Origin of the sequence: Paenibacillus sp. Soil522 (genome assembly GCF_001428245.1) — a bacterium.
Lineage (GTDB): Bacteria > Bacillota > Bacilli > Paenibacillales > Paenibacillaceae > Pristimantibacillus.
This window is the reverse complement of record NZ_LMRV01000110.1, coordinates 173015-214912: the sequence shown is the minus strand read 5'-3', so window position 1 is coordinate 214912 and position 41898 is coordinate 173015. Positions and strand designations below refer to the sequence as shown.

General features: G+C 48.5%; 37 protein-coding genes and 1 pseudogene (1 of these 38 running past the window's edge). 6 read left to right on the top strand and 32 right to left on the bottom strand.

All coding sequences use genetic code 11. The features are described from left to right. From ASG81_RS29230 to ASG81_RS29205, 6 genes are all read right to left on the bottom strand, one after another. On the bottom strand, nucleotides 1-551 hold a 551-nt coding region (locus ASG81_RS29230), incomplete at its 3' end, for an IS256 family transposase (RefSeq protein ID WP_200961645.1). A gap of 387 nt (nucleotides 552-938) precedes the next feature. Continuing rightward, nucleotides 939-1448 carry a M48 family metallopeptidase gene (locus ASG81_RS29225; protein ID WP_056643261.1) on the bottom strand — a complete coding sequence of 170 codons (510 nt, stop codon included), beginning with the start codon at nucleotides 1446-1448 and terminating at the stop codon, nucleotides 939-941. A gap of 290 nt (nucleotides 1449-1738) precedes the next feature. Next, nucleotides 1739-2125 (bottom strand): hypothetical protein, encoded by a 387-nt coding sequence (locus ASG81_RS29220; protein WP_162255085.1) that lies wholly within the window; start codon nucleotides 2123-2125, stop codon nucleotides 1739-1741. An 11-nt stretch (nucleotides 2126-2136) separates the two neighbouring features. Further along, the gene (locus ASG81_RS29215; protein WP_056643254.1) at nucleotides 2137-3546 is read right to left on the bottom strand and encodes a hypothetical protein; all 1410 of its coding nucleotides are present in this window, start codon (nucleotides 3544-3546) and stop codon (nucleotides 2137-2139) included. A gap of 2 nt (nucleotides 3547-3548) precedes the next feature. Beyond that, nucleotides 3549-3935 carry a hypothetical protein gene (locus tag ASG81_RS29210; RefSeq protein WP_235549079.1) on the bottom strand — a complete coding sequence of 129 codons (387 nt, stop codon included), beginning with the start codon at nucleotides 3933-3935 and terminating at the stop codon, nucleotides 3549-3551. A gap of 31 nt (nucleotides 3936-3966) precedes the next feature. Next, nucleotides 3967-4530 carry a hypothetical protein gene (locus ASG81_RS29205; protein WP_056643247.1) on the bottom strand — a complete coding sequence of 188 codons (564 nt, stop codon included), beginning with the start codon at nucleotides 4528-4530 and terminating at the stop codon, nucleotides 3967-3969. A 781-nt stretch (nucleotides 4531-5311) separates the two neighbouring features. On the opposite strand from ASG81_RS29205, the gene ASG81_RS29200 reads away from it, so the two are divergent. The 5 genes from ASG81_RS29200 (at nucleotide 5312) to ASG81_RS29185 (ending at nucleotide 11069) form a co-directional block, all read left to right on the top strand. Continuing rightward, nucleotides 5312-7270 carry a PKD domain-containing protein gene (locus tag ASG81_RS29200; RefSeq protein WP_056643244.1) on the top strand — a complete coding sequence of 653 codons (1959 nt, stop codon included), beginning with the start codon at nucleotides 5312-5314 and terminating at the stop codon, nucleotides 7268-7270. A gap of 91 nt (nucleotides 7271-7361) precedes the next feature. Further along, nucleotides 7362-8516 carry a HupE/UreJ family protein gene (locus ASG81_RS29195; RefSeq protein ID WP_081417655.1) on the top strand — a complete coding sequence of 385 codons (1155 nt, stop codon included), beginning with the start codon at nucleotides 7362-7364 and terminating at the stop codon, nucleotides 8514-8516. A gap of 43 nt (nucleotides 8517-8559) precedes the next feature. Further along, nucleotides 8560-9699, top strand: a complete 1140-nt coding sequence (locus ASG81_RS29190; protein WP_056643235.1) for a tetratricopeptide repeat protein — start codon at nucleotides 8560-8562, stop codon at nucleotides 9697-9699. Between the two features lie 44 nt (nucleotides 9700-9743). After that, nucleotides 9744-9902 carry a hypothetical protein gene (locus tag ASG81_RS31540; RefSeq protein ID WP_155972044.1) on the top strand — a complete coding sequence of 53 codons (159 nt, stop codon included), beginning with the start codon at nucleotides 9744-9746 and terminating at the stop codon, nucleotides 9900-9902. A 480-nt stretch (nucleotides 9903-10382) separates the two neighbouring features. Next, nucleotides 10383-11069: a hypothetical protein gene (locus tag ASG81_RS29185; RefSeq protein ID WP_056643232.1), complete on the top strand. Its 687-nt coding sequence runs from the start codon at nucleotides 10383-10385 to the stop codon at nucleotides 11067-11069. Nucleotides 11070-11228: 159 nt separating this feature from the next. Here ASG81_RS29185 and rlmD read toward each other — a convergent pair whose 3' ends face one another. From rlmD to ASG81_RS29165, 4 genes are all read right to left on the bottom strand, one after another. Next, complete coding sequence (gene rlmD, locus ASG81_RS29180) at nucleotides 11229-12731, bottom strand: 23S rRNA (uracil(1939)-C(5))-methyltransferase RlmD (protein ID WP_081417654.1); 1503 nt, start codon at nucleotides 12729-12731, stop codon at nucleotides 11229-11231. Between the two features lie 80 nt (nucleotides 12732-12811). Beyond that, entirely contained in the window at nucleotides 12812-13729 is a 918-nt protein-coding gene (locus tag ASG81_RS29175; protein ID WP_268795840.1) for a diacylglycerol kinase, read from the bottom strand. A 58-nt stretch (nucleotides 13730-13787) separates the two neighbouring features. After that, nucleotides 13788-14570, bottom strand: coding sequence for a sirohydrochlorin chelatase (locus tag ASG81_RS29170; RefSeq protein WP_056643229.1), 783 nt, complete (start codon nucleotides 14568-14570; stop codon nucleotides 13788-13790). Between the two features lie 10 nt (nucleotides 14571-14580). Further along, complete coding sequence (locus ASG81_RS29165; RefSeq protein WP_054026535.1) at nucleotides 14581-14871, bottom strand: YerC/YecD family TrpR-related protein; 291 nt, start codon at nucleotides 14869-14871, stop codon at nucleotides 14581-14583. A 236-nt stretch (nucleotides 14872-15107) separates the two neighbouring features. On the opposite strand from ASG81_RS29165, the gene ASG81_RS29160 reads away from it, so the two are divergent. Then, nucleotides 15108-15635 carry a hypothetical protein gene (locus ASG81_RS29160; protein WP_056643227.1) on the top strand — a complete coding sequence of 176 codons (528 nt, stop codon included), beginning with the start codon at nucleotides 15108-15110 and terminating at the stop codon, nucleotides 15633-15635. Nucleotides 15636-16296: 661 nt separating this feature from the next. Here ASG81_RS29160 and ASG81_RS29155 read toward each other — a convergent pair. From ASG81_RS29155 to purN, 22 genes and pseudogenes are all read right to left on the bottom strand, one after another. Next, nucleotides 16297-17292 (bottom strand): inorganic phosphate transporter, encoded by a 996-nt coding sequence (locus ASG81_RS29155; RefSeq protein WP_056643224.1) that lies wholly within the window; start codon nucleotides 17290-17292, stop codon nucleotides 16297-16299. 23 nt (nucleotides 17293-17315) lie between these two features. Beyond that, nucleotides 17316-17927 (bottom strand): DUF47 domain-containing protein, encoded by a 612-nt coding sequence (locus tag ASG81_RS29150; RefSeq protein WP_056643221.1) that lies wholly within the window; start codon nucleotides 17925-17927, stop codon nucleotides 17316-17318. 226 nt (nucleotides 17928-18153) lie between these two features. Next, entirely contained in the window at nucleotides 18154-19236 is a 1083-nt protein-coding gene (locus ASG81_RS29145) for a DUF3048 domain-containing protein (RefSeq protein ID WP_056643297.1), read from the bottom strand. A 595-nt stretch (nucleotides 19237-19831) separates the two neighbouring features. Then, complete coding sequence (locus ASG81_RS29140) at nucleotides 19832-20308, bottom strand: YqeG family HAD IIIA-type phosphatase (RefSeq protein WP_056643218.1); 477 nt, start codon at nucleotides 20306-20308, stop codon at nucleotides 19832-19834. 67 nt (nucleotides 20309-20375) lie between these two features. After that, the gene (locus ASG81_RS29135) at nucleotides 20376-21197 is read right to left on the bottom strand and encodes an alpha/beta hydrolase (protein WP_056643215.1); all 822 of its coding nucleotides are present in this window, start codon (nucleotides 21195-21197) and stop codon (nucleotides 20376-20378) included. 94 nt (nucleotides 21198-21291) lie between these two features. Next, nucleotides 21292-22335, bottom strand: a complete 1044-nt coding sequence (mnmH, locus tag ASG81_RS29130; RefSeq protein WP_056643213.1) for a tRNA 2-selenouridine(34) synthase MnmH — start codon at nucleotides 22333-22335, stop codon at nucleotides 21292-21294. 27 nt (nucleotides 22336-22362) lie between these two features. Further along, a complete protein-coding gene (gene selD / locus ASG81_RS29125; RefSeq protein WP_056643209.1) occupies nucleotides 22363-23415 on the bottom strand; it encodes a selenide, water dikinase SelD in 1053 nt (350 codons plus the stop codon). 15 nt (nucleotides 23416-23430) lie between these two features. Continuing rightward, entirely contained in the window at nucleotides 23431-24198 is a 768-nt protein-coding gene (gene phnC / locus ASG81_RS29120; protein WP_056643207.1) for a phosphonate ABC transporter ATP-binding protein, read from the bottom strand. 1 nt (nucleotide 24199) lies between these two features. Next, a complete protein-coding gene (gene phnE / locus ASG81_RS29115) occupies nucleotides 24200-24946 on the bottom strand; it encodes a phosphonate ABC transporter, permease protein PhnE (protein WP_056643203.1) in 747 nt (248 codons plus the stop codon). A 2-nt stretch (nucleotides 24947-24948) separates the two neighbouring features. Then, a complete protein-coding gene (phnD, locus tag ASG81_RS29110) occupies nucleotides 24949-25887 on the bottom strand; it encodes a phosphate/phosphite/phosphonate ABC transporter substrate-binding protein (protein WP_056643200.1) in 939 nt (312 codons plus the stop codon). 494 nt (nucleotides 25888-26381) lie between these two features. Beyond that, entirely contained in the window at nucleotides 26382-27602 is a 1221-nt protein-coding gene (locus ASG81_RS29105; protein ID WP_056643197.1) for a multidrug effflux MFS transporter, read from the bottom strand. Between the two features lie 39 nt (nucleotides 27603-27641). Continuing rightward, a complete protein-coding gene (locus tag ASG81_RS29100; protein ID WP_056643194.1) occupies nucleotides 27642-28124 on the bottom strand; it encodes a hypothetical protein in 483 nt (160 codons plus the stop codon). Nucleotides 28125-28127: 3 nt separating this feature from the next. Further along, on the bottom strand, nucleotides 28128-28517 hold the full coding sequence (locus tag ASG81_RS33770) for an alpha-L-rhamnosidase C-terminal domain-containing protein (RefSeq protein ID WP_327205203.1): 390 nt from the start codon (nucleotides 28515-28517) through the stop codon (nucleotides 28128-28130). An 18-nt stretch (nucleotides 28518-28535) separates the two neighbouring features. Next, a pseudogene (locus tag ASG81_RS29095) lies at nucleotides 28536-30863 on the bottom strand (family 78 glycoside hydrolase catalytic domain); the annotation flags it as partial. Between the two features lie 86 nt (nucleotides 30864-30949). Further along, nucleotides 30950-32464 carry an ABC transporter substrate-binding protein gene (locus ASG81_RS29090; protein ID WP_056643191.1) on the bottom strand — a complete coding sequence of 505 codons (1515 nt, stop codon included), beginning with the start codon at nucleotides 32462-32464 and terminating at the stop codon, nucleotides 30950-30952. 64 nt (nucleotides 32465-32528) lie between these two features. Beyond that, nucleotides 32529-33413: a carbohydrate ABC transporter permease gene (locus ASG81_RS29085; RefSeq protein WP_155972042.1), complete on the bottom strand. Its 885-nt coding sequence runs from the start codon at nucleotides 33411-33413 to the stop codon at nucleotides 32529-32531. A gap of 23 nt (nucleotides 33414-33436) precedes the next feature. Next, complete coding sequence (locus tag ASG81_RS29080) at nucleotides 33437-34423, bottom strand: ABC transporter permease (protein ID WP_056643188.1); 987 nt, start codon at nucleotides 34421-34423, stop codon at nucleotides 33437-33439. A 156-nt stretch (nucleotides 34424-34579) separates the two neighbouring features. Next, nucleotides 34580-36190: a response regulator gene (locus tag ASG81_RS29075; protein ID WP_056643185.1), complete on the bottom strand. Its 1611-nt coding sequence runs from the start codon at nucleotides 36188-36190 to the stop codon at nucleotides 34580-34582. Nucleotides 36191-36206: 16 nt separating this feature from the next. Beyond that, nucleotides 36207-37928, bottom strand: coding sequence for a sensor histidine kinase (locus ASG81_RS29070; RefSeq protein WP_056643182.1), 1722 nt, complete (start codon nucleotides 37926-37928; stop codon nucleotides 36207-36209). A gap of 265 nt (nucleotides 37929-38193) precedes the next feature. Beyond that, nucleotides 38194-39459, bottom strand: coding sequence for a phosphoribosylamine--glycine ligase (purD, locus tag ASG81_RS29065; protein WP_056643178.1), 1266 nt, complete (start codon nucleotides 39457-39459; stop codon nucleotides 38194-38196). A gap of 89 nt (nucleotides 39460-39548) precedes the next feature. Then, entirely contained in the window at nucleotides 39549-41096 is a 1548-nt protein-coding gene (gene purH, locus ASG81_RS29060; RefSeq protein WP_056643175.1) for a bifunctional phosphoribosylaminoimidazolecarboxamide formyltransferase/IMP cyclohydrolase, read from the bottom strand. Nucleotides 41097-41659: 563 nt separating this feature from the next. Then, a protein-coding gene (gene purN / locus ASG81_RS29055) for a phosphoribosylglycinamide formyltransferase (RefSeq protein ID WP_056643172.1) crosses the window boundary here: on the bottom strand, nucleotides 41660-41898 show its 3' end. Its footprint extends 373 nt past the window's final position; only the last 239 of its 612 coding nucleotides appear in the window; its start codon lies off the right edge, out of view; the stop codon is at nucleotides 41660-41662.

Genomic DNA, 41898 nt, shown 5'->3' with positions numbered 1-41898 from the left:
TTGTTTACAATGGCGCCGTCTTGCTTTACTTTGAAGTGGATAGCATCGAGAAATACGACCGCGTAGACGCCTTGCAGCGGCCGATTCTGCCACTCCTTGATCATCGGTACGATCTTGTTGGTCACGTTCGAGATCAGCGTAGGAGAGACCTCGATGCCGTACATATTCTGCAAGTGATCCTGGATTTCACGCGTGCTGACGCCTTTCGCATAGAGCGCAATAATTTGCTCTTCAATGCCAGTCACRTTCGACTGATGCTTCTTCACGACAAGCGGCTCAAACTCACCAAGACGGTCGCGAGGTACGGAAATCTCTTGCTCACCATAYTCGCTTACCACGGTTTTCTTACTCTTTCCGTTGCGGCTGTTCGGTGTTGTTTTGGTCTTCACATCATGTTTCTCGTAGCCCAGATGAGTGTCCATCTCAGCCTCCAGCATTTCCTGGATCGTCTCAGCGAAGAGATCCTTAAGCGCATCCTGAGCGTCCTTAGCTGTGACCAAATTATTCTCCTTAATGAAAGCACGTAGCTGCTGTTTCGTCCAAAGTCCCATGTGTTCTCCCAACCTTTCGTCTATTCCTATTTTAATAGGTTTTGGAGTTTACACAAAGAATTTTACAGACTCGTAGCCTGCTCATTTTATTAAACTAACKGGCAGTATAGCGCAACTTTGTATAGATAAATAMGTATTGAATTAATCAATTAAATAAGATTAGGACGTGCTCTAATATGCTCATAATATTTCTAATTGGTTTTATCATGGTCACAATGATGTTCTTTATGATCTTTTATAAATTGATTGAAAAAATAGAACTGAAAAATAGTCTTAAGAAGTTCTATTTCTCAAGCTGTGACCAAATTATTCTCCTTAATGAAAGCACGTAGCTGCTGTTTCGTCCAAAGTCCCATGTGTTCTCCCAACCTTTCGTCTATTCCTATTTTAATAGGTTTTGGAGTTTACACAAAGAATTTTACAGACTCTTATTTTTTTATCCGAGCTGCAGCTTCCCCACTTGGTTCTAGACTCAACTACCTCAATCGTTTTGGGTTTTACTTTCAGCTGAGTTTGATAAATTTTGATTCGTTCCCCTACAATCTTCTTGCAGCTTGAGAAATAGAACTTCTTAAGACTATTTTTCAGTTCTTCTTCATTTAGCTCTTTCGTCTCGATTAACTCATGGAGAAAATAATATTTCCCAAGATGAAGGAACTTTCCTTCATCTTGATACTCCCTTGTCTTAGGAATATTACGAGCTTCCGCAATCGTATGTAATTGTTCCAAGATCCTTTTCCCATGATGTTTCACGGCGTTCATAACCATCTCATTACTTGTACCATTAGGAGCTTTAACGGTTATGAGACCCATAGAATCGATATGAATCGAAATCTTTTTTCTAATGCCATATAGAACATTAACTTCTATCGTCTTATTTTCAAATTCAATTTTCATCATCATCGTTCCTATAAGGTGATTTCTAAATCATAAAAGCTTAACTTCTGATAATTACTTATGAACCTCGAACAATCCATTTCATTTCATTATACACTATCTCATCGACACTAATCCGTCAGCAAGTATATGTTTTCATGAAAAAACCTCCCCGTGAAGGGAGGCATGAGGTTGAATGGACCATTTAAAATAGATATTACTCCATTCTTTATAACAACATATACTACAAGGTTGAACACCTGCCTGCCAATGGGCTGTATTACTATCCCATGTTTTCTCCTTGCCGCGATTTACCAACGATAGTATACTTCGCCGTCCACCGTGTCGGGCATATAGATCGTCACATTACGGATGTTCAACAGCCCGCGTTTATAACGATGGTCCCGATCGTCAACGAATTCATCTAACGGCAGGCTGGATTTGCCGAGGGACAGCACATCCGCTTCATATGTGTACTTGTCGTCAATGGTGATTTGAACATCGTACCTGGCATCTCCGCTGCGGTTATTGACAATCAGATAATTATTCGTAACGGCAATGTCGGCATACGGAATCGAACCGGATGGAGCGGCGATGCATCCGGTCGTGAAGACGGCAAGGCAAACGATTAGCAAGAATGATGATACGTTTCTCCCCGCCGGTTTTCTCATGCAATTCATCAGGTCTGTCCGCATCATCCACGTTCCTTTCAATTTGATTCAATAGACAAGGCAAGGTCAAAGAACAGATTGGGCGAGGCGGGGTGGCTGCGGTGCACTTCAACGGCGATGATATTGGGTCCCTTCACAAGCTTGTTCAAATGGGCTTTTAGATCAATTCTTCGAAAGAAGGAAAATTCATTCGGAAACGCAAGCGACGATTCGGTTAATAGCCCGGTTCGAATGGCATCCCGGGATATTTCCTGACCGTTCAGATAAACGACGTATCCGTCCTCATAGGCGATATGCAAATATAAACCGGACAAATCCCCCGGATCGCTATCCAATTCAAACGACTTGCGAAAATAATAAGTCGGGGACTTCACGGCCTCCAAGCTTGTTTGAACATAACCCTGCCGCTCCCTGTTATTCGTATGTCCCAAAGGAGCCCTGCCGGTCTCCCAGGAGGAATCGTCGTATTCCGGACTGCGCCAATCGTAAGCAGGCAGTTGAACAGTTTCCGTGTGAGAAGTTTCAATGATCGGACCCTCTCCCGTCACATCGATCCCTTCCGGTATGGCGAATTTGATCGCCTCGCTGCCCGGATGGTAGCGCCATAAGGATTGTATGCCTACAAGCGAGATTTCCTGTTTTTTTTCCAACGAAGCCAGGTTCCACGAAGCCAGGTTCTGCGCATCCTGTTCCAGTTGATCCAGCACTTGTCCCTGTTTATTCTCGGCCTTAATGAACAGTGCTTCATCATTCGCTTCAATTACCGTAATGAAGGGCGCTTCCATCAGCTTGGACAAGTCCCATACTCCCCAGCCCTCATATTCGGCGGGCACATAATTGGAAGGCATTTGTTCAACGGCCAATTTAAGGGTATAGACGGAATCGCGGATGAAAACCGCGTTAATTCCGGCGGCTCTGAACGCGTTCCATATCTCGGGAAGCTTCGGATCTTCGCTCAGCCATGCAAAGGTGAACGTTGGCTTAGATTCGTCAACCGTCTGATGGATCCATTCCAACTGGCGGTCTCCCGCATCCGATAAACGATCGGCGTTCAGAAAGAATAATCTGGCGTTTCCGTTACTGACCGTATAGAAAGATTTCCCGTAACCCGGAAGCGTCTCGGCAGGCACATGAGGATAAGCTTCGTTGAAACGGTTTTCCGTCGTAGAACCGTCAAATATGGGATAAAGTTGAAACGTTTGCGCTTCCGGATGACGCTGCAGCAGCTGATGAGGCGCGGCAAAAAACGAAATGTCTCCGAATTGCTTGATCCACTCCCCGACTTCCCCTTCATGTTGGCAGAAATAACCGAATCGAAACGACATGGACGACGGGGCGGATGACTTGACTCCTTCCGTCGGAACGTTTGTCCAATAGAAGGAAAGAAACAGAAGACACAAGGACACATACAGTAACAAAGAAAGTTTATATTTGTATATGATGGACATGATTAGCCTCCCGGCAAAGTGTTCGGCATGTTCGGCCAGCCCAGTATGGCGTGGTAAACCGTCGGCCAGATGACGATCAGATTCGCAAAAAAGGCAACGGCAAATACGATCATCCATGGTTTCAGAGCAACCTCTTTCCGTCCGATCGTCCAGTGGGATATAGCCCATGCGGCCAACCAGACGAGCAGTCCTGCCGTTTCTTTGCCGGCATAGGGACCAATGCTCCACCAACCGGGCATCCAGGAACCCATCTTCAACAAAATCGGATCGGCTCTGACCGGATCGTAAACGCTCCATAAGTGACAGACCGTTGTCGCTGCGATACCGAGCCATACCGAAAGCAGAACGGCAGCGAATTCGCCTGTTTTTCGTTGCTTGTGCGCTTGCACGATTTTCTCCCCCTTTCAACCGTGTTGAAAATCATACCATTCTAAGTCTCGCCAAGCCGATGCCAAACACAAATCCGATCAGCAAACAGATCCAGAATAGCGTGATCAATAAAACGATGATCCTGCTTGCCGCCGAGCCCGGTTCGAGAGCATGGCGAAACCGGCGCAATAAAACGGCCGCCGCAATTCCCAGAGGGAGCGGGTACAGCGAGACGAATTCTTTATATTCCATCACGATCAAATGTGCCGCGGGGCTATGGTACATCAGCCACTCCTGGGGACCGTCCGGCGCCCGGTAAGCGATGTAGAGCCAGTTGCCGAACACGATCGTGAGCAGAACCATAAGATTCGTCAGCCAGAGCGTCCATTCCAGGCTGGCCGCGGCCCCATTCTTGCCCCGCAGCATGGGATAGGTCAGATGAATCGTTTGGCAGCTCATGATGACGGTGACGGTCGCGCCCAATCCGTGCAGGATGGCCATCAGCTTATGGTTGCTGAAACCTATGACATTGAACAAAGGGATTGATAAAAAAAGGAGAGCGGCTACACTCGCTTGCGTAATCGCAAAATCTCTTGCAGTGAACAATGATCTCATCGGCTGTCCATCTCTCTCTTTCGGGCTTTACTTGATTCTTATTCGATTGATATGACTTGTCATATCGATTAAGCATAGAGAAGAATTGTAACAGAAATGTTATGGCGAGTTTAAGTAATTGTAAGTCTGAGAATAAGTGGAAGTCAGAGCAGGCAAAACATGAGTAGCTTACCCCGATCGAGCAGATGAAGGAAACCGAATATGATGTGCTGATCGTCGGCACCGGGGCAGTGCCGTTCTTTGGAGGTTATGCGAGCAGCTGAGGGCCGCGACTCTTGATGATCTCCTGTATTCGGTCGTCTTTGCGAAACTCACCGATCCTGCGGATAAACTCGATCTCCATTCCGTGGTGATATCGCCCTGGTTAGGTATTTACCTTCTTCAATGCATTTTATATATATTGTTTTAAATTTTTAAATAGTGCATTTTCTATATATTATTTTTAATAATGCATTTTATATATATTATTTTAAATAATATTTTACAGGTATTTAATAATTACTTAACTTAAACTTAAAAGATTCTTTTAAGTTTAATTAGTATACTATGCTTGGGCAGTTTGATTACGGGAATATCTGTTAACCGCAAACTCTTTCGTGGTACAAGAGGAAAGAAAGATGGAAGTAAATCAGCCGAGGTGGCAGCGGTGTGCTGCCAGCTGGGATGCTAGTGGTAAAAGGAGGTAAATAAGACTTTTTTTAGTTTCAGCTTTAGACCGCACGGTGCGGTGGTTTTCCGTAATTTCGACTCCTAATAAAAGAGTAGAGAAGGGAAGAAAAAGATGAAAGCTAAGTGGAAAGGTTTATTGGTTCTCTGTGTTATTAGTATTCTTCTCACCGTTGGTATGTACAGCGCGTCAGCTGCCAGCAACATCTTAAAAGGGCCGTATCTGCTGTTCGAAGGTTCCAACACCTCAATGAGCGTCCTTTGGCAGACGAGCGTGAACGAGTCGAACGTCATCAGCTGGGGTACCGACACCACTTATTCGATGGGGCAAGCGACCGTCGGGACGTATAATTCCGCCTACCAGCATAAGTACACCATCACCGGGCTGACGCCTGGCACCAAGTACTACTATAATGTGGACGATCATGCTGGTTCTTTCCGCACCGCACCGGCGAGCACCGCTACATCCGTGAAGTTCCTCTCCTACGGCGACAGCCGCACTTACCCGGCTAACCAAGAGAAGGTAGCTGCCAAGGCACGTGCGGCTTATGCCGCCGACCCGGCCTACCAGACCCTTCTCCTGAACAGCGGGGACTTTGTCGGCGTCGATACCGAGAGCGACTGGACTGCACATCACTTCGTTTCCGGGACCACCTACCCGCAGATTCACGCCCTCCAGGCCGAGGTTCCTATGATTGGGGCAAGGGGCAACCATGAGGGTACAGGCACGGTCTACAACAAGTACTTCCCATATCCGTACGTGGCTAACAACTACTGGTCCTACGATTACGGTCCGGTCCATTTCGTAGTGCTTGACGAGTATGCCACGTTTACCTCCGGCTCGGCCCAGTACAACTGGCTGATCAACGACCTTGCCTCCACAACCAAGCCGTGGAAGGTAGTGATGGGCCATCAGCCGGGGTGGGGTGCCGGCACTCATTCGAACAACAGCTATGTCCAGACCGACATCCATCCCGTCTTGAAGCAATATGGGGTACAATTGTACCTCAATGGACACAACCATAACTATGCCCGTGCGGTCGTCGACAATATCCAGTACGTTACTTCCGGCGGCGGCGGCGCTTCCCTGTATACTCCTAACTCTACCTGGCCGAATATCGTCAAAACGGATATGTCGCACCACTTAACCGAGTTCGACGTTGCAGGAAGCACAATGACCATGACCGCCCGCCGTGCAGACGGCACGGTGATCGAGACCGTATCTGTTGCCCAAGGCGGCGGTTCCGGCGGCAACCAGTCTCCAGTGGCTAATGCCGGCCCTGACCAGACTGTGACCGACAGCGACGGCAACGGCTCCCAAACAGTTACCCTGAACGGGTCCGCAAGCAGCGATCCGGACGGAACGATCTCTTCCTATGTCTGGAAAGAGGGGGCAACCCAGATTGCCACCGGCGCCACTCCGAGCGTCAGCCTGGCTGTTGGTACACATACATTGACTCTTACGGTTACAGATAACGGTGGGGCTTCTGCCTCTGACACAGTGGTCGTCACTGTAAATGCTTCTGGTACTTCCACTACAGTTTCTTCCCAAGTCAGTGCTGGCAGCGATGATGCCGAGCAGCGTCAGACCGGCGGCACCATGTCCCTCACAAGCTCCGACTTGGAGTTGGTGTACGACACCGCGACCACCGGCAACCAGTACGTCGGAATGCGCTTCAACAACGTTAACGTGCCGAAAGGTAAAACCATTACTAACGCCTTCATCCAATTCACCGTGGATGAGGTGAACTCCGGTACTACCAACCTGACCGTCAAGGGGCAGGCAGCTGATAACCCGGGCACCTTCACCACGTCGACTTATAACATCTCCTCCCGTGCCACCACGACCGCTTCCGTTGCTTGGAGCCCTGTCGCTTGGAATACGGTAGGAGCAGCCGGGGCTGACCAACGGACTCCGGATCTGAAGAGCGTTGTCCAGGAAATCGTCAACCGCACTGGCTGGGTACAAAACAATTCCATGGTCTTTGTCGTCACCGGTACCGGTGAGCGGACCGCGGCGGCATACGAAGTCGGAGCTACGAAAGCTCCTAAGTTGGTAGTGACTTACCAGTAAGATCTTTTTTTTCGCAGCATGATTAAACAGGCGGTCGCAGGGTTTTCCCTGCGGCCGCTCATTAACTCAAAGAAGAAACGAGGATATCGTCATGCCAGTACAATGGTTCAGAAGACTAGTGTCATTGATCCTGATCGCTTCATTTCTTTTCATAGCTTCACCCGCCTTCGCCCATGAATTGAATCTGGGAGGATCAAAATGGGTCGTTGGCAAGGATCGCATTCTGGCCGCCATTGAGCTCGGGCCGCCCTTGTTTCAGCAAATAAGAGGGATCAAAGAACTCGGCCCTGACCTTGACAGTCTCACCGATGAGCAGCTCCGGGAAATGGCAACCGGCATTATTCAACCTTACATCAACGAGAAGCTGTCGGTTTCCGTCGATGACCGCTCTTACCCGGTAAAGGTTGACAAAATAGAGCGGGAAGGAACATTGTGGAAAATATGGCTGAGGGTAAGCGATATAAATTTTGACTGGCAAGACAAAAAGGTAAAGATTGATTACCGGCTGTTATTTGAAGAAACCAAAAATGATCATGTGAATATTGGCTTGGTCTATTTTTCCGATGCCGATGACGACTCGGTGCAGAAGCTCTTCGATTATACCCAACCGGATTTGCAGTATACATTAGACTCCAAAAATACCGTATGGGAATTCTCCGTTCAATCTAAAGCCGCCGCTTTTTGGTCGAGCATATATACCTTCTTATCGCTTGGAATCAAACATATCCTAACCGGATATGACCATATATTATTCCTGGTTGCTTTAATTGTGATAGGTTTATCCACTAGGGAAGCCATAAAGATTATCACTTCCTTTACTGTGGCGCACAGTATTACTTTGCTGCTGGCGGCAATGCAGGTTGTCACTCTGAACTCCAAGTTTGTCGAAAGCGTGATCGCCCTCTCCATCTGTTATGTCGCGTTGGAAAACCTTTTCGCAAAACAGGTCAATTATCGATGGCTGGTAACATTTATCTTCGGATTGATTCATGGATTCGGCTTTGCCAGCGTTCTTCAGGAGTTCATCGCAGGAAAATCGAATCTTGTTCTCTCGGTAGTCTCGTTTAACGTCGGCGTGGAAATGGGACAACTGATGATCTTATTAATCATATTGCCTGTTCTGCAGCTGATGAGGAAAAAGTTCGATATTAGAAGAATAACCATTGTAGCGTCCGCAGTCATTTTTATCCTTGGTTTGATCTGGCTTGTCGAGCGGGTATTCAACCTGCAACTGGTACCGTTCTAATCATCTAGATGTTATTCTAAGAAACAATAGGAAGGAGAAGTACATGAAGAAAATTAAATCACCATATATATTTTTTTTTTCAATTATGATTGCTCTAATTATCTTAATTACAAGTCCTAGCACAAGCATGGCTCAAAACACTTCTCACGACCTTGAACAGGAATACAGCAATAAAGCGAACCAATTCTTTGTTGACAAAAATTATGAGCAGGCGGCTTTAGTTTTGGAAGAACTTCTGGCAAAGAATCCGGATTTGAATAATGAAACGGTCTACAGGCAGTTGACCCATATCTATGATAATTATCTTTTTAATTTTGAAAGAGCTTTGTCCTTTTATGAAAAGTATCTTGTCCAATTTCCTGAGGGGAAATTTGCTAGTACCTTTCGGGAAAGAGTTGCTTATCTAAATGAAAGACGTTCTGAATGGCAAGCATTGCGAGATTTTAGAAAAATCCAGTTAGAAGAAGATAATATTCGCATCAAAGAAAGCCTGAAGGAAGTCGAAACAATTCTTTCAAAGAGTGAGAACGCATTAACTGCGCCCGAAATGCATATCTATTTGGCTATCAAATATTTTGAAACTACCCAATATCAAAAGGCGAGAAAGCATGCGGAAAAATACATAAACAGCTTTGACAAGGTCAGCATGTCAAGTACAGACAAAGCCCTGGCCCTGAAGTTGTATTCCGACATACTTATTAAGCAACATAGTTTCGGCAAGGCTATCAGGGCCCTGGATCAGGTAATGGTGCTGGGAAATCCGGGAGAACACTTTAATTATGCAGTGAAAAAAACCAATATTATAAACCTAAGGAACATGTGGTATGGATTCATGCTTTCCCTTTTGTATTTTATATCGGTGGTAATATTGCTAATTCCCATAAAGTTTTGGCAGCATTTCAATTTACAAAATTATTCCAGGCAGCTTGTTGCGCCTTTATTACTTCTTGCCCTAATATCACTAGGTCCTGTCTTGTTCCTAATAATAACTGAAGAGCAGGCAGTCGACCTGAGGTTTTTCTTTGGCCTGTTGGGCTTATCAATCCTCTCGCTTATGATAATAAGGCTTCTTGCCCCGATGTCATTGAAAACAGGCAGATTGGTTTATGTTTTGATAAGTTGTTTGCATATGGCTGCCGCTTCTTTCATGACTTATTACATGATTGTTTACACACCGGTGTAATTGCCGTCATCATGTGAGAAAATCCGCAAAGGAGGAAGATAAAAATGAACACTTTAATAGAGGCTGATATAGATCCTGTGGCTGCCTTAATTATGATGTTATTTTGGAGTTCGGCCGCTGCAGCCATATTGATTAACACCGTTTATGCCTTTATTTTTTCAAAAAAGAAGAATATATTAAATGAAAACTGTAATGAAGACTGATCCAGACAATTTGAATTTAATTCTCCATTATCCATTGCATCAAAATCCCGAACCACACGATTCTCATTGGATGATCTGCTTCTAAAGTGCTAACGACCATATATAATTGTCCACTAGCGTTGCATTAATGTTCTCATAATCTTCACAATATTCTATAATCTTAACGTCCACACAGAAAAAAATCCTTTATAATGATATGGCAGGTAGTTTCCGATCAACGAAGGCCGGGACCTAATGTCATTAAACATGACTTAAAAAATTGATTGTAGAATGAGTTTTTCGGATTTTTAATCATAAATGTTAGATAATATTACATATAACAAGAAATTGAGTTGATTTTGTTTGAATTTCACTTTAAACTTTATAGTACAGCACTCTCCTGGATGACGGAATTTTGACAGGTTGAGTATTCCTATCGTACTGAGGCGCTACTGTTTTTTCAAACCCCAAAATAAACAATCTACAGCAAGGAGGGCTCTTATGTTACCTTCGTTAATGACATGTGTACGTCGAGAAACGCACGGAACAATGAAACTAAATCTGGATAACATGAGCCAACTTGCAGAGTATTACCCGTTTATAATCCAAAACCAAAAAGACCCAAGCTATGTGTTGTTTCATTTCCATCCCGATTCCTATACTGCTCCTATTCTTAAGGAAGGGAATGTTGCGCATATAGATTTTACTCAATTAAGGCCAATCGTGAAGCAAGAGATCGAACAACTGTTCACCATGTACAATAACCGAATCTATACCCTGTATGCTTTCGCTTTTATGTTCACCTATGAAGAAAAAGGGTTGATTTTATTATGGGCACAACAGCTAACCACCCCACCTACGTTTAACCGCAAACAGACGAACGAATTGCTGGAAGAGGCCTTAAGGCTACAAGAAGAAGGCTCATACTTTGCTTTCTCAAGCATTTTCCACCCTTCTCAACTGATAGATTTGGTTTACGATAAGCAAATAATTGCGACCGCGGTAGGTGGTCATTCGATTGTGATGATCATCCCTGTAGAAAAAAAATGGAAAATACAACTTCGTAAAAACAAAAAGGAACCAGAAGACGAATTCGAAATTTTGCGAAGGCTGCTCGCTGTGTATAAAGAAGAGGCGGCTTATCTGGAGAATTACTTCAGTAAAAACGATCTCTGGCTTAAGGGTTGATCGAATTCCGCACGAAAGAATAATTTCAGTGCTGCCGATAAGTTCGAATCTTTGTTTACAAATCAGATTTCAGGACAAATGAAATGACGCTCAGGATCAACTCTTCCTAGCGTCATTTTTACGTTCTTTTATGCCTAAAACCCAATAGATATCAGGTTTTCAACTCTCTGTATTAACCCTCACGAGCAAAGCAACCGATTCCACATGAACCGTCCAAGGGAACATATCCACAGGCACGACCTCAACCGTCTGATACCCGCCATCCTCCAGCACTCTTAAATCCCGGGCCAGTGTGGACGGGTTGCAGCTCACATAAACGACTCGCTCCGGCTGCATAGCCAGAATTGTCTCAAGGAGCGCAGGATCGCAGCCTTTGCGGGGCGGATCGACGACGATAACATCCGCCGTAATCCCTTCCTCGCGCCAGCGCGGGATCACGACCTCCGCAGGTCCCGCCTCGAATGACGCGTTCGTGATGTCATTCAACTCGGCATTGCGGGCCGCATCCTCAATGGCCTCCGGTACAATCTCCACGCCGTAGACGCGGCCGGCTTGTCTTGCGAGGAACAGCGATATCGTCCCGATACCGCAATAAGCGTCAATAACAGTCTCCGATCCCGTCAATCCCGCATACTCTACTGCTTTGCGGTAAAGCTCCACCGTTTGCATCGGGTTCACCTGATAGAACGATCTTGCCGAGATCGCGAAGCGGATGCCGTCGAGCTCGTCATAGATGACCTCACTGCCCCAGAGGACGCGAGTCTCATCACCAAAAATAACGTTTGTATTGCGCTCATTCACGTTCTGCACAATGCTCTTCACGCCAGGCAGCTCCTCACGGATACGCGCAACCCAGCGATCCGCTTCCGGCAGCTTCTTGCCGTTCGTTACGAGCACGACCATGATCTCGCCAGTCACCACGCCAGTCCGCGCCATCACATGGCGCAGCACGCCGCGGCCCGTTTCTTCCTCGTAAGGCGAAGCGCCGAGCTCGCGTCCGATTCGCTTCACGACGCGAATCACTTCGTCATTGTGCTCATGCTCAATTAGACAATCGTCCATATCGATGATCCGATGGCTGCCGCGCGCGTAGAAGCCTGCGATCAATTGTCCGTCACTAGAATCTCTGCCAATCGGTACCGAAGCTTTATTGCGGTAACGCCATGGCTTGTCCATGCCAACCGTCTTGTGGACAACAATCCCTGCAGACGCATTCTCTCCATCTTCACGGCTTCCTTCCCCCGCAACCTGCAGCTTCCCAATCCGCGTCAGATTATCCACAACATGCTGCCGCTTCCACTCCAGCTGCGCGGAGTAATCGAAGTGCTGCAGCTGGCAGCCGCCGCACTCCTTATAAATATCGCAAGGCGGCTCGAGGCGCGACGGGCTCTGAAGCATCAGCTCTTCAAGCCGGGCATACCCATACTGCTTCTTCACCTTTATGACCTTCGCCCGCACGCGTTCACCGGGAAGAGCTCCCTGAATAAAAAGGGTAAAGCCGTCAGCGCGGCCTACCCCTTCTCCGTCATGCGTCAAGCCGATAATATCGACGGTGACTTCTTCATTTTTCTGAAAAGGCGCATCCACTGGAACCGCCGCTGCACTCGTACGAGCTGCGCCACGCGATCTTCCCTTGCCGCCTCTGCTTTTCCCTTTATGCATAAATTCTCTCCGCTCTATCTTCAATGCGATTCCTTATACGCTAATAGCTATTATCCCCATATTCCTGCATTCATCCGCACTTAACGGTAAGTCGATTCGCCCGTTTCATCCGCAAAAATACGCAAATGCGACGGCAGCACTGAAAACGTGCATGGCAGCACGCCGCCATATTCGCCGTCGAGGTTAATTTGCACGTAATCCGGCGTTGTCACCTTTAATTCGTTCGTCCGGAAGTGAATGACATGCGGATCGTTCAAATGCTCGCCGCGCAGTGCGAGCGTCACCAGCTTAATAAACTCCGGCAGGTTGCATTTACGAATCAGCAGGACGTCGAGCAAGCCGTCATCCAGCTTCGAGTCTGGCGCTAAGCGCTCGAAGCCCCCGACCGAGTTGCTGTTACAAATGAGGAACATCATGAACTCGTCATGAAACTCGCCTACGCCGGCCGCTTGAAAGGTCAGCTCGGTCGGGCGAAGACGGGTCATTTTCTCCATGCCCTTCATATAATAAGCGAGCTGCCCGATCATCGTCTTCAGCTTGCTTGGCACATCGTAGGTCAGCTCCGTCAAGGAGCCTCCACCGGCTATGTTAATAAAATAACGATCATTCGCCTTCCCGACGTCAATCGGCCGGCTGTATTGTTGAACGATCAGATCGACCGCATACTCCCAATGCTTCGGAATACCCATCGCCCGTGCAAAATCATTTGTTGTTCCCACCGGCAAAATGCCAAGCGGAGGCCGGTTAGGCTTGCTCGTCAATCCATTAATGACCTCATAAAGCGTCCCGTCGCCGCCCGCCGCAATGATTAAATCATAGTAGCCGCGGTCCGCCGCTTCTGCTGCAGCAAGCGTAGCATCTCCTTCACCAATTGTCGCGTGACAGCTCGTTTCGATACCGCCTTGTTCCAGCCGCTGGAGAATATCAGGCAGACGTTTCTTCATTTCTTCTCTTCCCGATGTCGGGTTATAAATAAGTCTCGCCCGTTTGATTGCCACCCTCGGTTCACCCCTAACAATCCACTAAACCTATCATATAGATTCTAAACGATAACCTCTACTTCTCACTCAAACGCTGCAGGCCATCGTACATCTGACGCTCCAGCCATCGTTCAATCGCCGAATGCGGCAGCATCGCCCTGCCGTTATACCGGTACTCAAGCCCAGTAAGGCGTGCCGGGATAACTTGATTCGTAAAATAACCCTGGCTCAGGAACAGCGGTACGACAATGACCGCTTCCTCCGGATTCGCCGCCTGCATCTCTGCAAGCTTCGATGCTGCTTGATCGGGCAGAAGCATCGCGTACTCTGCGCGCTTAAAGCCGCCAAGCGCGCGAAGCCGCTCACCAAGCTTCAACAGCCCTTCCTGCCAGCGTTCATGGAATACCTTTTCCTGGCTTCCGTGGCCGATCAGCAGCAAGGCTTCCTTGCCTGGCTCCGAGGACAATTCCGCGATGTTCAGAGCGAGCAGCTCCGCGATTTCCGGATCATCGTCGATCGGCTGTCCATAATGAACTTTTGCGGCAACGCGAAACGTACCGAGGTCGCCTTCCAGCTCCGTAACCCATGGAAGACCGAACGCCTGCCCAATCTCGTCCACATGCGTGCTGCCTGAGGATATGAACAGCGGCACCACGTACATGTCCGTTACGCCCTGCCGCTCAAGCTCATCGATTCCATCCTGAATAAGCCGTCCCTCGATAATTTCAAGAAAGGACGACACAATGGGAACGCCAGACAAGCGCGGCGAATCCGCTGCGGCCGATATGGCATCGTCGACTAGCTCTACCCACGCGGTTTCTCTAGAGCCGTGACTGATTACGAGAATGCCTGGCTTCATCGAAGGAGCCCTACCTTCCGAGACGTTCTAAAGCCATTTTATAACCGTCATTGCCGTAATTCAAACAGCGCTTCACCCTGGAAATGGTTGCCGTGCTGGCACCGGTCTCAGCCTCGATGGCATTGTATGTGCTGCCCTTGCCGAGCATACGCGCAACCTCAAGTCTTTGCGATAACGACTGAATTTCATTTACCGTACACAAATCATCAAAGAACACATAACATTCCTCAACCGATTTTAACGTTAGAACCGCTTCGAATAATTGATCTATTGCTTTATCGTTAAGCTTTTTGAGTTGCATACGCATTCACTCCTATTAAAACTAATGTAGCTATTGTATCTTTTTTACCCGTTTTTTTCAAACATTACCGTATTCACGCTTTACAGAACAGAAGAGGCGGGCAGCTGTTTTTTGAAGCAAAGACACATACAAGCACAGGGCATTTATCTAGAAAAAATTCCGCAACCCGAGACATTCGTCCAATCCGTATGTTCGCCTACACCATAAACTATTATAAAAGAAGGGTTGTGATCCGTGTGAATTACCGCAATAACCCCGGTACGGGCAACCAGCAATACGATTGGCACGGCGGCCACCGCCAAGCGCAAGGCCAGCCAAGCAAATCGTTTGGTGTGAAATCAAGCGGCTTCAGCTTTGGCGGAGACCTGCCAACGATGCCGCCTGAAGTATCGACGCCACTAACGCAGGATATCCTGCCCGTCGTCTTACCGGAGTCAACAGCTGAGTTAATTGAAACGACCGCCCCCCCAAAAGCAGGCGGCTTCTCTCTTGCCAACCTAAGTGATATCAAAGGCTTTGTCGACCGTATTGGCGGCATCGACGGCATCCTTACAACGGTTCAGAAGGTGCAGAAGGTGATGTCAAGCGTCTCCCAAATGGCGCCTCTTGTTAAAGTGCTGATGGGCTCTTTCAAAAAGTCATCCTCCGAATCGGATGATGATGACGACGGCGAATGGAAACCAAAGCGCCGCAAGCGCCGCAAGCCCAGCGCCGGCTCTGGCAGCGGCGCAGCCCGCCGCCGCCGGCCAAAACGCCGTAGATAACTTCCTTTTAAGCCATGGGGCTGTCTCAACAGGTTTAAAAACCTGAGAGACAGCCCTATTTTGTATTTTGGGATTTGTGCATGCGGGTGTATGTTGCGGCCGATTCGATGATTTCTGATATCTCTCTGTTTTCGTTTCTGCAGCAACGATCGTTTTGTGCATAAATCGATTTGTTATGATGCTATTTATATTTATGCACATTTTCACACAAGAGATAATCGCTTTATCCTGCTGTGGATAAAGCCATTATCCGATATATCCACAAAACTCTTCTTATCTTGTGCTAGGAAAATCAAATTTTCTGTGCACAAAGGCAACCTTCGACATGCTTCGGCAGCATCTTCATTGCGACCCATGCACAGCTGTTACTCTATTGTGAATATCCCGATCAATTGATAAACAAAAAACGGTTTTGTTTACCTTCAAATTCATACACAGCTGTTACTAATTATGTGTATACGCGCAAATTTCGACGGCATTCGATAATAGTTATCCACAAAACTACTGCTTGAGGAGCGCAGGCAGCTTCGTAAAAAGCACAAAAAATAGTGAGAAAAATCTCATTCCCCATGAACATAGGTTCATGGCGAGTGAGGTTTTCCTCACTATCTCATTAAAAAGAACTTGCACGATCTCACTGGCTTGATTACGTCACTATTCCTTATAGGAAAAAGAAGTGAATAATCCAGTAGAAGAACATAGCCATAAGTATGGTGATCGGAATCGTGATGATCCACGAAATAACGATACGACCTGCGACGCCCCATTTGACGGCGGAGAAGCGCTTCGCGCTGCCGACACCTAGGATCGACGAAGTAATGACATGCGTCGTGCTTACAGGCAAGTGGATCATCGTAGCTGTCAAAATAACGGCAGCGGAACCGATATCCGCCGCGAATCCGTTAATTGGCTCGATTTTGAAAATCTTCGTACCCATTGTCTTAATAATTTTCCAGCCGCCGACTGAAGTACCGAGCGCCATCGCTGTCGCGGCGGAAATCTTAACCCAGAGCGGAACGTCCATCGTATCTTGAAGACCGGCAGCAACGAGCGCAAATACGATGATACCCATCGCCTTCTGCGCATCATTCGTGCCGTGTGAGAACGATTGAAAGGCAGCTGTCAGTATTTGACCGAAACGAAAGCCTTTGTTCACCTGATGCGGACTTGACTTTGCAAAAATCAATTTTAATATCCACATAATAATAAAACCGGCAGAGAAAGCGAGCAGCGGCGATAGGACTAGCGCCTTAACGATTTTAATTAATCCATCGTTGTTAATCGCAGACAGACCTGCTCCGGCGATTACCGCACCGGCCAGCGAGCCGATCAAAGCATGAGATGATGAGGACGGAATACCGAACCACCATGTGATCAAGTTCCAAGCGATAGCCGACAGCAAAGCAGCAATTACGATCGGTACGCCGTGCTCTAATTCAGCCGGATTCGCGACGCCTTTACCGATTGTCGCCGCAACGCCGGTAAACGTAATCGCGCCGATGAAGTTCATTAATGCCGCCAGAACGATAGCAACCCGGGGCTTTAACGCACGCGTTGATACGGCGGTCGCAATCGCATTAGCCGTATCGTGAAATCCATTTATAAAATCAAACGAAAGCGCCAGAAACACAACAATCCACAGAACGATTAATTCCATTAGTAAGGCTCCTACTCTCCAGGTTAGCTGTTACGCATAATGATCGATTCCAGCGTATTGGCAACATCCTCGCAGAAGTCGGTCGTTTGCTCCAGCATCTCATAAATCTCCTTGCGTTTCATCAGCTCAATCGGATCGCTAACGTTAGTGAACAAGCTCTTGATGGATACCCGAAGCAGATCATCCGCTTGGTTCTCTAGTTCGTTAAGCGCAATGTTCGGCTCACGAATCGCAAGCAATTTACGTTCTGTCAATAAGTAGATAGCCTTCTTGATTTGATGCGATGAACGAACAAGAATATCGCCGAACAGCGTTATGTACTCATCCTTTTCACGAATGTTGTACATTTCAAAACGGGACGCGCAAGCTTCAATGCCATCAAGCACGTCATCAAGCGAAGTCGTCAGGGCCATAATATCTTCGCGCTCGATTGGAGTTATGAACGTTTTGTTCAATTGCTTCAAAATCGTATGCACGTTTTTGTCGCATTTGCTTTCGTATTCCTTCATGGTTTTGGCGAAAGCTGATACATCCGACAGATCTGATAAGCCTTTGGCAAAATACTCGACAGCCTCGACAATGGCGTCAGCCATTTCTTCGAACGTCTTAAAGAAAATATCCTTTTTCTTGAACATCGTAATCCCCTTTACCTGACTTGATGTTTAGGCGAACCGCTATAAGCCCACAATATCTTAACACAGTTTACATTTGAATTGTTAAGAAAATGTAAAGGTTTTATGAAAACTTTGAAATTTTCAAAGTAAATATAAAAAAGGGCGCAATCCTGTAACAGGATTGCGCCTTTTTCTATCCTTGGAAGCTCATCCGTTAACGCCTGTTAACAGGGTTTCCAATGTTTTACTATTGTACCCACGTGACATGCTCTTCAAATGTCGGATTGTTCGGCACGATATGAAAGAAGGTTTTGCCTGGCACAAATGGAAGCTCCGCTCCGTTCTTTACGATCCGAATCATACCGTCGGGAGCCCGTACCCATTCCGCTTCAATCGCTATTCCCTTTTGGAACAGGATCGCCGAGCCGCCATCCGTCAAATCAACCGCAAGCCGCCCTTGATTATCGAGCGTCTTATGGTTAGCGCCAAGCACAACCAGGTTAGCGGCCGACAGCTGCTGATCATTATTCATATCGATATGAGGCTTTTCCCCAATCGAACGCTTATACAAACCGCCCGCCGCATCGTAGGCGTATACCACTTTATAATCTTGCATCAAAAACGAAATGGTAATATTCGATGCCGGTACTCCCGATTCCGTTGAACCGGTGTCTGCGAACGTGTAGGCAGGAACGGCATCACCCGAACGGTATTTCTTCTTCTCGGCTCCCTCGCGCAGCTTCTCCAAGCTCGAATACAAATTATGCGGCGCCTTCCGCTCCTTGCTTCTCCAGAAATAGCTGCCCGCATTCGAGATTTCATCCAAATAAGGCTTGCCTTGATGCTGCAAAATATCATAGCCGTCATTGCTCGCGCCCGCATGGGCCATAACAGCCCCGTAGCTATCGCCAATATCAATTAAATAAGGCCTGATGCTGCGTACCGGTCCAATAGAATCGGTTGCTGCATTCGTACTCTGAAATACCGCAATTAATCGTGTAATGCCGCCTTCCGCGAGCACTTCCCATATGACGTCAGCGTTCGTCAGTCCAGATTGCGGACGAGCCGCTGCGAAATTATTAATCATGACGACGATCGGCCTTGCCGTTGCCGCCTTTTCCAGCTTCAAGCCGGTTAGCGGTGCATCATAAGGCAGCGGTGTCGGTTCCACTGTAGGCTCCGCCTGGCTGCTCGGTTCAATCGTTCCAACCGTTTCCTGAGACGCTTCATTGCCTCCTCCGTTCCCCCCGTTCCCTCCGCTGCATGCCGTTACCAAGAGGATGAGTGACAATAGCAGCGCAGCTGCCGAGATTTGCATTCGTTTATTCATGAGCAACCCTGCCTTTCCCCGATATGTATAGCTTGTATTCGTTTTCACTTAACTTCCATTTAAACACAATTCCTAAAGGTTGTCTCGATAAAAAAAGTTGCCATTCCCGGCTGATCGTTGATTTTAGTTGTGAGCTACATGCTTATGTATTTAATCACTACGCAGCATTAAATTTTACATGAGCGGTTTTCATGCAAAAATAGTCTGCTCTATGCCGTTTGAAGGGTACGTTGGCTGATGATTGAAGGGGGATCAGGGGAGTAGAGAAAGAAATTTTCTCTGATTCTGCTTGTTTGGATTAACAAGAGCAAATTGTTAAAAAAATACGCTCTATTTTGTCAGAAGAGACTAGTCAAAGGGATTTTGGCTTGGTTTTGAGCGCTTTAGAGAAATAAATTTTCTCTATTCTTGCTGTATGGGGTAGTTTGGGGGAAATTGAGAAAAAATTTTGCTCTATTTCACTAGAAGAAGTTTTGCTGGCGGTCATTTGGTTAGATTTCAATTTGCGAGTCATTTCGATACAGTTCCTCAGCGTAGAGATCAAAGCGATTCGTAAAATACGAACCGGATTGCAGGTTTAGGCTATGATGTTCATCTATACTCGAAGCACTTTTACCACCAGTCGTTTTACCGCCCCTAGAATCCGAGGTCTAGTCCATGAAGGAGACACGAAAATCGTGTACATCCCCAGCCGGTTTCCTCCCCATAAATCAGTAATTATTCCATTTCCAATAACCGCTGTCTCGTTTTTGCGGGTTCCGAGTATTTTCAAAGCGGCAAAAAATGCTTTTTTCTTCGGTTTACCCGCTTTGAACAAAGCTGGAATCTCATTACCCAATCCGAGACCTTGCGCCGGAGGTTTGCTGTTCGAGACGATAACCAGCTTTATCGCATATCGTGATTTAAAGTCTTTCAGCCATGTTTTCAACGAAGCCGGGACAGATTCGGAATTTTTCTTCATTATGGTATTATTCCAGTCAAGTATTATTCCTTTAATTCCTGCCCGCTGCAGCGCGTCTCCGTCAATGTCATAAATCGAGCGCGCAATTAGCGAAGGTTTGATAATAGGCATAAGCTTCCCTCCTTTGCAGTGATCGTAAAGCTAGACGTATTTAGGTTACCCTTTATTAAAGCATTTATTATATGCTCCAGTGATGCCATTCCTCTTGCTGCTTATCCAGACCATTTAGCCAATCCAAGGTCACGCGAATCGCTTCCTCCTGATGATTGCGGGCCGAGTACGTATGATTAGCTTGAAAAATAATTTCCTTATCGCATAAGCCTTCACTGCGGGTCCAAAACACCTTCTGGTACAGGAAGCTGTAGTCGACGGGAATTAGCTCATCGCTCGTACCGTGAACAAGCAGCACCTCTCCGCCAAACCTCGTTGCCGCTTGAAACGGCTGATGCTGCAGCAGCGATTCGAAGAACACGGGCTGCAGCGTGTAGCCTAGAAAATCAGAGCTTCCCGTCGTAACCGCATCGTCATAGCTGCTGCGTCCCACAATACGTACAATGTCGTTAAAAGGATAGGCAACCGGCGACCAAAGCACGAGCCGCTTTGCCCGCTTGTCCTTAACGGCCGTCATAATCGCGACCGCTCCGCCAAGACTGTGACCGAGCAAAACGATTCGACGGGGATCTACGCATTCCATGCTTGCAATGTAATCGATCGCGCTTCTTGTCTGATCCACCATCGAATCGAAGCCAAGCGCGCCATAGTCGCCGCCGCTCTCGCCGCAGCCGCCATAATCAAAGCGCAGAACGTAAGAGCCTTGCGCTGCGAGCGCGCGTGCTGCTTTCACGAATAATCGGTCAACCCCTATTCGCGAGCCAACGAATCCATGGCATATAATAATCGCTTGTCTTTTCTCTGAATCGGTCTTTTTGCCGTCTGCGGGGTAATGCAGCGTTGCCGCAAGCTCAAGCCCGTCGTGTCGCAGCGTCAAGTGCTTTTCCATCCCGGTAACCTCCTAATTGCTTATATATAATAATTCCTACCTATATACTATGAATTAATTTTAAACCCATAATAGCATCCCTATTCTGTATCTGTCAATCACCTAGAGGCAGCTTAGGCAGCTTCCCGATAATTCCTTCCAAAGCTTGATCCAGATTAGCGGCGGACACCGTCATTCTTTCTTGTTCATACTGCTCCGTCGCAAATTGATAACGAGGGTCATAGTAATGCAGAAGCAACAGCTTAGCAGCCTCACTAAACCTGTCATTCTGCAATGAGCCGCGGATTTCGGCGGCTATTGGCGTATGAATCCGCTTCGCAATTCGTTCGAATGAGCGAATAAACTCTTCTTTGTTTTCCTGAGGCTTGTAGTCGTTTAAAATATTCGCAACTCTTACCTCGTCCGGAATTTCTATGAATATCGCGGTTCCTTTTTGTTTGGCTTCGATCAGAAACTCCGGCAATACCGCTTTCCCCACCCGTTTACTTTCCGCTTCGAGGATCAAATAGGGGGCATTTCTCAATCGGATAAGTTCATGAACTAACCGCGATTCAAACGACTTTTGATTACTGGGCGTTTTTCCGATATGACCAAAAATCGAACCACGGTGCTCTGCCATCCATTCAAGATTAATAACAGGATAACCACGTTCTTGTAAACGGAGTAACAGCTCCGTCTTTCCTGTCCCGGTGTACCCGTTAATAACATAACAGGGCGGCAGCTCCGAATAGCTTTCCAATGTCTCAACAACCCATTTGCGGTAAGCGCGAAAACCTCCGTTCAGGCGGTACATCTTAAAACCCATAAGGGAAGCGAGCGTGGCCGATGTCCGGCTCCTCATTCCCCCACGCCAGCAATACACAATTTTGAGCGGAGGGCCGTTTTCCCCGATTGCCCGGATAAAGCCAGGCAGCTTGCCTGATACGATTTCCAGCCCTCTATTTTTGGCCGCATCCACACTTTCCTGCTTATAGAGCGTACCGACTTCCGCTCTCTCGTCATCATCAAAGAGCGGAATATTTATGCTGCCCGGTATCGTAGATTCCTCAAATTCAGACTGCGAGCGGACGTCAATTAATTGAGCTTCTCCTTTGTGATGAAGCTCAAGGAGTTCCGCTACCGTGAGATCCTGAAACATGTCGTTTACAGCTCCTTTATTATGTCTCTAAGAAGTAACGATGATTTGTCCGGGTTGTTCGGAGGTGACCTCACCAATGAGATGTGCGTCTACACCTGCGGCCCGCAGCTTGTCCAGCAGCGTCTCAGCCTGTACCGGGTTAACCGATATCAATAGCCCCCCCGATGTAACCGCATCGCAAAGAATCCATTGATCAATTTGATCCAGCTCTTCAGAGAATATAACCGAGCCCTCGAGATGCGCATAGTTATTTTTGGTGCCTCCGGGCACGAAGCCCGCTTCCGCCAATTCACGGACACGCGGCAGAACAGGCACCCGGTTTTTGGATATATGAATGCCAACATGGCTGCCCTTTGCCATTTCCGAAGCATGGCCAAGAAGGCCAAAGCCGGTAACATCTGTACATGCATGAACGTCATAAGGCTCCATCGTCTCGGCAGCTGCCTTGTTCAATGTGGCCATAACCTCAATCACCCGGGTAATCTCCGTTTCAGTTAACTGCTCTTTTTTGATTGATGTTGTGAGAATACCTACTCCGATCGGCTTGGTCAGTATCAGCTTGTCGCCGGGTTTCGCTCCTGCGTTTGTCCGCACTTTGCCCGGATGAACAAGACCTGTAACCGCAAGCCCGAATTTGGGCTCTTTGTCATCAATGGAATGTCCGCCGACAAGCGTTGCCCCCGCTTCTTTCACTTTGTCAGCAGCGCCGCGCAGAATATCGGTCAGAACCTGCTTGGGAAGCGTACTAATCGGAAAAGCAACGATATTCAGTACGGTAAGCGGTTTGCCTCCCATTGCGTAAATATCGCTGATTGCGTTGGCTGCCGCAACCTGGCCGAAAGCGTATGGATCATCTACAATCGGAGTGAAAAAATCAAGCGTTTGCACAAGCGCAAGCTCATCGTTTAGCTTGTATACACCGGCATCATCGCTCGTATCCAGCCCGACAAGCAAATTAGGGTTTGGCTCGTTCAACGGAAGGTTCCGAAGCACCTCAGAAAGATCGGCAGGGCCGATTTTACAGCCGCAGCCCCCTTTGCTCGATAGACTTGTTAATTTGATTTTATTGGCCTCAGACATGAATATCATTCCCTTCTAGTTTAAAATGTTAACGCCGTCCTCTTCGTCCGGCGGATAGATCATTTGCAGCTCTTTGCCGCCTAACTGTTCCGGCGTACCGTCAAAAGTTATGCGCCCTGCTGTTATACCGATTATTCTTGTGGCGTATGCACAGGCCATAGATACATCATGCAGATTAAGCACGATTGTCATCCCCCGTTCCCGGTGCAGACCTGCGATAAACGTCATAACCCGCTCCGCAGTAACCGCATCCAGGCTTGAAATGGGTTCGTCGCCCAGCAGAAGCGCAGGCTGCTGCATCAATACGCGCGCGATAGCCACGCGCTGCTTTTGCCCGCCGCTCAAATCCTCCACTCGCCGCTTCGACAAATCTTCGAGTCCAACCTCCCGAAGCGCTGATAGCGCCCGTGCCCGATCTTCCTTTGAAAACGCACCCGTAAGGCTGCGCCAGCGGGGCATGCCCGCAAAACGCCCGGCGATAACGTTTGTCATGACAGACAGTCTCGGCAGCAGATTAAAGTGCTGGAAAACCATTCCGATCTCGCCGCGGATGCTGCGCAATTCCCGCGGGTTCATTCCAGTGATCGACCGATTATCCCATATGACCTCTCCGGCGTCCGGCTCAACAAGCCTATTGATACAGCGGATCAATGTCGATTTGCCTGCCCCGCTGCGGCCAAGCACCGCCACAAACTCCCCAGGCATAATATGTAAGTCGATTTTATCCAGGGCGGATGTCTTTTCTCCCTTATACCATTTACTAATCCCTTTTAGTTCAAGCAAGTTACTTCACCCGCTTTCGGATCAATGCGCCAAGGTAATCCATAGCCGTAACCAGAATCATAATAAGCAGAACCTCAAAAGTCACCTTTTGATACATAAATTGCTTGAAATCGTTATAAAGCATCTGGCCTAGTCCACCGGCACCGACGATGCCCAGGATCAGGGTCGTTCGGATCGCCACCTCTAACCGATAAAAATATTGGGATAAGACAAGTGGAACCATTTGCGGAATAATGCCATAAAGCGCTACAAGAAGCCTTGTGCCGCCGAGTGCTTTTACGGCTTCCTGCGGACCATCGTCCGTCGCTTCGATTGTTTCGGATATTAATTTGCCAAACACGCCGGCATTGTGGATAATCAGTGCCATGACCGCAGGCATCGGGCCGAGTCCGAGCGTTGGAATAAAGACCAGAGCCAGTACAAGTTCCGGAATCGAGCGAAAGAAATTAAACAAGAATCGTGTAGAATCATACAACCATCGATACGGCGCCCAATTCCCGGCCGCTAGAAAACTCAAAGGAAAAGCAATCAGTACAGCAGCAAGCGTGCTGAATACAGCTACTTCCAGCGTGTCCAGCATCGCTTTCATTACGATCCGCCAATCCGTTACATCAATAGGGAACCAATGCTCGGCAATGAAGTGAAACGTATTTCCGAGATCGCCGAACGATCCCGCTGTAAAGCTTACTCCCGCTCCTGACCACAAGAGCAGAGCGACAACCGCCACGACAATAACCGTTTTTTTCACGTTTATTCCCGCGGCTTAATGCGTCCGTCAGCTATGGCGGCTTGCCGGATAGACGCATAGTCCTCATTGCTCGCGTTTGTAAAACCGCTTGCTCCACCGAAAGCATTTAAAATATCAGCATCCGTAATTGCAAGCATCGTTTCCCGTATGATTTCAATATCACTATCGGGTATGCTGTTCACTACAGCCCATGGATATTGGAAAAGCTCTTCCGACTGCCAAATCGTTTTTATTTTGACACCATCGATTTTCCCCTGCTTCACCAAGTTGTTGAAATAGGCGCTGTCGATAGCTCCTACATCCTGCATCTTGTTTTGGATGGCAAGCGCCGTTGCCGTGTGGTCCCCCGTATAGGTAACGCTTTTAAACGCATGCTCCTGCTGGGTTTTAAAGACGCCGGCTTTTTTCAGAGCTATGCCGGGAATAAGGCTTCCCGATGTCGAGCTGATGTCGCCAAATGCAAACCGGATATTTTTCGCGTGTTTCACGACATCATCGAGCGAGTTGTACGCAGAATCCGCGGGCGCAATTAAATAGGAGTAGTAAAAAGGCTTTCCTGCAATAAGCTGTGTTACAATCGCCTTGACGTCATACCGCTCATGGGCTTCCACATACGTAAGCGGCCCCAGATATGACATCTGCACCTTGCCGGCACCCATCGCTTCTACCACACCGTTATAATCCGGATAGACCTCAGCGCGTACGTTATACCCCAGCTTCTCGGTCAATAGGCTGGCGAGCTTGTCAGCACCGAGCTGCATCTGATTGCTGCCTTGAGCGGGAATGACACCGATGAGCATTTCATCGCGCACCTCGCTATTTCCGGTTTGATTGGCCTGTTTGCTCTCATCCCTCTTCTCCGTTTGACTGCAAGCAGCCATAAGCAAACAAGAGATCAGTAGGCATGTTAATACCAAAAAGGATTGTCTTCTCTGGAACATTTTCCAATCTCCTCCTAACTATCATTTGTTATCAATAATTGATCCTAACACAATTTTTGTCGAAAAAGAAGGAACGCTGCAAGCAAGCCGCAGGTCAATTCCGCAATATAGGAGCGCCATCAATATTTTGGAGTCTTCCCGGGACATACTAAGCGTATCAAAATGATTCGAGGAGGTGCTTCCCTTGCCTTTATGGATGAAATGGCTGCAGGAAAATTGGCTATCCTTCCTGATTATAGCCGGTGTCGTTGTTGCGGTTATTTACGTTATAAAAAACCGTAAATTGCTTTTCTACAAAGAATGACGACCGAGCGCCGCAGAGGCTTATTCCTCATGCATAAGCGGAACTCGAATCGTCACGATCGTACCGGCTCCACGCTCACTGTCAATGGTAAGCTGACCGCCGTGGAGCTCTATACAACACCTAAAAAAAAGACCAACCAGATGGTTGACCTAATAATACGAAATAAAGTCCTAGACTGCTGTGGCTGCCACTATTCAACTATAACCTGACAGTCTTTAGATGCTCGTTCATTTGGGCGTTGGCTTATTAAGCCGGCATAACATAACAGTCCTCCGGCTCCGCACCCTGCGATGACGATGCCAAGCGGCACCGCCGATCCTGTGCCTCCTATACCCGCAAGCGGTGAAACGATGGAGCCAAGGAGCATGGATCCAAGTCCAAGCCACGCCGCCGCGCTCCCGGCTGCCTCCGGGTGGCTTTGCAGAGCAAGGGATGAACTGGTTGTCCCGACAAAGCCAATGCTGGCGACGATCAGAAATAGCGGGAGCAGCACCCATCCGAGGGAACCGTTCAGTAAGAGAATGCCAAGCAGGTACATCCCGTTGACCGAGTTAAGAATAAGACCGAAAAATAGTATCTTCTTTGCTCCGAACCGCCTCACAAGACGTGTAGCAATCTGAGTAGAGATCAAAAAGCCCGATCCGTTAAGTGCAAACAGCAGGCTGAACTGCTGAGGCGTCGCTCCGTATATTTCCTGAATTAAAAACGGGGAGCCGGCTATATAAGCGAACAATCCAGCCATTGTGAAGGATTGTGCACCGACGTAGCCAAGGAATAAGCGATCTTTTAAAATATGGAGCATTGCGGAAACGGAGTCTCTTATACCGCCGGTTATCCGTTTATCAGCCTGCAAGCTCTCCGGAATACCGATGTAGATAGCGAAGACCATCACCGTTCCGATGATCGCCAATACGATAAATAAGCCGTGCCAGGACATAATTTGCAGCAAAAAGCCTCCGAGTACCGGCGCAACGATTGGCCCAAAACCTCCGACCATTGTCAACAAGCCAAAAAACGTGGTAAGCTCGACGCCGGAGAAATGATCCCTGGCAATGGCTCTGGAAATAACCATTCCGGAGGCCGCAGCAAACCCCTGCAGTAACCGGCTGGTCAAAAGCAGCCAGACGGAGTCGGATGCCGCTACCAGCAGCGAGGCGGCGACGAATGCCGACATCCCGATCAGCATCGGCAGCCGGCGTCCTTTCGCGTCGCTGATCGGACCCGCGACAAGCTGTCCGAACGCGAGACCTAAAAGGAAAAAAGTCAAACTCAGCTGCGTCATCGAAGCGCTCGTTTGCAGCTCGCCAGCCATTGCAGGAAGGGCCGACAAATACATGTCGATCGCAAAAGGCGCTAATGTGGACAAAGAACCTAAAATTATAATCATGGACAATCGTTGATTACGGCTCAATTTCTACCCCTTCTAAAACTTTATTTTCTATGGATCTTATCACTTGCCGTAAGTCAGCGCAAGCTTCGCGAACATATCTTCAAGCGTAAACCGGGGATCTACGTAATGATAGACGCGGATCATTCTTTCCTTCTGGTCATGCACGTAATACATATCCTCTGTGATGCGCGGAGCAGGCTTGATTTCATAGCCGTATTCATGGTCGTCAAGCAGCAGGCTGATCGCCGGCGAATCGTCAAGCGACCACATTTCTCCTTTTGACCAAGGGGTATTTTGAAAAGCACCGGCGGCCCAATCATTGAAATCAATCAGCTGCTGATACAGATAGCTTCCGATTTCGCCGTACGGCTTCACTTTATATGCCAATTCGGCAATACTCACCCGCATCGTCGTGTACACGGTGTGCGGCACTTGCCAGAGCCCGACATTTGTATCAAATACCACATTAGCGGCATCGATGTCATTAAGCAGGTTATATTCCCAACCGCCTATCGGATAGTGCCCCCCTCCGATCCATATCACGTATTAAATGGCCATTTCATCGATTCGTTCCTCTTTTCTTATTGATCTGGTTTCAGGTATATATTCATACTCAAACCGGTAATCGCCTGATCCCGCCTCGAGCCTTACTCCCTCATCGCATGGCCCGGCGTGCGAAATACCGCCAGCGTATTCCAGAAGCACGCCATTCTCTTTCACCGTTTCGAGCGCTGCTCCCGGCAGAACGATTTCAGCAGTCGTATTGGCCGGAATCGTTACGCGGATAGCCATTCGCCCGTTCTCTGCTTTCTCCCAGCGGGAGCGGACTGTACCGTACATCGTCTCTAAGCTGCCTTCCGCCCAGGAAAGCCCTTCGCCAGGCTGCGGCCGAATGATGATTCGTTTGTAGCCCGCACCCTTTTCGTCCGTGTCGATGCCGGCGACGCTGCGGTAAAGCCAATCACCGATTGCGCCGTACGCATAATGGTTGAAGGAGTTCATATCGTCGCTCCAGAAGGAGCCGTCCTCTTTAATGCCGTCCCAATGCTCCCATATCGTCGTCGCCCCTTTGGATACCTGATACAGCCAGGAAGGGTAATCCTGCTGGAATAACAGCTTGTATGCCACCTCGCTGCTGCCGAAGCCGCTGAGCACATGGTTCAAATACGGCGTGCCGACGAAGCCGGTCGTGAGGTGATACTTGTTTTCCTTCAGCAGATCCAGCAGCTTTTGAACGGCGCGCTCCTTCGCTCTTCCATCAAGAAGTCCGAACATCAGACCTAACAGCTGCCCGGTTTGGGTCGGGACGGTTAATCTGCCGGCTGGCGTAACGAACTCCTCGTTGAACGCTTTGCGAATGCCCGCATACAGCTCCGCATAATGGGCTGCATCCTCGTTTTGCTGAAGGACGGCAGCCGTTTTTTGCATAATGGAAACGGAATACGCATAAAAAGCGGTGGCGACATAATCGGTATCCGTCGCGCCTAAATAACTGTTCTCTTTAGCGTCGAGCGCAAGCCAGTCTCCGAAATGGAAGCCCGTATTCCAAAGGTATTCTTTATCGCCCTGCCTGCGGATATAAGCGACCCACGCCTTCATGCTTTCATACTGCGATTCGAGTATGCATGTATCTCCATAGCATACATATATCGTCCAAGGACAGATGACGGCAGCGTCGCCCCATGCGGCAGATGAGAAAGGAGGCGGGAAATTCGGATCCGGCTTACCTTTACTGAGCATATCGGGAACGACAAACGGAACGCCGCCCTCGGCATTCTGGTCAACCTTCAAATCGCCGAGCTACTTCGTAAAGAATGGCGCCACATTCGCCAAATACGCGGCCGTCCGCACGAAAACCTGCGCGTCCCCCGTCCAGCCCAGCCTCTCGTCACGCTGTGGACAGTCTGTCGGCACATCCAGAAAATTGCCCTTCATCCCCCACAAAATATTGTGCTGCAGCTGGTTGACCATCGGATCGGAGCAGGAAAAACTGCCGGTTATCTCCATGTCGGAATGGAGGACGACGCCTGTGAAATCCTCTAACTTGACCGGTTCCTCAAACCCGGTTAACCGGATATACCGGAAGCCCTGAAACGTGAAATGCGGCCCAAAGGTTTCCGCTTCGCCGCCCTTTAATATGTAACGGATCGTCTGCTTCGCCTTTCGAATATTGCCCGGGTAAAAGTTCCCATCCCGGTCCAAAATCTCGGCGTGATGGATTTCAACCTCCCTACCGGCTTCCCCGCGCACAGTGAAACGAACCCACCCCACCATGTTCTGCCCCATGTCGATTACCGTATCGCCGCTTGGCGTACGAATCAGCTCGGTCGGCTTCAGCTCCTCTATCTTCCGCACGGGCACATTTTCCTGCGCTATAATGATTTCTTTGTTGTGCTTTATCGTCTCGACAGGCTGCCAATCGCGATCGTTATAGCCTGCAAGGCTCCAACCCTTTTGTTCCAAGCAGGCATCGTAGCTCTCGCCATGATAAATCTCGGACATGAGGATCGGGCTGCCTGCCGCTTTCCAGCTGTTATCTGATTTTACGACTACTTCCCGTCCGTCCTCCATCACGATATGAAGCTGCAAGAGCAGCGCTGTGCGGTCGCCATAAAGCGCCTTTTCGCCGGTCCATCCCAAATATCCCTTATACCAGCCGTTTCCGAGCAGCGCTCCAAGCGCATTTTCTCCGTGGCGCAGCATCGCTGTGACATCGTAAGCTTGGTACTGCAGGCGATGATCATAGCTGGTCCAGCCCGGAGCGAAGTAATCACTGCCTATGCGGCTGCCGTTCAATTCCAGCTCGTATACGCCGAGCGCAGTTGCAAAAATACTCGCTGAACGGACAGCGCCGTCAACGCGGAACGGCTTACGCAGCATCGGCACCTGCTCCGAATCCTCTGCGAACAGGGCCGCAGGCGCGCTGATCCAATCGGCCTGCCACTCTGAGGCAGCAAGAAGCCCCATTTCCCAATAAGCCAGAGCAGACCACCCGGAGTCTTCACCATTTATATTCCATGCCCGAACGCGGTAGTAATAGCGCTTTTTCGAAGCCATTTCCAGCCCTGTTGGCACGACATGAGCCGAGCGGTCCGATTCCATACGTCCCGAATCCCATAAGAGCTCGTTAAACCGTTCATCCGCCGCTACCACCAGCCGGTAAGCGGCTTGCAGAGTTCCTCTTGCATCCGATTGAAGCTTCCAGCTTATGCGCGGCTGGCGCGTGTTCAGCCCGATCGGGTTTAGCCTGTATTCGCAGCGCAGATCAGTGATCGCAAACATATTCGTTCCCGCTCCTTTATCAATAATAAAATTGCAAATCCCTCCTCCCATAAATGGAAGGAAGGATTTGTCGAGAACCGGTTTCTTTATTTGCTGTTAGCCGCTTTCCACGCATCCAGCTGTTTTTGCTTCTCGGTGATAATTTTATCCAGCCCAGACGCTTTAAGCTTCTCGTTAAATTCAGCGATCAAAGCAGGATCAAGCGATCCGGACTCAAGACCGACCTTATATTGATTCACCACGTTTGTTGCCGCAGCCACTTCCGTTTTGACCGGAGTGGCGTCAAAGGAGAAGCCGAGTGCCGGAGAAACCTTGGCCGATTCGTTAAAGGCTTTCATTTGCTCCCAAATGCCCGCTTCCGTGCCTTGCCAAACATGCGTCAGGAAATTGTTGCCGACTTCCCACTGATTGTTCACATAGCTTGATTCCGTAACGCCGTCCGGAAGCTTGATCGTGCCGTCGTCATTTTTAACGTAATGCTTTCCTTCAATGCCGTTCGCGTACAAATTCATAACATCCGCATCCGTATAGAGGAGGTTCATAAGCTGCATTGCACGCTCAGGGTTTTGGCTGTTACGTGGAATCGACATCATGAAGCCGTTAGCCCCGTTCGATTGGATAACCGGCTCGGTTAGACGTACGCCGACCATTTCGTATCCTGTGGCTTTGGATTCCTGCTGTTCATAGCTTGGTTTCATATTGTTCATATAGCCCAGCGCTTTGCCAGCCTTCACTAAGCTTGTACCCATCTCTTGGGTCGTCGCGACGTCTTGCATGATATAGCCTGCTTCGTACCATTTTCTTGCCAGCTCTACCGTATTTTTATAAAGCTCGGTTTCATAGACGTTCGTTACTTTCATGTCTTTATCGTCCAGCAGCAATACCCCGAGCGCATCGCCGAGCGGGTCGATCTGCGGCGTATACATCATATATGAAACGGTTCCCGTTTGAGTGCTTTGTACCAAAGGAGAGATGCCCGGCTCTTTGTCTTTGATCGTTTTGAACACCGATTCGAGGTCAGCAAACGTTTTGACAGTGGAAAGATCGATTCCGTGCTTGTCCACTAAATCTTTTCTGAGTACCATGCCGTAGTCAGCTCCGACATCCCGGATGCTCGGTACGCCGTAATTTTTGCCGTCGATCTTTGTGCCGTTATAAATTTCAGTAGCCATCGTATTTTTAATTTCAGGACCGTATTTCTCAAGCAGTTCATCCAGAGGCAATAATTGTCCTTTGGCTACCTGTGAGGTGTAGTTGAAGAAAGTGGACGTTACAAGCAAATCAAGCGGCTCGTTGCCGGCAAGCAGCAAATTCACCTGTTGATTCCATGCTGCGATGTCGATCGGCATCAGCTTCACGGTCGCATTGATTTTGGCCTTCGTAATCTTATTGATTTCTTCCTGCACGGCAGCTACATCCGTCATGTTGCCGATATTGATAAATGCCATCGTTAGCTCTGCCGCTTCGCTGTTTTCATTTGCAGCCTGATTGCCGGACTCATTCTTTGCCTTTTCGGTATTATTCGAGTTGCCGCAAGCTGCAAGCAGCAAAGCTAATACCAGCAAGACAGACAAAGCAAGCGTGGATTTCTTCGTTCTCATAAACCATTTCCCCCTGTATTCTCGAATGTTATATACCAATCAGACCCGCGGAATCCGAGGTTGGTTACCCTTTGACAGCTCCGATTGTGAGCCCTTTGACGAAATACTTCTGGAAGAAAGGATAGACGCAAAGGATCGGCAGTATGCCTACGACCGCCATGGCCATACGTACGGAATTCGTAGGCAGACTAGCCGCCGCTGTGCTGTTGTTGCCGCCAATATTCGTTTGCTGCAGGAACTGGATATTGCTCAGCATGCGGTTCAGCAAATTTTGAATGCTGAATAATTCGGGTTCTGTAACATAAATTAAGCCGTTGAACCAATCGTTCCAGTAGCCTATCGTCAGCATCAAGCCAATTGTTGCTAATATCGGCAAGGAAAGCGGCAGGACGATCCGGTAAAAGATTTTAAACTCCGTCGCGCCGTCCATATAAGCGGATTCAATTATCGGCACCGGAATCGAGGTGCTGAAAAACGAACGGATGAGAAGAATGAAGAAGCCGTTCGTCAGGAGCCCCGGTATAATCAGCGCCATCAGGGTATTCTTCATCTCGAACACTTCCGTAAAGACGAGATACGTAGGCACCAAGCCCCCGTTAAACAGAAGCGTGAAGAATACCAGGAAAGAGAACAGACCACGGTAGGGCATGTCGCCGCGGGAAAGCGGATAAGCGAGCAGGGATGAAATGAGCAAGCCTGCGAAAGTGCCGACAACCGTGATCATCACTGTGATGCCGTAAGCTCTGACCAAGGAAGAGGACTGGTTCCACAAATAGGTATAGGCTTCAAAGCTCCATTCTTTCGGAAACAAGCTGTATCCGTCCCTTACGATCGATTGCTCCTGCGTTAGCGATGAAATAATCAGCAGCAGGAACGGAAACAAGCATGCTGCCGCTAACAGAATTAAGATCAGATGGACGAAAACCTGGTTCATATGATTCGTTTTCATAGTGTTATCAATCTCCTTCCGACCTAAAATAGCGCTTGATCGCGGTTTTTACGACTTACTACGTAGTTTGCCACTAGTACAAGGACAAAACCGACGACGGATTGGTACAAGCCGGCTGCCGATGACATTCCGATATCGCCTAAGGTCATTAGCCCGCGATATACATAAGTGTCGATGACATCCGTCGTCGGCTGCAGCGGTCCGGAATTAAGCGGAACCTGATAAAATAAGCCAAAATCGGAATAGAAGATGCGGCCGATCGCAAGCAGTGTCATAATGACGATAGTCGGCATAATCAGCGGAACGGTAATGCTTCGGATTTGCTGCCATTTGTTCGCGCCGTCGATCGTAGCAGCCTCGTAATATTCATTATCGATGCCAATAATCGATGCCAAATAAATGATACACAGATAACCGACATTTTTCCAAATGTTCACGAGCGTTAAAATGTACGGCCAAAACTTGGATTCCGCATACCAGGATATCGGATCGATGCCGAGGAGCGGCAAAATCTGCTTGTTTATGAATCCGCTCTCAACATTCATCATCGACAGTCCGAGATATCCGACGACGACCATTGAAATTAAGTAGGGAAGCAATATGACGCTTTGATAAAACCGGGACGCCAGTTTCTTCTTTACTTCGTTCAAAAGGATCGCTACTCCGATAGCCATCACGGTGTTAATGATAATAAAGGATCCGTTATACAAAATCGTGTTCCTTGTAATAATCCATGCGTCTGCCGTTTTGAATAAGTATTCAAAGTTTTTAAAGCCAATCCAGTCGCTTCCCAGTATGCCTTTGGCGTAATTAATATCCTTAAACGCTATAATCACGCCGAACATTGGCAAATAGTTATTGATGATCAGATAGATCATGCCCGGAATAATCATCAGGAAAAGCGCCCGGTAACGTTTTAAATTTTTCCATAAGAGACTTTGTTTTTTTACATGATTAGCTTGATTAGCTTGATTAGCTTTTGCAGCCTGTGTTGCCCGCGTAGCTTCCATGGCCTTCCCTCATTTCCTTGTAGTTCACTCTTGTTATTTACATTGTAGAAGATCGGGGGCGTACGGAATAACCTCAAAACGGACTTTACACTTTCGTTTTTTAGACTTTTATAAAAGGAAAACCGGCCCGCCTCTGCGGATCCGGTCAAAGGTTTGCTATTTGGATTGAGCAAGCTTACGATAATCGCCCGGGTTCATCCCCGTCATTTTTTTGAAGAGGGTCGAGAAATAGGATAGATTCGAATAGCCGGATTGCACCGCAATATCGCTGACCGAGTACTCGGAGCGTGTTAATAATTGTTTAGCATATTCAATGCGCTGAAGCTGTACATAGTCGGAGATGGACATCCCTGCTTCTTTCTTAAACACACGGTTTAAGTAATCAGGATTTAAGTAAACAAAGTTAGCCACTTCTTCGCGGGTCAAGCTTTGCTCACCGATATGCTCATTAATGAACCGTTTGACCTTATCGACAAGCGATAAATTTTCCTGAAGGGCGTGAATGCGGTTCATGGCTACCTCAACCAAATAAAGAATCCATTGCTTCATAGACGATAGAGAGCGAAGCACGGCTTCCGGTTTATCCGTTAACAAATTGTTTGCGAATACCTCGTTTGCCTGAAGACCCTTCACTTGAAGGACAAAAAACATCATTTGCAAAAAGTTTTGGTAAAAAAGCTGAAGCGACTGCGCATCGACGCCGTTCTTCGCTTCCTTTAAATCGTCTAAATAACGCGCCACATCGGCGGCAAGCTTCTCCTTGGCGCCTTGCTTCATCCACTCTGCCCATTCGTTCATCGATGGAGGCTTTATCGTCTGCTCTTTCTTCCGGTAATCGCGGAGCAGCAGCGTTTGATTAGCATGGGTCACATTGTCCTGGTCCATCCGCGTCAACTGCTGATACTGATCCACCATTTTATACGCATGGACAGGTTGGCCGATATAGGCACTGAGCTCACAGTTGAAGTATTGGCTGCAGCTGCGCACATAAGCCTCGCAATCGGCAAGTATGGCAATATCCATCGATTCTGACTCAGCGGGAAGCAGCGCGAGCAAGCCGCCGCTCTGAATGGATACGACCGCCGAATCGGAATGATATTTCAGCACCTGCTCCTCCGCGGCATTGCGCAGCGCATACTCCATAATTTGCTCGTCCCGTTGATTAAACGATTTATACCATTTTTGAACGCGGAACAGGATCGGCAGAAATTTAGTGGAACCGAGATAAGGAAGCTTATACTTCGCCGCATGCTCTTCGATCTTCTCCGGAGAGGATGCGATGCATTGCCGGAGGAGCTCCTGCCAGAAGCGTTCTTTCAGCATCGGCTTTTGCGATTCCCATAATTGAACGTAATGCTTATAGTTGGTTTCAAATGCCGACAGCTCCAAATCCTTATTGATTTTGGCCAGCGCTTTAACGATCACCTGCTCCAATTCCTCATAATCAACCGGCTTCAGCAAATACTCAAAGCTGCCCAGCTGGATCGCTTTTTTGGCATATGAAAAGTCGGAATGCGACGTCAAAAAAATCGTTTCCGTCTTCGGATAATGTTCTCGTACCCAGGCTAGTAAATCGAGGCCCGAGCCTTTTGGCATCTCAATATCGCAAAGCATCAGCTGTACCGGCTCCGTTTGAAAAATGTGCTGTGCCTGCTTTAGACCGCGGGCTGTGTGGACGGCATGAATATTCAGTCTGTCCCATCTGACGCCTGCCTCCAGCCCGCGAATCGCATGCACCTCGTCATCTACGATTAGTACGGTATACATCAATGAACGCTCCTTTCTAACGAATCGATAACGGTAGAGTGATCCTCACTACCGCTCCCTTCCCTGCTTCGTTTGCGAAAGTAATTTTCGCTTCCGACTGGTAAAGCAGCCGAAGCCGCCGTTTTATATTCCAAATGCCGACATGCTCCCCTTCCTCGCTGATCCTCTCTTCCCCGGCATGCAGGCTCCTAAGAACCTCTTCCGGAAATCCCGATCCGCTGTCTCTAATCGTAATGCCTATCGCGTGGCCTCCGCTTGTCTCTTCAAGCTCGGCTAAAATGCCAATTTCAATTGCATGATCGACATCGACGGCATGCTTGATCGTATTTTCAACGATCGTCTGGATGACGAGCGGCGGTATTTCAACCTCCTTGACCTCATCCGTCATGTCGATGCGGTAAGTCAATATATCGGGGAAACGAAGCTGCTGAATACGCAAATAATTAGCGGTATGAAGCAGCTCATCCTTTAGCGGCACCAGATAATTATTCGTTCGGAACATATAACGGAAGTAAACAACCAGACATTTGGACATTTCCTGAATTAATTTAAAGTCCTTTACGGTTGCTAAATTATAAATGATGTTAAGCGAATTCAAAAAGAAATGCGGATTGATTTGCAGCTGAAGCAGCTGCAGCTCCGATTTCTGATGATTTAGCTTTTCTTCGTACACATTGATTTTTAAATGATGAATTTCCGATATCATCCGGTTAAACGTCTCATTCACGATCTCAAACTCGGTTGACGTGTTCGTCTGATTAAGTCTGGTATTCCAATTCCCATCCCTTGTTTTCCGCATCGCGATCACCAGCTGCTTCATTGGAAGGAGGATCACTCTTCGCATTAGAAATAAAAACAAAAACAAAAAAACAAGAGCCCCTATCGAAATGAAGGATGACACCCGCTGTAAAAAAGGCAGCTTTTGTTGAATGGCATCATCGGGAATGAGCGCAATCAGCTTGAAATCTCCTTTATCCGACGACTCGCCCATCATGAGGTACGTACGCTTATTGCCAGTTATAATGTAAGGTTCGGAAGAGACCTCCAGCTTAATGCCTTCCCGCTTGATCATCTCGCGCTGGCTTATCGGCTTCAGCTCATCGGTGGTTAGCAGTGCAGCTCCAGACTGTCCGAGATCGATCAAATTCAGAGGAATCATCAGCTTCTCGCTGTTAACCCAGGCCCCTACATAAACCTCGCCGCTTCGAATCAAGCGCAATAAACCATAGTTGTTTTTACCCTGCAGAACATGCCAATCCGGACCGCTGAACGTTTCGGGCTGCCCATGCAGCATGCGCAGCAGTTCCTGCTTTATCGCATCCCGCTCCTGAAAGGAGGAGCCGAACTGCTGGGTCATAATTAACTCATCGTTCGTGATGGAATAGGCGAAAAACAGATCGACCGATCTATACGCGCTAATATCCGCTGATATCGTATTGAACAACCGCAATTTGCTCAGCATATAAGTCGACCCATTGTTTTCGGCCGGCTTCTGGAAGCCGATTAAATCCGTATCTTTTTCTGTAAAGTCGAATAGATGCTTGTCCACATCGTTCAAATTGCGGTCGATTTCGTTCATGTAAAGACTCAATAAGTTTTTGTTGGACTGCGCAACCTGGTTCCTTACTACTTCAACCGAATATATATTATTGACAATTAAGACCGTAACGAGCGGCACAATTATAAAGAGGACGCCGGCAAACATTTTAAACCGCAGGGAGTTGAAATAAGCAAACATGTTTCGCTCGTCTCCTTCATGCAAATTCGCGCATTATCCTTACTATTGCCATTCCCTTCATTATACTTGTAATAAGATTGGGCCGCTTTTGTTCTCACGACCTTCGTTTTCGTTATTTGGACTAATTAAAAGGCTCCAGGAATACGGAATAGCGTTCTGAGGTAAAAAAAAAACCGCCCGCTTCCGCTACCGCAGAGGCGGTAATGGAAGCGGGCAGCTTACGGTTTTCAAGCTGACTGACTAGCGGCTTCTGCTTAAGACGAGCTTATACGAGCGCTTTAGCCGCAATATCCGTACGGTTTTGTTTTCCTTCAAAATCAATGACGCTCACCGCTTCATATGCTCGTGCGCGGGCTTCCGCGATGTCGCGGCCGCGGCCGACGATACCAAGCACGCGTCCGCCATTCGTTACGAATTGCCCGTCCTTCTCGGCTGTGCCTGCATGGAACACAAGCGCGCCTTGCGCTTCTGCTTCAGCCAGCCCGGTAATGACGCGGCCCTTCGGATACGATGCCGGATAGCCTTCCGATGCGACTACGACGCATACCGCCGCTTCGTCGCTCCACTGAATGTCCAGCTGATCCAGGTTGCCGCCGAGCGATGCGAGCACGATGTCGACCAGGTCCGTTTGCAAACGCGGCAATACGACCTGTGTTTCCGGATCTCCCATGCGCGCATTAAACTCAATCGTCTTCGGACCGTCTTTTGTAATCATAAGGCCCGCAAACAGAACGCCGCGGAACGGGCGGCCTTCGCTGACCATTGCTTTTGCGGTAGGAATAATGATGTTCTGGATCGATTCATCAATGATCGCTTGATCGATATGCGGCAGCGGCGTGTATGTGCCCATACCGCCCGTATTCGGGCCCTTGTCGCCGTCGAAGATCGGTTTATGATCCTGTGCGGGAACCATTGCGCGAACGGTCTCCCCGTCAACGAATGCGAGAATCGACATTTCTTGTCCGACTAAGCATTCCTCGATTACGATTTGGCTGCCCGCTTGGCCGAACACTTTATCGACCATCATTTCGCGCAGTGCCTGCTCCGCTTCCTCCAGCGTCGCAGCAACCGTAACTCCTTTGCCTGCCGCCAAGCCGTCAGCCTTAATAACGATAGGCGCGGATTGCTCGCGCAGGTACGCGGAAGCTGCTTCATAATCGGTGAACGTTTCGTATTTCGCGGTCGGAATGTCGTATTTCTTCAGCAAATTTTTCATGAAAATTTTGCTGCCCTCGATTTCCGCCGCATTTTTGCGGGGACCGTACGCCTGGATGCCGGCTGCTTCGAACGCATCTACGATTCCATCCGCAAGCGGATCATCCGGACCTACGAAAACGAGATCGACCGATGCTTCCTTTGCAAAACGGATCAGTTCATCGAACTCACTGACCGCAATCGGCACGCATTCAGCAAGCTGCGCAATTCCGGCATTGCCTGGCGCGCAAAAAATTTCTTTTACCTTTTCGCTCTTCTTAAGCGACCAGACGATTGCATGCTCGCGTCCGCCGCCGCCTACTACCAAAATACGCATATCCTTTAACCCCCTAAATGACTATATGAAACCGGTGCGGCCGCAGTCTCCGCCAGCTCTATGCCCGTTAAATTGCGGCTGCTCATATTCTAGTGCTTAAAGTGACGTACGCTAGTGAACACCATAGCAATGTTGTTCGCGTTCGCAGCAGCGATCGACTCTTCGTCCTTGATCGAGCCGCCTGGTTGGATGATCGCGGTAATGCCTGCTTTAGCCGCAAGCTCTACCGTGTCGCCCATCGGGAAAAACGCATCGGAAGCAAGCGCCGCGCCTTTAGCCGCTTCGCCCGCTTGCTCAATCGCAATGCGAGCCGCGCCTACGCGGTTCATTTGACCGGCGCCAACACCGATCGTCATATCGTCCTTCGCAAGCAGAATCGCGTTGGATTTAACGTGCTTAACGACCTTCCAGCCGAATAGGAGCTGCTTAAGCTCTTCCGCTGTCGGTTTACGATCTGTTACAAACTGCAGATCCGCTTCCGTTACGCTGTGAACGTCGCTCTCTTGTACAAGCATGCCGCCGTCAACCGACGTTACAAGCCATTCCGGCTTGCGCTCGCCGGCTGCGGATTGCTCGCCCAGCTTCAGCAAACGAATGTTTTTCTTCTTTGTCAAAATCTCAAGCGCCTCCGGCGTGAAGTCAGGGGCAATGATGATTTCGAGGAAAATGCCGCCAAGCAGCTCAGCCGTATCTGCGCCAATCGTACGGTTAGCCGCGACGATACCGCCGAAGATTGAGGTTGGATCTGCCGCGTACGCTTTTTGGTAAGCCTCGTGAATCGTTGTGCCGATACCTACACCGCACGGGTTCATATGCTTAACTGCAACGACAGCCGGCTCGTCGAATTCTTTCAAAATCGCGAGCGATGCGTTTGCGTCACTAATATTGTTGTAAGAAAGCTCCTTGCCGTGCAGCTGTTCAGCCGTAGTAACGCTGCCTGCTCCGGCAAGCGGCTTGCTGTAGAAAGCAGCCTTTTGATGCGGGTTTTCGCCGTAACGAAGATCCTGTACTTTCTCGTAAGTGACCGTGTAAGTCTCAGGCAGCGGCTCGCCCATTTGCTTGGAGAGATAATCCGAGATCAGGGAATCGTAAGCCGCAGTATGGCGGAATACTTTTGCAGCCAGACGTTTACGCGTTTCAAGAGTCGTATCGCCCTGAGCCTTCACTTCTTCAAGAATGGTGCCATAGTCGCCGGCATCAACAACAACCGTTACGAATGCGTGGTTTTTAGCAGCCGAGCGAAGCATGGTTGGCCCGCCGATATCGATGTTTTCGATTGCATCCTCGTATGATACATCCGGCTTCGCGATCGTTTCTTTAAACGGATAAAGGTTGACGATAACAAGGTCAATATAGTCTAGACCAAGCTCCTTCATTGCTTTCTGATGCTCTTCATCGTCGCGTACCGCAAGCAATCCGCTATGTACGGCCGGGTGAAGCGTCTTAACGCGTCCATCCAAAATTTCCGGAAAGCCCGTTACGTCGGAAATACCGATAACCGGTACGCCTTCCTTTTGCAGCAGGCTGAACGTACCGCCCGTCGAAATGATTTGCACACCTTGGTTTGCTAATTCTCTGGAAAATTCCACGATTCCCGATTTATCGGAAACACTAATTAACGCTCTGCGAATAGCCACGCAAATACCTCCTCATCTAATTGACCAATCCATTTATCGTTCAATCATCTGAACTCTAAAGTTCAAACCTATGCTAGCTCAACCTTCTGCACTTTATAACTCAACCATCTGCATGCACGATGGGAACACCGTCTTGGTAGTCCCCGCCGTTTGCTGCTAAATCCACCGTTTCGGCGAGAATAGAGTAACTTTTTTACCTTATTCACCGCTACTAAGCCCATTTGGGGCGAATAGCGAAAATTTCTTTCTCTATTCTGCTGCGTTCCCCGCCATTTGCTGCTAAATCCACCGTTTCGGCGAGAATAGAGTAACTTTTTCGCCTTATTTGCCGCTACTAAGCCCATTTGGGGCGATTAGAGAAAATTTCTTTCTCTATTCTGCTGCGTTCCCCGCCGTTTGCTGCTAAATCCAACGTTTCGGCGAGAATAGAGCAACTTTTTTGCCTTATTCGCCGCTTCCGGGCACATTTAGGGCGAATAGAGAAAGTTTCTTTCTCTTTTCTGCTGCGATCCCCGCCGTTTGCTGCTGAATCCACCGTTTCGGCGAAAATACAGTAACGTTGACTAGCGGCTTATTGTCACATGGCGTTCACTCAGTGAGACGCGGCCCTGCGCGATTTGCTGGATGACGGCCGGCAGCAGCGCTTGCTCGGTTACGTGGATACGCACTGCGAGCGAGTCTTCCGTATCCTCGTCCGCTACTTCAACAGCGCGCTGCGCGATAATCGGCCCGCTGTCCATACCGCCGTCCACATAATGCACCGTGACGCCGGTCAGCTTAACGCCGTACGCCAGCGCTTGCA

Bases quoted from the DNA above. Each gene is read 5' to 3' on its own strand.
- ASG81_RS29225 (WP_056643261.1), bottom strand. From the start codon at position 1,448: ATGAAAATTGAATTTGAAAATAAGACGATAGAAGTTAATGTTCTATAT.
- ASG81_RS29220 (WP_162255085.1), bottom strand. From the start codon at position 2,125: ATGATGCGGACAGACCTGATGAATTGCATGAGAAAACCGGCGGGGAGA.
- ASG81_RS29215 (WP_056643254.1), bottom strand. From the start codon at position 3,546: ATGTCCATCATATACAAATATAAACTTTCTTTGTTACTGTATGTGTCC.
- ASG81_RS29205 (WP_056643247.1), bottom strand. From the start codon at position 4,530: ATGAGATCATTGTTCACTGCAAGAGATTTTGCGATTACGCAAGCGAGT.
- ASG81_RS29200 (WP_056643244.1), top strand. From the start codon at position 5,312: ATGAAAGCTAAGTGGAAAGGTTTATTGGTTCTCTGTGTTATTAGTATT.
- ASG81_RS29195 (WP_081417655.1), top strand. From the start codon at position 7,362: ATGCCAGTACAATGGTTCAGAAGACTAGTGTCATTGATCCTGATCGCT.
- ASG81_RS29190 (WP_056643235.1), top strand. From the start codon at position 8,560: ATGAAGAAAATTAAATCACCATATATATTTTTTTTTTCAATTATGATT.
- ASG81_RS31540 (WP_155972044.1), top strand. From the start codon at position 9,744: ATGAACACTTTAATAGAGGCTGATATAGATCCTGTGGCTGCCTTAATT.
- ASG81_RS29185 (WP_056643232.1), top strand. From the start codon at position 10,383: ATGTTACCTTCGTTAATGACATGTGTACGTCGAGAAACGCACGGAACA.
- rlmD (WP_081417654.1), bottom strand. From the start codon at position 12,731: ATGCATAAAGGGAAAAGCAGAGGCGGCAAGGGAAGATCGCGTGGCGCA.
- ASG81_RS29170 (WP_056643229.1), bottom strand. From the start codon at position 14,570: ATGAAGCCAGGCATTCTCGTAATCAGTCACGGCTCTAGAGAAACCGCG.
- ASG81_RS29165 (WP_054026535.1), bottom strand. From the start codon at position 14,871: ATGCAACTCAAAAAGCTTAACGATAAAGCAATAGATCAATTATTCGAA.
- ASG81_RS29155 (WP_056643224.1), bottom strand. From the start codon at position 17,292: ATGGAATTAATCGTTCTGTGGATTGTTGTGTTTCTGGCGCTTTCGTTT.
- ASG81_RS29150 (WP_056643221.1), bottom strand. From the start codon at position 17,927: ATGTTCAAGAAAAAGGATATTTTCTTTAAGACGTTCGAAGAAATGGCT.
- ASG81_RS29145 (WP_056643297.1), bottom strand. From the start codon at position 19,236: ATGAATAAACGAATGCAAATCTCGGCAGCTGCGCTGCTATTGTCACTC.
- ASG81_RS29140 (WP_056643218.1), bottom strand. From the start codon at position 20,308: ATGCCTATTATCAAACCTTCGCTAATTGCGCGCTCGATTTATGACATT.
- ASG81_RS29135 (WP_056643215.1), bottom strand. From the start codon at position 21,197: ATGGAAAAGCACTTGACGCTGCGACACGACGGGCTTGAGCTTGCGGCA.
- mnmH (WP_056643213.1), bottom strand. From the start codon at position 22,335: ATGTTTCAGGATCTCACGGTAGCGGAACTCCTTGAGCTTCATCACAAA.
- selD (WP_056643209.1), bottom strand. From the start codon at position 23,415: ATGTCTGAGGCCAATAAAATCAAATTAACAAGTCTATCGAGCAAAGGG.
- phnD (WP_056643200.1), bottom strand. From the start codon at position 25,887: ATGTTCCAGAGAAGACAATCCTTTTTGGTATTAACATGCCTACTGATC.
- ASG81_RS29090 (WP_056643191.1), bottom strand. From the start codon at position 32,464: ATGAGAACGAAGAAATCCACGCTTGCTTTGTCTGTCTTGCTGGTATTA.
- ASG81_RS29085 (WP_155972042.1), bottom strand. From the start codon at position 33,413: ATGAAAACGAATCATATGAACCAGGTTTTCGTCCATCTGATCTTAATT.
- ASG81_RS29080 (WP_056643188.1), bottom strand. From the start codon at position 34,423: ATGGAAGCTACGCGGGCAACACAGGCTGCAAAAGCTAATCAAGCTAAT.
- ASG81_RS29075 (WP_056643185.1), bottom strand. From the start codon at position 36,190: ATGTATACCGTACTAATCGTAGATGACGAGGTGCATGCGATTCGCGGG.
- ASG81_RS29070 (WP_056643182.1), bottom strand. From the start codon at position 37,928: ATGTTTGCTTATTTCAACTCCCTGCGGTTTAAAATGTTTGCCGGCGTC.
- purD (WP_056643178.1), bottom strand. From the start codon at position 39,459: ATGCGTATTTTGGTAGTAGGCGGCGGCGGACGCGAGCATGCAATCGTC.